General features: G+C 70.7%; 46 protein-coding genes, 2 tRNA genes and 2 pseudogenes (2 of these 50 only partly in view). 24 read left to right on the top strand and 26 right to left on the bottom strand.

All coding sequences use genetic code 11. The annotated features are described in order from the left end of the window. Together ACWGJM_RS00530 and ACWGJM_RS00535 are read right to left on the bottom strand one after the other, a co-directional pair. Positions 1 to 876, bottom strand: partial view of an alpha/beta fold hydrolase gene (locus ACWGJM_RS00530; RefSeq protein WP_453409452.1) — the 5' portion only. It extends 48 nt beyond the left edge of the window; 876 of the gene's 924 nt are visible here — the first part of the coding sequence; the start codon lies at positions 874 to 876; the stop codon falls past the left edge of the window. Continuing rightward, on the bottom strand, positions 873 to 2,399 hold the full coding sequence (locus tag ACWGJM_RS00535) for a flavin-containing monooxygenase (protein ID WP_453409453.1): 1,527 nt from the start codon (positions 2,397 to 2,399) through the stop codon (positions 873 to 875). Before ACWGJM_RS00535 ends, ACWGJM_RS00530 begins: the two co-directional genes overlap by 4 nt. A gap of 155 nt (positions 2,400 to 2,554) precedes the next feature. On the opposite strand from ACWGJM_RS00535, the gene ACWGJM_RS00540 reads away from it, so the two are divergent. Further along, a complete protein-coding gene (locus ACWGJM_RS00540) occupies positions 2,555 to 3,175 on the top strand; it encodes a MerR family transcriptional regulator (protein ID WP_453409827.1) in 621 nt (206 codons plus the stop codon). 26 nt (positions 3,176 to 3,201) lie between these two features. Here the strand turns inward: ACWGJM_RS00540 and ACWGJM_RS00545 are convergent, their stop codons facing one another. Further along, positions 3,202 to 4,005 carry an exodeoxyribonuclease III gene (locus ACWGJM_RS00545; RefSeq protein WP_453409454.1) on the bottom strand — a complete coding sequence of 268 codons (804 nt, stop codon included), beginning with the start codon at positions 4,003 to 4,005 and terminating at the stop codon, positions 3,202 to 3,204. Between the two features lie 78 nt (positions 4,006 to 4,083). Between ACWGJM_RS00545 and ACWGJM_RS00550 the strand changes: the two genes are divergently transcribed. Beyond that, on the top strand, positions 4,084 to 4,569 hold the full coding sequence (locus tag ACWGJM_RS00550) for a GNAT family N-acetyltransferase (RefSeq protein ID WP_453409455.1): 486 nt from the start codon (positions 4,084 to 4,086) through the stop codon (positions 4,567 to 4,569). A gap of 50 nt (positions 4,570 to 4,619) precedes the next feature. Here the strand turns inward: ACWGJM_RS00550 and ACWGJM_RS00555 are convergent. The 7 genes from ACWGJM_RS00555 to galU form a co-directional block, all read right to left on the bottom strand. Then, a tRNA-Ala gene (locus tag ACWGJM_RS00555) sits at positions 4,620 to 4,693 on the bottom strand. Between the two features lie 93 nt (positions 4,694 to 4,786). Beyond that, positions 4,787 to 6,001, bottom strand: a complete 1,215-nt coding sequence (gene sepX / locus ACWGJM_RS00560) for a divisome protein SepX/GlpR (RefSeq protein WP_453409456.1) — start codon at positions 5,999 to 6,001, stop codon at positions 4,787 to 4,789. A gap of 159 nt (positions 6,002 to 6,160) precedes the next feature. Then, complete coding sequence (locus ACWGJM_RS00565; protein WP_453409457.1) at positions 6,161 to 6,763, bottom strand: GNAT family N-acetyltransferase; 603 nt, start codon at positions 6,761 to 6,763, stop codon at positions 6,161 to 6,163. Between the two features lie 20 nt (positions 6,764 to 6,783). Beyond that, a complete protein-coding gene (locus ACWGJM_RS00570; RefSeq protein ID WP_453409458.1) occupies positions 6,784 to 7,290 on the bottom strand; it encodes a MogA/MoaB family molybdenum cofactor biosynthesis protein in 507 nt (168 codons plus the stop codon). Beyond that, positions 7,287 to 7,766, bottom strand: coding sequence for a cyclic pyranopterin monophosphate synthase MoaC (gene moaC, locus ACWGJM_RS00575; protein WP_453409459.1), 480 nt, complete (start codon positions 7,764 to 7,766; stop codon positions 7,287 to 7,289). Before moaC ends, ACWGJM_RS00570 begins: the two co-directional genes overlap by 4 nt. A gap of 62 nt (positions 7,767 to 7,828) precedes the next feature. Continuing rightward, positions 7,829 to 9,151: a molybdotransferase-like divisome protein Glp gene (glp, locus tag ACWGJM_RS00580; protein WP_453409460.1), complete on the bottom strand. Its 1,323-nt coding sequence runs from the start codon at positions 9,149 to 9,151 to the stop codon at positions 7,829 to 7,831. Then, positions 9,148 to 10,083 (bottom strand): UTP--glucose-1-phosphate uridylyltransferase GalU, encoded by a 936-nt coding sequence (gene galU, locus ACWGJM_RS00585; RefSeq protein ID WP_453409461.1) that lies wholly within the window; start codon positions 10,081 to 10,083, stop codon positions 9,148 to 9,150. Before galU ends, glp begins: the two co-directional genes overlap by 4 nt. Positions 10,084 to 10,216: 133 nt before the next feature. Here galU and ACWGJM_RS00590 point away from each other — a divergent pair, with 133 nt between their 5' ends. After that, positions 10,217 to 10,813: a 5-formyltetrahydrofolate cyclo-ligase gene (locus tag ACWGJM_RS00590; protein WP_453409462.1), complete on the top strand. Its 597-nt coding sequence runs from the start codon at positions 10,217 to 10,219 to the stop codon at positions 10,811 to 10,813. Between the two features lie 66 nt (positions 10,814 to 10,879). On the opposite strand, the gene ACWGJM_RS00595 is transcribed toward ACWGJM_RS00590, so the two are convergent. Continuing rightward, positions 10,880 to 13,702, bottom strand: a complete 2,823-nt coding sequence (locus tag ACWGJM_RS00595) for a penicillin acylase family protein (protein ID WP_453409463.1) — start codon at positions 13,700 to 13,702, stop codon at positions 10,880 to 10,882. 219 nt (positions 13,703 to 13,921) lie between these two features. Here ACWGJM_RS00595 and ACWGJM_RS00600 point away from each other — a divergent pair, with 219 nt between their 5' ends. The 6 genes from ACWGJM_RS00600 (at position 13,922) to mscL (ending at position 19,627) form a co-directional block, all read left to right on the top strand. Further along, positions 13,922 to 15,478 carry a potassium/proton antiporter gene (locus tag ACWGJM_RS00600; protein ID WP_453409828.1) on the top strand — a complete coding sequence of 519 codons (1,557 nt, stop codon included), beginning with the start codon at positions 13,922 to 13,924 and terminating at the stop codon, positions 15,476 to 15,478. Between the two features lie 237 nt (positions 15,479 to 15,715). Then, complete coding sequence (locus ACWGJM_RS00605; protein WP_453409464.1) at positions 15,716 to 16,984, top strand: MFS transporter; 1,269 nt, start codon at positions 15,716 to 15,718, stop codon at positions 16,982 to 16,984. Positions 16,985 to 17,051: 67 nt separating this feature from the next. Then, positions 17,052 to 17,369 carry an FmdB family zinc ribbon protein gene (locus tag ACWGJM_RS00610; RefSeq protein WP_453409465.1) on the top strand — a complete coding sequence of 106 codons (318 nt, stop codon included), beginning with the start codon at positions 17,052 to 17,054 and terminating at the stop codon, positions 17,367 to 17,369. A 76-nt stretch (positions 17,370 to 17,445) separates the two neighbouring features. Beyond that, positions 17,446 to 18,279 carry an S-methyl-5'-thioadenosine phosphorylase gene (locus ACWGJM_RS00615; RefSeq protein ID WP_453409466.1) on the top strand — a complete coding sequence of 278 codons (834 nt, stop codon included), beginning with the start codon at positions 17,446 to 17,448 and terminating at the stop codon, positions 18,277 to 18,279. A 193-nt stretch (positions 18,280 to 18,472) separates the two neighbouring features. Then, positions 18,473 to 19,066: a hypothetical protein gene (locus tag ACWGJM_RS00620; RefSeq protein WP_453409467.1), complete on the top strand. Its 594-nt coding sequence runs from the start codon at positions 18,473 to 18,475 to the stop codon at positions 19,064 to 19,066. Positions 19,067 to 19,168: 102 nt separating this feature from the next. Next, the gene (gene mscL / locus ACWGJM_RS00625; protein ID WP_453409468.1) at positions 19,169 to 19,627 is read left to right on the top strand and encodes a large conductance mechanosensitive channel protein MscL; all 459 of its coding nucleotides are present in this window, start codon (positions 19,169 to 19,171) and stop codon (positions 19,625 to 19,627) included. Positions 19,628 to 19,660: 33 nt separating this feature from the next. Here the strand turns inward: mscL and ACWGJM_RS00630 are convergent, their stop codons facing one another. Continuing rightward, on the bottom strand, positions 19,661 to 19,837 hold the full coding sequence (locus ACWGJM_RS00630; RefSeq protein WP_453409469.1) for a hypothetical protein: 177 nt from the start codon (positions 19,835 to 19,837) through the stop codon (positions 19,661 to 19,663). Positions 19,838 to 19,890: 53 nt separating this feature from the next. On the opposite strand from ACWGJM_RS00630, the gene ACWGJM_RS00635 reads away from it, so the two are divergent. The 3 genes from ACWGJM_RS00635 (at position 19,891) to ACWGJM_RS00645 (ending at position 23,203) form a co-directional block, all read left to right on the top strand. After that, positions 19,891 to 20,937: a P1 family peptidase gene (locus tag ACWGJM_RS00635; RefSeq protein ID WP_453409470.1), complete on the top strand. Its 1,047-nt coding sequence runs from the start codon at positions 19,891 to 19,893 to the stop codon at positions 20,935 to 20,937. A 141-nt stretch (positions 20,938 to 21,078) separates the two neighbouring features. Beyond that, the gene (locus ACWGJM_RS00640) at positions 21,079 to 22,299 is read left to right on the top strand and encodes a L,D-transpeptidase (RefSeq protein WP_453409471.1); all 1,221 of its coding nucleotides are present in this window, start codon (positions 21,079 to 21,081) and stop codon (positions 22,297 to 22,299) included. Positions 22,300 to 22,456: 157 nt separating this feature from the next. After that, entirely contained in the window at positions 22,457 to 23,203 is a 747-nt protein-coding gene (locus tag ACWGJM_RS00645; protein ID WP_453409472.1) for a DUF6227 family protein, read from the top strand. 25 nt (positions 23,204 to 23,228) lie between these two features. Here ACWGJM_RS00645 and ACWGJM_RS00650 read toward each other — a convergent pair whose 3' ends face one another. The 5 genes from ACWGJM_RS00650 to ACWGJM_RS00670 form a co-directional block, all read right to left on the bottom strand. Then, positions 23,229 to 23,498, bottom strand: coding sequence for a hypothetical protein (locus tag ACWGJM_RS00650; RefSeq protein WP_453409473.1), 270 nt, complete (start codon positions 23,496 to 23,498; stop codon positions 23,229 to 23,231). A gap of 109 nt (positions 23,499 to 23,607) precedes the next feature. Continuing rightward, positions 23,608 to 25,668, bottom strand: a complete 2,061-nt coding sequence (locus ACWGJM_RS00655; RefSeq protein ID WP_453409474.1) for a PTS fructose transporter subunit IIABC — start codon at positions 25,666 to 25,668, stop codon at positions 23,608 to 23,610. A 334-nt stretch (positions 25,669 to 26,002) separates the two neighbouring features. Next, positions 26,003 to 26,950 carry a 1-phosphofructokinase gene (pfkB, locus tag ACWGJM_RS00660; RefSeq protein ID WP_453409475.1) on the bottom strand — a complete coding sequence of 316 codons (948 nt, stop codon included), beginning with the start codon at positions 26,948 to 26,950 and terminating at the stop codon, positions 26,003 to 26,005. After that, a complete protein-coding gene (locus ACWGJM_RS00665; protein WP_453409476.1) occupies positions 26,947 to 27,708 on the bottom strand; it encodes a DeoR/GlpR family DNA-binding transcription regulator in 762 nt (253 codons plus the stop codon). Before ACWGJM_RS00665 ends, pfkB begins: the two co-directional genes overlap by 4 nt. A gap of 249 nt (positions 27,709 to 27,957) precedes the next feature. Continuing rightward, on the bottom strand, positions 27,958 to 29,472 hold the full coding sequence (locus tag ACWGJM_RS00670) for an MFS transporter (RefSeq protein WP_453409477.1): 1,515 nt from the start codon (positions 29,470 to 29,472) through the stop codon (positions 27,958 to 27,960). Between the two features lie 62 nt (positions 29,473 to 29,534). On the opposite strand from ACWGJM_RS00670, the gene ACWGJM_RS00675 reads away from it, so the two are divergent. Then, positions 29,535 to 30,500 (top strand): helix-turn-helix transcriptional regulator, encoded by a 966-nt coding sequence (locus ACWGJM_RS00675; protein WP_453409478.1) that lies wholly within the window; start codon positions 29,535 to 29,537, stop codon positions 30,498 to 30,500. Between the two features lie 26 nt (positions 30,501 to 30,526). On the opposite strand, the gene ACWGJM_RS00680 is transcribed toward ACWGJM_RS00675, so the two are convergent. Beyond that, the gene (locus ACWGJM_RS00680) at positions 30,527 to 31,129 is read right to left on the bottom strand and encodes a TetR/AcrR family transcriptional regulator (RefSeq protein ID WP_453409479.1); all 603 of its coding nucleotides are present in this window, start codon (positions 31,127 to 31,129) and stop codon (positions 30,527 to 30,529) included. Positions 31,130 to 31,714: 585 nt separating this feature from the next. Further along, on the bottom strand, positions 31,715 to 32,713 hold the full coding sequence (locus ACWGJM_RS00685) for a sigma-70 family RNA polymerase sigma factor (protein WP_453409480.1): 999 nt from the start codon (positions 32,711 to 32,713) through the stop codon (positions 31,715 to 31,717). Between the two features lie 196 nt (positions 32,714 to 32,909). Here ACWGJM_RS00685 and ACWGJM_RS00690 point away from each other — a divergent pair, with 196 nt between their 5' ends. After that, entirely contained in the window at positions 32,910 to 33,428 is a 519-nt protein-coding gene (locus ACWGJM_RS00690) for an N-acetyltransferase family protein (protein WP_453409481.1), read from the top strand. 84 nt (positions 33,429 to 33,512) lie between these two features. On the opposite strand, the gene ACWGJM_RS00695 is transcribed toward ACWGJM_RS00690, so the two are convergent. After that, positions 33,513 to 34,304 (bottom strand): dioxygenase family protein, encoded by a 792-nt coding sequence (locus ACWGJM_RS00695; RefSeq protein ID WP_453409482.1) that lies wholly within the window; start codon positions 34,302 to 34,304, stop codon positions 33,513 to 33,515. 100 nt (positions 34,305 to 34,404) lie between these two features. On the opposite strand from ACWGJM_RS00695, the gene ACWGJM_RS00700 reads away from it, so the two are divergent. Continuing rightward, positions 34,405 to 34,917, top strand: coding sequence for a MarR family winged helix-turn-helix transcriptional regulator (locus tag ACWGJM_RS00700; protein ID WP_453409483.1), 513 nt, complete (start codon positions 34,405 to 34,407; stop codon positions 34,915 to 34,917). Between the two features lie 16 nt (positions 34,918 to 34,933). On the opposite strand, the gene ACWGJM_RS00705 is transcribed toward ACWGJM_RS00700, so the two are convergent. Together ACWGJM_RS00705 and ACWGJM_RS00710 are read right to left on the bottom strand one after the other, a co-directional pair. After that, a complete protein-coding gene (locus tag ACWGJM_RS00705; RefSeq protein WP_453409484.1) occupies positions 34,934 to 36,460 on the bottom strand; it encodes an MFS transporter in 1,527 nt (508 codons plus the stop codon). A gap of 163 nt (positions 36,461 to 36,623) precedes the next feature. Then, positions 36,624 to 37,268 (bottom strand): TetR/AcrR family transcriptional regulator, encoded by a 645-nt coding sequence (locus tag ACWGJM_RS00710; RefSeq protein ID WP_453409485.1) that lies wholly within the window; start codon positions 37,266 to 37,268, stop codon positions 36,624 to 36,626. Positions 37,269 to 37,599: 331 nt separating this feature from the next. Here ACWGJM_RS00710 and ACWGJM_RS00715 point away from each other — a divergent pair, with 331 nt between their 5' ends. The 5 genes and pseudogenes from ACWGJM_RS00715 to ACWGJM_RS00735 all read left to right on the top strand — a co-directional run bounded on the left by ACWGJM_RS00715 (position 37,600) and on the right by ACWGJM_RS00735 (position 42,151). Continuing rightward, positions 37,600 to 38,907, top strand: coding sequence for a M6 family metalloprotease domain-containing protein (locus ACWGJM_RS00715; protein ID WP_453409486.1), 1,308 nt, complete (start codon positions 37,600 to 37,602; stop codon positions 38,905 to 38,907). 452 nt (positions 38,908 to 39,359) lie between these two features. Beyond that, positions 39,360 to 40,979 carry an IclR family transcriptional regulator domain-containing protein gene (locus ACWGJM_RS00720; protein ID WP_453409487.1) on the top strand — a complete coding sequence of 540 codons (1,620 nt, stop codon included), beginning with the start codon at positions 39,360 to 39,362 and terminating at the stop codon, positions 40,977 to 40,979. 62 nt (positions 40,980 to 41,041) lie between these two features. Then, positions 41,042 to 41,114 (top strand) — tRNA-Arg (locus ACWGJM_RS00725). A 340-nt stretch (positions 41,115 to 41,454) separates the two neighbouring features. Next, positions 41,455 to 41,688, top strand: a pseudogene (locus ACWGJM_RS00730) (mobilization protein); the annotation flags it as partial. Continuing rightward, positions 41,674 to 42,151 (top strand): annotated as a pseudogene (locus ACWGJM_RS00735) (GNAT family N-acetyltransferase). The pseudogenes ACWGJM_RS00730 and ACWGJM_RS00735, both read left to right, overlap by 15 nt. Here ACWGJM_RS00735 and ACWGJM_RS00740 read toward each other — a convergent pair. Beyond that, entirely contained in the window at positions 42,123 to 43,436 is a 1,314-nt protein-coding gene (locus ACWGJM_RS00740; protein WP_453409488.1) for a DUF6801 domain-containing protein, read from the bottom strand. The pseudogene ACWGJM_RS00735 and the gene ACWGJM_RS00740 sit on opposite strands and share 29 nt — an antisense overlap. Positions 43,437 to 43,781: 345 nt before the next feature. On the opposite strand from ACWGJM_RS00740, the gene ACWGJM_RS00745 reads away from it, so the two are divergent. After that, positions 43,782 to 44,243, top strand: a complete 462-nt coding sequence (locus tag ACWGJM_RS00745; protein ID WP_453409489.1) for a hypothetical protein — start codon at positions 43,782 to 43,784, stop codon at positions 44,241 to 44,243. Beyond that, entirely contained in the window at positions 44,230 to 46,440 is a 2,211-nt protein-coding gene (locus ACWGJM_RS00750) for an NACHT domain-containing protein (RefSeq protein WP_453409490.1), read from the top strand. The genes ACWGJM_RS00745 and ACWGJM_RS00750 overlap by 14 nt, the downstream gene beginning before the upstream one ends. Before the next feature lie 304 nt (positions 46,441 to 46,744). Here the strand turns inward: ACWGJM_RS00750 and ACWGJM_RS00755 are convergent, their stop codons facing one another. From ACWGJM_RS00755 to ACWGJM_RS00765, 3 genes are all read right to left on the bottom strand, one after another. Then, positions 46,745 to 50,125 (bottom strand): HelD family protein, encoded by a 3,381-nt coding sequence (locus ACWGJM_RS00755; protein ID WP_453409491.1) that lies wholly within the window; start codon positions 50,123 to 50,125, stop codon positions 46,745 to 46,747. Between the two features lie 127 nt (positions 50,126 to 50,252). Continuing rightward, complete coding sequence (locus ACWGJM_RS00760; RefSeq protein WP_453409492.1) at positions 50,253 to 51,890, bottom strand: RNase H family protein; 1,638 nt, start codon at positions 51,888 to 51,890, stop codon at positions 50,253 to 50,255. Positions 51,891 to 52,015: 125 nt separating this feature from the next. Further along, positions 52,016 to 52,651, bottom strand: coding sequence for a hypothetical protein (locus ACWGJM_RS00765; RefSeq protein ID WP_453409493.1), 636 nt, complete (start codon positions 52,649 to 52,651; stop codon positions 52,016 to 52,018). A 270-nt stretch (positions 52,652 to 52,921) separates the two neighbouring features. Here ACWGJM_RS00765 and ACWGJM_RS00770 point away from each other — a divergent pair, with 270 nt between their 5' ends. Further along, positions 52,922 to 55,129, top strand: coding sequence for an N-6 DNA methylase (locus ACWGJM_RS00770; RefSeq protein ID WP_453409494.1), 2,208 nt, complete (start codon positions 52,922 to 52,924; stop codon positions 55,127 to 55,129). 90 nt (positions 55,130 to 55,219) lie between these two features. Continuing rightward, a protein-coding gene (locus tag ACWGJM_RS00775; protein WP_453409495.1) for a type I restriction-modification system subunit M crosses the window boundary here: on the top strand, positions 55,220 to 57,165 show its 5' portion. 64 nt of this gene lie beyond the right edge of the window; the window shows 1,946 of its 2,010 coding nt (coding positions 1-1,946); it begins with the start codon at positions 55,220 to 55,222; the stop codon falls past the right edge of the window.

A 57,165-nucleotide genomic window follows, 5' to 3' on the forward strand; every position in this document is an offset into this window, starting at 1 on the left:
CCGGATCTTCCCGGTCACCTGCTCCGGTGCCTCCACCGGTGTCATGTGGCCGACGCCGGCCAGTTCGGTGCTGCCCACGCAGTGCGGCAGCGCGGCCACCAGCGAGCGCGCGTGCACCGGCGGGGTCATGCGGTCCGCCGTGCCGACGACCACGACCGTCGGCACCCGCAACTCCCGTACGGCGTGGTCGAGGTCGAGCGTGTCCAGCACTCGCGACCAGGCGTGGCGTACGGCGCGCGGGCAGGCGTGCACGATCCGCGCGCACGCCTCCACCATGTGCGGGGCCGAACCGGCGCCCATGGTGGCGTACTTGAGGATGCGCCGCGCGAGAGGCGTGACCGGTCCCAGCGGGGCGCGCGAACCCAGGACGCGCGCGGTGAGCCAGGTGCGCACCCGCCCCACGGGCAACGGCACCACGAGCGACTCGGCGACCAGCCGCGAACTGCCCGTGCTGCACAGCAGGACGGCCGCGGCATGGTCGCGGAAGCGGGCGCGCGCGGAGGCGGCCAGCACCGTCATCCCGCCCATGGAGTGGCCCACGATCACGGCCTTCTCCCCCGGCGCGAGGGTCTCGGCGAGCACCGCCTCCAGGTCGTCGGCCAGCGCCTCGGCGGTGCAGCCGGGGCTCGCCGGGCTGCGGCCGTGTCCGCGCTGGTCGTAGGCGATGACCCGGTGGTCCACCGCCAGCTCCCGGATCTGCGCCGCCCAGAACGCGGTCGAGCAGGTCCAGCCGTGGGCCAGGACGACGGGGGGCGCGTCGTCGGGGCCGTGCACCTCGACGTGCAGCCGGGCGCCGTCGGCGGAGACGGCCGTCAGGACGCGCCCGGGGGCGGGTGGGGCGTACGGGCCGGAGGCCACGTGGGTGCGGCGGTTCATGCGGTGACCTCACTGCGGCCGTGGGACTCGTCGGGGGTCTTCTTCGTGGCGGGCGGCCGGACGACCTCGTACTCAGCCAGGTCCACCCGTCGGGTCGCCCGGCGGAACTCCGTGGTCGTGCCCGGCCAGATGGTGGTGTTGCGGCCGCTCGCGTCCAGGTACCAGCTGGTGCAGCCGCCGGTGTTCCACACCGTGCGCTTCATGCGCTCCTGCACCTCGTGGTTCCAGGCCCGTACGGCGCTCGGGCGGGCGTCGAGGGCGACCCGGCCGCCGAGGACGTCGAGCTGACGCACGAAGTCGGCCAGATAGTTCAGCTGGGACTCGATCATCAGGATCATGGAGGAGTTCCCGAGGCCGGTGTTGGGGCCGATGATCGTCATCCAGTTCGGGAACCCGGCGGCGCTGGCCCCGCGCAGCGCCTGCATCCCGCCCTTCTGCCAGGCCTCGGCGAGGGTGATGCCCTCCGCCCCGACCACCCGCTCGGCGATCGGCATGTCGGTGACGTGGAAGCCGGTGCCGAAGACGATCGCGTCGGCCTCGGCCTCGCTGCCGTCGGCGGCGACGAGGGTCGAGCCGCGTACCTCGGCGAGCCCGCTCGCGACGACGTCGACGTTGGGGCGGGCGAGGGCCGGGTAGTACTCGCTGGACAGCAGGATCCGCTTGCAGCCGATGCGGTAGTCCGGGGTGAGCTTGGCGCGCAGGGCCGGATCCTTGACGGCCCGCGCCATGTTGCGCTTGGCCAGCTGCTCGACCATGCCCAGTTCGTCGGGGTGCTTGGTGAACGCCTGGACCTGCAACTCCCGGATGCCCCACAGCAGTCGGCGCCTGAGCTGCGTGGTGAACGGCAGGGCCCGGTGCAGCCGCCGCTCGACATCGCTGATCGCCCGGTCGACCCGGGGGATCACCCACGGCGGGGTGCGCTGGAAGAGGGTCAGCCGGGAGACGCGGGGCTGGATGGACGGCACGATCTGGATCGCCGACGCGCCCGTACCCACCATGGCGACCCGCTTGCCGGTGAGGTCGTGGTCGTGGTCCCAGCGGGCCGAGTGGAAGACCTTGCCGGGGAAGGTGTCGAGGCCGGGGATGTCCGGGATCCTGGGGTCGGACAGCGGGCCGGTGGCGGAGACGACGACGTCCGCCGACAGCGAGCCGCCGGCCGTCTCGATGTCCCACCGCAGCTTCTCGGTGTCCCAGGTCATCCGCTTCACTTCCGCGCCGAAGCGGATGTGGGGCCGCAGCCGGAAGACGTCCGTCACGTGTTCCAGGTAGGCGCGGATGTGCTCCTGCCCGGAGAAGGTGCGCGGCCAGTCGGGGTTGGGCGCGAAGGAGAACGAGTACAGATGCGACGGCACGTCACACGCGCACCCCGGGTAGCTGTTGTCCCGCCAGGTGCCGCCGACGCTGTCGGCCCGTTCCAGGACGACGAAGTCGGTGACCCCCTCGCGGCGCAGTCGCACGGCCGCGCCCAGCCCGCCGAATCCGGATCCGATCACCGCCACCCGTACGTGTTCGTGTTCGGTCATCCCGACAGCCTCCCTGCCCGACGCGACTGTGCCAGTGAACACTGGCGCAGTGGGACTGTAGAGCAGGTCCGTACCGACCGGTAGGGGGCGCGGCGAGGAAAGTTACCCCGGGTACGACATAGGGTGCGGGCGTGGCAGACAAGCGCGAGTACCGCATGGAGGAGCTGGCCCGGCTGGCCGGCATCACGGTGCGCACCCTGCGCTTCTACCGAGAACGCAAGCTGATACCCGCGCCCCGCCGCGAGGGTCGTATCGCCTGGTACGACGACCACCACCTGGCCCGCCTGCGCACGATCTCGGCGCTGCTGGAGCGCGGGCACACCCTGAACGGCATCGCGGAACTCGCCGAGGCCCTCGACCAGGGCCGCGACGTCGCCGACCTGCTCGGCGTCGGCGCCCCCACCGAGGAGGAGCCGGTCCGCCTCACCCCCGAGGAACTCGCGGCCCGCTTCGAGGGCGACGTCACCCCGGAGAACCTCGCCGCCGCGATGGAACTCGGCTACCTCGGCACCGACGGCGACGAGATCGTCCACATCAGCCGGCGCCTGCTGGACGTCTCCTCCGCACTGGCCCGCGAGGGCATCCCGCTCGCCGAGGTCCTGGCGGTCGCGGGGCGCGTACGCGAACACGCCGACGCCCTCGCCGAACTCTTCACCGACCTCGTCCTGCGCCACGGCCCCGAGGAGGACCTGCAACGCCTGCGCCCCCTGGCACGCAGCGTGGTGGAGGCGGAACTGTCCCTGGCCCTGGACCGACGACAGCGCAAGCGGGACTGACCGGACCCCGATCGGTCCTGGAGGTCCTAGAGGTCGTAGACCACCGTCACCGGTGCATGGTCGGACCAGCGCTCCTCGTGCGTGGCCGCCCGCTCCACGAAGCCCTTGACCGCCTTGCCCGCGAGCCCGGGGGTGGCCACATGGAGGTCGATGCGCCAGCCCGAGTCGTTGTCGAAGGCCCGCCCCCGGTAGGACCACCACGAGTAAGGTCCCGCCACGTCCGGATGCAGTGCCCGTACGACGTCGACGTAGCCGCCGTCCGTCTCGTCGAAGACCTGGCTCAGCCACTGCCGCTCCTCCGGCAGGAAGCCGGAGTTCTTGGTGTTGGAGCGCCAGTTCTTGAGGTCGGCCTGCTGGTGGGCGATGTTCCAGTCGCCGACGACGAGCACCTCGCGTCCGTCGGCGGCGGCCCGCTCGCGCAGGCCCTTGAGGTAGGCGAGGAACTCGGCCATGAAGCGGGTCTTCTCGTCCTGCCGCTCGGTGCCGACCTCGCCGGAGGGCAGGTAGAGGGAGGCGACCGTGACGCCGGGCAGGTCGGCCTCGACGTACCGGCCGCTGGTGTCGAACTCGGTGGAGCCGAAGCCGATCCGGACGCGGTCGGGTTCGCGCCGGGTGTAGAGGGAGACGCCCGCGCGGCCCTTGGCGGCGGCCGGGGCGTGCACGACGTGCCAGCCGTCGGGCTGCCGGACGGCCTCGGGCAGCTGCTGCGGCTCGGCACGCACCTCCTGAAGGCCCACCACGTCCGCCGAGGTGTCCGCGAGCCACTCCACGAAGCCCTTCTTCGCGGCGGCCCGCAGTCCGTTCACATTCACCGAGGTCACAGTCAGCACCAGGGCACGATACCGGCACACTGGACGGGCTCCGATTTTCGGCAGTTCCCTACTATGCATGAATGTACGATGCCCAGCATGAATATTCGTCGCGTTCCCTTCGACCACCCCGACGCCGTCAAGCTCAACGACGCCGTTCAGGCCGAGTACCACCTGCGCTACGGCGACGGCGGTGACGCCACCGTCCTCGACGCGTCGGACTTCGAGCCGCCGAGGGGCGTGTACCTGATCGCGTACGACGAGACCGGCCGGCCGGTCGCCACCGGCGGCTGGCGCAGCCAGGACGCCAACGAGGAAGGCAACACGGACGGCGACGCCGAACTCAAGCGCATGTATGTGGTCGATGAGATGCGCGGACGGGGCCTCGCCCGCCGCATGCTGTCCGCCCTGGAGGAGGACGCCCGCGCGGCCGGCCGCCTCCGCATGGTCCTGGAGACCGGCACCAAGCAGCCGGAGGCCATCGCCCTGTACTCCTCCAGCGGTTACGAGGCGTGCGCCAAGTTCGGCTACTACCGCCACTACGAGGACAGCCGCTGCTTCGCGAAGGCCCTGAAGGACCTGTAGACGCACTGAAGCCCCAGTCGGTTGACGCCCGACTGGGGCTTCATGCTGCGTGGACCTGAGGGGATTTGAACCCCTGGCCCCCTCGATGCGAACGAGGTGCGCTACCGGACTGCGCCACAGGCCCTTGCAACGAGTGAAACTTTAGCATCCCCGTCGGGGTGCTTGGAAATCCGTTCCCCGACTGGTCAGGGGCGGGCTCCGGCGGGTGTGGCGGCGGTCACTCGTTGGCCGCGCGCGGCCGGTCGCCTTCCTCGTACTGGTCGAAGAGGGGGGTGCGTCCGCGCTCGCGCGCACGGCGGGCGGAGGCGGCGCGGCGGGCGTCGGTGCGGCCGTCGGCGGCCGGTCTGTCGTCGGCGGTGGACGCCGGGTCGGCCGGCTCCGGTTCGCGCGCGGCGGCCTGTTCCTCGTGCTCCGGGGTCACCGGGCCGGACCGCGCCGAGCTCCAGGTGTCGGGCGCCCCCAGGTCCACGTCGGAGGTGGCCCGGGGCGCGACCGGCGCCGTCACGTACGTCGGGAGCGGCACCGGCACCGGGTCCCAGCTGTCCCCGTGCCCGGGCCGGCGCCGGCGCTCGCGCTGCTGGTCGACCCACTCGGCGTGGTCGGTCTGCTCGACGAGGGCACGGCGGTCCGCGGCGAGCGCGGACATCCCGGCGTCGGTCTCCGACTCGGGACTCTCGTCCGGTTCGGTGGCGCCCGTGCCGCCGTCCAGGGGCGCGCTTCGGCGCGGCTGGTGCTCGCGAAGCCGCTGGGCGGCGACCTCGGCCTGACGCCGGTCCATCTGGTAGGCGAAGCGGCGGCGTTCCTGAGCGCGCAGGTAGACGATGTACGCGCTGAGCATGACGGCCGGCACGCCGGGCGCCCAAAGGAACGCCAGTCCCCCGACGGCGGCGACGACCGCGCCGAGGGTGAAGGCCAGGAAGAGCATCACGGTGGTACGCCGACGGCGCGCGAGCACTTTCGTGCGCCGGGCGCGCGCAGCGGCCGACTCGCTGGAGGGCGCCCGCCGCGCGGCCGGTACCCGCGTGGACGCGGACGCGGGAGCGGGGGCGGACACGGACGCGGGGGCCGGCTTGCGCGCGGGCGCGACCGTCTGGGCGCGCGCCGGTTCCGGACGCTCCGCGGCCTCCGGCTCGGCCTCCGCCCGTACCTGCCGACGGGCCGGAGGCACGGCGAAGGCCCGGACGTCCACCGAGTCGGTGACGACACCCGGAGCGTCGCTGTCGTGCTCCCCCTCCTGGGCGGAGCGCGCCCGCAGGTCCCTGGCGTACCGACGCTCCATACCCGCCCGTCCGGACAGTAGCCGGATGGCGGTGCTGAAGCGTTCCGTCGGACGGGCCTCGTTCAGCTCGTCCTGCCTACGGAGCCACATCGGCACCAAGTAGGCGGCCCAGGCCCCGACGATGACTGCGTAGATGAGGCCGCTGCTGCTCACATCTCACACCGTAGAGGGATTCGCATGAGGCCATCCGCCAATTGGGCCGGTGTGTCGCACGATCTGGCTGATATTTCCAGCTTTTTTTGCGCTCGATGCGATCAACCGATCAATTTCGAACGCTTATTCGATCAGATGGCGGACGGATTGCGGCCCTTTTCAATTGGAGGCGTTCTGCGAGCGTGCGCGCCGCCAGCGTGCGAGCAGGCCTTCCGGTACCTCTTCGGCGGTGAGAGCGAAGACGAGGTGATCGCGCCAGGCTCCGTCGATGTGGAGATAACGGGGCCTGAGGCCTTCCTCGCGGAATCCGAGTTTCTCCACGACCCGGCGGCTGGGCCCGTTCTCGGGACGAATGCAGACCTCGATGCGGTGCAGTCCGACGGTGCGGAAACAGTGGTCGACGACGAGCGCCACGGCCGTCGGCATCACCCCGCGCCCGGCCACCGCCTGGTCCACCCAGTAGCCGACGTGCCCCGAGCACATCGAACCCCAGGTGATCCCGGCGACCGTCAACTGGCCCACCAGATGCCCCTTGTACTCGATGACGAACGGCAGCATCCGGCCCGCGTTCGCCTCCGATCTGAGGTGGCGGACCATCTGCCGGTAGGTCGGCCGGTGCGCGACCGGACCGGTGGGCGTGGGCGGCGGAATGGTCGCCTCCCAGGGGCGCAGCCAGTCCCGGTTGCGCCGGTTCACCTCGCGCCACGCCTTCTGGTCGCGCAGCCTTATCGGCCTCAGGACGATGTCGCCGTCCACCAGCACGGCGGGCCAGGATGGGCTGTTCAGCTCGCACCCCCACTGCCGGCGCCGGGTCTGGGGTGGTCGCCGCCGCGGATCTGGTCGACGGCGTGCGCCAGGAGGGGCTCCAGGACGGCCAGTCCGTCCTTCACCCCGCCCGTGGAACCCGGCAGATTGACGATCAGCGTGCCGCCCGCCACTCCCGCGAGGCCCCGCGAGAGCGCCGCGGTCGGTACCTTGTCCCGGCCGAACGCCCGGATGGCCTCCGCGATGCCCGGCACCTCGTACTCGATCACCCGGCGGGTCGCCTCGGGCGTGCGGTCGGTGGGCGAGACGCCGGTGCCGCCGGTGGTCACGACGACCTGGTACCCGGCCTCGACGGCGGCGCGCAGGGCCGCCTCCACCGGGTCGCCGTCCGGGACGACCTGCGGCCCCTCCACGGCGAACCCGAAGCCCCTGAGGCCGTCCGCGACCAGCGGGCCGCCCCTGTCCTCGTAGACCCCGGCGGCGGCCCTGTTGGAGGCCGTGACCACAAGAGCCCGGTAGGTCATGCCCGGCTCCAGTCGCCCGACTGGCCGCCCGTCTTCTCCTCCACCCGTACGTCCGTGATGACCGCTCCCTTGTCGACCGCCTTGACCATGTCGATCACGGTGAGCGCGGCGACCGACACCGCGGTGAGGGCCTCCATCTCGACGCCCGTACGGTCCGTCGTCTTCACGGTGGCCTGGATCTCGACGGCGTCGTCCGCGACCGACAAGTCCAGTTTCACACCCGACACCGACAACGGATGGCACAGCGGAATCAGATCCGGGGTGCGCTTGGCCCCCATGATCCCCGCGATGCGTGCGGTGGCGAGGGCGTCTCCCTTGGGAACCCCCTCGCCACGCAACAGTTCGACCACGCGTGGGGAGACGAGGACGCGGCCGCTGGCACGGGCGGTGCGGGCGGTCACGTCCTTGTCCGACACGTCCACCATGCGGGCCGCGCCCGCGTCGTCGATGTGCGTCAGTCGGTCCTGCGTACTCATGCTGTGCGGTGCTCCCGGTCCCGGCCTGTTGTGCGCGACACGGTACCGCCAACCGGCGCCGCTCAGCCGAGCAGGACCACCTCGACCTCGGTACCGGGCTCCACGCTCACCACGTCCTCGGGGACGACGATCAGCGCGTCGGCCTGCGCCAGGGCCGCGACCAGGTGCGATCCGGAGCCGCCCACCGGCGTCACCTCGCCGTCGGCGTACGCCCCGCGCAGGAACTGGCGGCGCCCCTTGGGCGAGCTCAGCGCCTCGTCCGCCTTCAGGACCGCCCTGGTGGTGGGCCGGTGCACGTCCGCCAGCCCCATCAGCGTGCGGATGGCGGGGCGGACGAACAGCTCGAAGGAGACGTATGACGACACCGGGTTGCCCGGCAGGGCGAGCAGCGGTGTGTGGTCGGGGCCGATGGAGCCGAAGCCCTGGGGCTTGCCGGGCTGCATGGCGAGCTTGCGGAAGTCCACCCCGCTGCCCGGCTCCTCCGCGTCGCCGACGTGCGACAGCGCCTCCTTGACCACGTCGTACGCGCCGACGCTCACCCCGCCCGTGGTGACCAGCAGGTCGGCGCGGATGAGCTGGTCCTCGATGGTGGTCCGCAGGGTCTCGGCGTCATCGACGACGGCGCCCACCCGGTAGGCGATGGCGCCCGCGTCCCGGGCGGCCGCGGCGAGGGCGAAGCTGTTGGAGTCGTAGATCTGGCCGCTGCCCAGTGCCTCGCCGGGCTGGACGAGTTCGCTGCCGGTGGACAGCACCACCACGCGCGGGCGCGGGCGGACCCGGACCGTGCCGCGGCCGATCGCGGCGAGCAGCGCGATCTGCGGCGGGCCGAGGACGGTGCCGGCCTCCAGGGCGCGGTCCCCGGCCTGCACGTCGCTGCCCGCGGCCCGCACGTGCGCGCGTTCCTGCGCCGGGCGGTACACGCGCACCTGGCCGGTGGCGCCCTCGGGGGCCAGGCTGCGGGCGCGCATCCCGCCGACCGGGCCCTCGCCGAGCCCGCCGTCGGTCCACTCCACGGGGACGACGGTCTCGGCGCCGGGCGGCAGCGGAGCGCCGGTCATGATGCGGGCGGCCTGTCCCGGACCGACAGGGGTCAGATGGGCCGCGCCCGCCGCGACGTCCCCGACGACGTCCAGGACGGCCGGGAACTCCTCGCCGGCGCCCGCGACGTCCGCGACCCGCACCGCGTACCCGTCCATGGAGCTGTTGTCGAACGGCGGCAGCGAGACCGGCACCGTGACGTCGTCGACCAGGACGCAGCCCTGGGCGTCGAGCAGTTGCAGCTCGATGGGGTCGAGGGGGCGGACGGTGGCGAGGATGTCCTCCAGGTGCTCCTCGACCGACCACAGGTGGTCCGGGCCGGCGGGGCTGGTCGCGGCGCTGCTCAACGTTGCTGCATCTCCTCGGCTACGTAACTGCGAAGCCAGGTCCGGAACTCCGGGCCCAGGTCTTCACGTTCGCACGCGAGCCTGACAATGGCACGCAGATAGTCGCCGCGGTCGCCGGTGTCATAGCGGCGGCCCTTGAAGACGACGCCGTGCACCGGGCCGCCGGCCTTCCCCGTGGCGGTAGCCACTGATCCCTCTGTCTCGGCCATCTGCTGGAGGGCGTCGGTCAGCTGGATCTCGCCGCCGCGGCCCGGCTCGGTCTTGCGCAGGATCTCGAAGACGTGCGGGTCGAGGACGTAACGGCCGATGACCGCGTAGTTCGACGGGGCGTCCGCCGCCTCCGGCTTCTCCACCAGGCCGGTCACCTTCACGACGTCGCCGTCCTCGGTGGCCTCGACGGCCGCGCACCCGTAGAGGTGGATCTGCTCGGGCGCGACCTCCATCAGCGCGATCACGCTGCCGCCGTGCAGCTCCTGGACCTCGATCATGCGCTGGAGGAGCGGGTCGCGCGGGTCGATCAGGTCGTCGCCGAGCAGGACGGCGAAGGGCTCGTGCCCGACGTGCGGGGCGGCGCACAGGACCGCGTGGCCCAGCCCCCTGGGGTCGCCCTGGCGCACGTAGTGCATGGTCGCGAGGTCGCTGGACTCCTGGACCTTGGCGAGCCGGCCGGCGTCACCCTTCTTCTGGAGAGCCGATTCCAGCTCGTAGTTCCGGTCGAAGTGGTCCTCCAGGGGACGCTTGTTGCGTCCGGTGATCATGAGGACGTCGTCGAGCCCCGCCGACACGGCCTCCTCGACCACGTACTGGATCGCGGGCTTGTCCACGACCGGCAGCATCTCCTTGGGAGTGGCTTTGGTGGCCGGCAGAAACCGGGTGCCGAGGCCTGCTGCGGGAATGACAGCCTTGCTGATCCTGGGGTGCGACTGAGTCATGCCCGCAACCTTATCCGGTGCCTTTGTGGGGAAACTGTGGCTCCGGTTGGTTGGCTCTCATTTGAGCCTATTGAGGAAAGCGCGGGTACGACCTGTGGACCAGGCAGGACGCGAGGGCGAGCCTGACAAGCGAATGTTGCGGCGAGAGTTCCTCACGGTGAGAGGCAGGTTGACGCCCGATGACGTGCGGGAGGCGGCCACCGCGCTGGCCGGGCGCGCCCTGGAGCTGCCGGAGCTGGCAGACGCGCGCGCGGTCGCGGCGTACGTCTCCGTGGGGAGTGAACCCGGCACGCTCGCGCTGCTCGACGCGTTGCGCGCGCGGGGCGTACGCGTGCTGCTGCCCGTGCTCCTGCCGGACAACGACCTCGACTGGGGCGTGTACGCCGGGGAGGGCTCCCTCGCGCGCGTGCAACACGGCGGGAGGATGGCGCTGTTGGAGCCCTCCGGCGAGCGGCTCGGCCCGGACGCCGTGACGGCCGCCGACGCCGTCCTGCTGCCCGGCCTGGCGGTGGACACGCGCGGGATGCGGCTGGGGCGCGGCGGAGGGTCGTACGACCGTGTGCTGGCCCGGCTGGAGCGCGCGGGCGCGGATCCCGCGCTGGTGGTGCTGCTGTACGACGCGGAGGTGGTCGAGCGCGTCCCGGAGGAGCCGCACGACCGGCCGGTGCACGCGGTGGTGACGCCGTCGGGCGTACGGCGCTTCCGGGACGCCCAGCGGGGAGCCGGATGAGAAATGGCCCTCCACGCGTGCGTGGAGGGCCATTTCAGCGGCTGGTTCAGCGACCGGTGCCGGTGCTCACGGCTTCAGCACGAGGGTGTCGCTGGTGCTGCCGTCGACCGCCTTGCCGGAGAACGACCACGGCAGCAGCTCGCCCTTGGCCCACTTGCCGGTCTGGTCGGTGTAGTGGGCGCTGTAGGCGTGTCCGGAGGCACCGCTGAGGTTGATCCACTTCGACTTGTCGAGGTCGTCGAGGTTGACCACCATCCGCATCGACGGCACCCAGACCACGCCGTAGCCGCCGGCCGCGTTCCAGCCGGTCGCGTTGACCGTCGCCTCGCCGCCGCTGAGCTTCCACGGGCCGCGGTTGAGGACGTACTTCAGGATGCCGGGACCGTCGGTGCCCAGGGTCTGGTTCTTCAGGAACAGGCGGTGCAGCCGGCCCCAGCTCCAGGTGTCGATGTCCTTGCCGAGCTTGGCGGTCAGCTCCCAGCGGGCGTCGACCATGGCGCGCTTGAACAGGTCGTCGCGGTTGTCGGCCTTGTTGCGGTCACCCACACCGGCCGGAGTCTTCCACCAGTCGCTCTTCGGCTTGTCCATGAGGGTGCGCACGACCTCGAACCAGCGGTCGCCGCCGTCCGGCTGCGCCTGGTCGGCGTCGCGCTCGCCGCACTCGCGCACCTTGGTGTCGTCGTCCACCGGGCCGGTCGAGTCGGTCTTGTCCACCCACAGGCACTGGCCCTTGACCCGCAGTTCCTTGGGCATCTTGTTGCCGAAGGCCAGCTTGAGGATGTTGCGCCAGACCGCGTTGAAGTAGGCGGCCGCCGCCGAGTCGGCGTCCTGGGTGTAGTCCCAGCCCTCCAGCAGCTTCTGGGCGTCGCGGACGTCCTTGTCGTCAAGGTTGATCTTCAGCAGCTTGGGCACCAGCAGCTTGGCGATCTCACTGCTGTTGTCCAGCTGCATCTGGCGCATGTCGTCGGTCGAGATCTTGCCGCCGCCCTTGATCTTCGACTCGATCAGATCGGTGATCCGCTGGCTGCGCGTGCCGTAACCCCAGTCCGTGGTGAGCGTGTAGGGGTACTTGTCCTTGTCGACCACGGCCTGGTTGGCGGTGACGATGTAGCCGCGCTTCGGGTCGAACTCGTAGGGCAGCTCGTCCTGCTTGACGTAGCCGGTCCACTTGTACTTCGAGTTCCAGCCCGGCGCCGGGATGGAGCCGTCGTCGCCCTCCGCGCGCGTGGGGATCTTGCCGGGCAGCGTGTAGCCGATGTGGTTCTTGGTGTCGGCGTAGACCAGGTTCTGCGAGGGCACGTCGAACAGCCCGGCCGCCGAGCGGAAGTCGCTCCAGTTCGCGGCCCTGTCCATGGCGAAGACGGCGTCCATGGAGGTGCCCGGCTGAAGGGCGGTCCACTTCAGGGCGATGCCGTAGCCGTCGCCGCGGTCGGGGGCCGCCGTGTTGACGGTGGCCTTCCGGCCGACCTTGACGAGTTCGTCGTCGCGGTCGGAGAGCAGGGGCATCCCGTCGTTGGTCTGCCGGACGACGATCTTCTTGGACGCGCCGCCGGCGACCTTGATGGTCTCCTCCCGGCTCGTGAAGGGCCGGACCTTGCCGTCGTACAGGTAGCCCTCGCCGCTGAGCTTCTCCAGGTAGAGGTCGGTGACGTCGACGCCGGAGTTGGTCATTCCCCATGCGATGTCGGCGTTGTGGCCGATTATCACGCCCGGCATGCCCGCGAAGGTGTAGCCGGTGACGTCGTACTGGCACTTGCTGGAGACCGTGCGGCAGTGCAGGCCCATCTGGTACCAGACGGAGGGCAGCGAGGCCGCCAGGTGCGGGTCGTTGGCCAGCAGCGGTTTGCCGCTGATGGTGTACTTCCCGGCGACCACCCAGGAGTTGGAGCCGATGCCCTGGCCGTTCACGCCGACGGCCGGGGGGACGTCGTCGAGGACGTTGTAGAGGCCCTCCAGTTGGCTCGTGACGCCCGAGCCGGACGAGGACGATCCGGAGGTCCCGGTCGTGCCCGTCGTGCCACCCGTGCCCGTGGTGCCGGTCGTGCCCGTGCTGCCGGTCGTGCCCGTGGTGCCGGCCGTACCGCTGCCCGTCGTACCGCTGCCCTGCTCGAACGTCTTGGTCAGCTCGTTGTACTGGCCCTCCTGGACGATCGCCTTGTTGCGGCTGTACGGGTAGTCCGGGTACAGGTCGGCGATCTGCTGGGGGCCGAGGCGGCTGGTCATCAGGGCGCGGTCGATCTCGTCCTGCATGTTGCCGCGCAGGTCCCAGGCCATCGCCTTCAGCCAGGAGACCGAGTCGACCGGGGTCCACTTCGCCGGCTTGTAGTCGTTGCTGAAGCCCAGGGCCGCGTACTCCAGGGAGATGTCCTCGCCGTCCTTGCCCTGGAGGTAGGCGTTGACCCCCTTGGCGTACGCCTGGAGGTACTTCTTCGCCCCGGCCGACAGCTTGGTGTCGTACTCCTTCTCGGCCACCCGGTCCCAGCCCAGGGTGCGCAGGAACTCGTCGTTCTTGACCTGGCTCTTGCCGAACATCTCCGACAGGCGCCCGGAGGTCATGTGGCGGCGCACGTCCATCTCGTAGAACCGGTCCTGCGCCTGGACGAAGCCCTGCGCCATGAAGAGGTCCTCGTCGGACGAGGCATAGATCTGCGGGATGCCGTAACCGTCCCGCTTCACGTCGACCGGCCCGGACAGGCCGTCGAGCGTGATGGATCCCTTGGTCTGCGGGAAGGAGGCGCGCACGGTGCTGATGGACCAGTAGGCCCCGTAGGCGATGCCTCCGACGATGGCCAGCACCAGTACGAGCACGATAAGACGGGCTTTGCGCCCCTTCTTCCTGCCGGACTTGCCGGGCTTGTCACCCGTTGAGGCGGTGGTATTGGGGGGCATCGCTGTCCTTGCTGTCCTAACGCGAGCGGCAGGCGGTACTGGAGTGCTGGAGCAACCATAGGCGCAGGGCCCGCCGCCCCTTGACGCGGTATCGGGTCCAGCCGCGGACGGACGTTCGATCTTGCCTTGTGGTTCGTCAAGAAATCGTCAAGAGTTAGGTAAGGTAACGAAGTAACTGCCGAAGTCGACCGGAAGACTTGCCGGGAACCCGTCTTCCGGATCACCGGGAACCCGCCTTCCGGATCAAACCGGATCAAAAGGGAGGAACCGCCCCTGTCCGTTCACCACCTCGACCAGCTCCTGCTCGTCTGCTCCGTCGTCCTGCTCGTCGCCGTCGCGGCGGTCCGGATCTCCTCGCGCAGCGGGCTCCCCAGCCTGCTCGTGTACCTGGGGATCGGCGTCCTCATGGGCCAGGACGGCCTCGGGAACGTCCACTTCAACAACGCCGAACTGACCCAGGTCATCGGCTACGCGGCCCTGGTCGTGATCCTGGCCGAGGGCGGTCTGGGCACCAAGTGGAAAGAGATCCGGCCGGTCCTGCCGGCCGCCTCCACCCTGGCGCTGGCCGGGGTCGCGGTGAGCGTCGGCGTGACAGCCGCGGGGGCGCACTACCTGGTCGGACTGGGGTGGCGGCAGGCGCTCATCATCGGGGCGGTGGTGTCCTCCACGGACGCGGCGGCGGTCTTCTCGGTGCTGCGGAGGATCCCGCTGCCCGCGCGCGTGGCGGGCACCCTGGAGGCGGAGTCCGGATTCAACGACGCCCCGGTGGTCATCCTGGTCGTCGCCTTCTCCACGGCCGGCCCGGTCGAGCACTGGTACGTGCTCGTGGGCGAGATAATCCTGGAGCTGGCCATCGGCGCGGCCATCGGCCTCGCGGTGGGCTGGCTGGGCGCCTGGGGCCTCAGGCACGTGGCACTGCCCGCCTCCGGCCTCTACCCGATCGCAGTGATGGCGATCGCGGTCACGGCGTACGCCGTCGGCGCCCTGGCCCACGGCAGCGGCTTCCTCGCCGTCTATCTCGCCTCCATGCTGCTGGGCAACGCCCGGCTCCCGCACTGGCCCGCCACGCGCGGCTTCGCCGAAGGGCTCGGCTGGATCGCCCAGATCGGCATGTTCGTCCTGCTCGGCCTGCTCGTCACCCCGCACGAACTGGGCGACGACATCTGGCCCGCCCTGGTCATCGGCATGGCACTGACCATGGTGGCGCGCCCGCTGAGCGTGGTGCTCAGCCTGGCGCCGTTCCGGGTGCCGTGGCCGGAGCAGGCCCTGATGTCCTGGGCCGGGCTGCGCGGCGCGGTGCCCATCATCCTGGCGACGATCCCCATGGTGAACGGCGTCGACACCAGCCACCGCATCTTCAACATCGTCTTCGTACTGGTCGTCGTGTACACCCTCATCCAGGGGCCGACGCTGCCCTGGCTGGCACGCGCGCTGCGGCTGGGCGACGGCACGGAGGCCGCCGACCTGGGGATCGAGTCGGCCCCTCTGGAGCGGCTGCGCGGCCACCTGCTCTCGGTGGAGGTCCCCGAGGGCTCGCGGATGCACGGTGTCGAGGTGAACGAGCTGCGACTGCCGGCCGGGGCCGCCGTGACCCTCGTCGTCCGCGAGGGAAAATCGTTTGTTCCGCTGCCGACCACGGTGCTGCGGCACGGGGACGAACTCCTCGTGGTCGCCACCGACCCGGTCCGGGACGCCGCGGAACGGCGCCTGCGCGCGGTCGGCAGGGGCGGCAAGCTGGCCGGGTGGCTGGGGACGAACGGCACAAACCCCAGGTGAACACGGGTTGTCGTGCTCTGCTTCACAGCCGTACCCCGCTTGATCCCTGTAAGATGAAGGTCGTAGAACCCTGATCGAACCAACTCTGTCTGACGCAGAGCTGGCGCGACCGTATGGCGGCCGGGCGCTCCCGCAGTGAGTGCCGGTATCTACCGCAGTTCCGCGCATGAGGACAGCTCTCGGCGCCCCCTGAACGGATGAGGGGTCGCGCTACCAGGCGGCAGAAAGGCACGGGCCGTGGAGTCCACGGTCACCACCGAGCGCCCCGGATACGGACAGCTCCTGCGCACCCGCGGCGTCTGGACGTTCCTGCTCCCCGGCTTCGCGGCGCGCCAGCCGTTCGCGATGCTCACCATCTCCATCGTGCTGCTCGTGCAGCACACCACCGGCTCCTACGGCGCGGCAGGCGCCGCCGCGGCCGCCACCGGCGTCTCCATGGCGCTGTTCGCGCCCTACAGCGGCCGCCTCGCCGACCGCTACGGCCAGCGCGCGGTGCTGGTACCCGGTGTCCTCGTGCACACGCTGTCGGGACTGGCCCTGACGGCACTCGCACTGGCCCACGCACCGCTGTGGGTCCTGTTCGCGGCGGCCGTGCCGACCGGCGCCTCGGTGCCGCAGATCGGCCCGATGGTGCGCGCCCGCTGGGGCGTGAAGCTCTCGGACTCGCGGCTGCTGACCACCGCGGCGGCCTTCGAGTCCGTCACGGACGAGCTGACCTTCGTCGTCGGCCCGCTGCTGGCGACCGCCCTGTGCACCGCCCTGGACCCAGCGGCGGGCCTGGTCACCGAGGCGACGCTGACGCTGGTCGGCGGTCTGCTGTTCGCCGCGCAGAAGAGCACCCAGCCTGCTGTGGGCGCCGACGCCGGGCACGCGCGCGTGAAGCGCGCCTCCGCGCTGCGCGTTCCCGGTGTGCGCGTGCTGGTGGTTACCTTCCTCGGCATCGGATCGGTGTTCGGCGGCATGCAGGTCGGACTGGCCGCGTTCACCGAGTCGATCGGCGAGCCCGGTCTGAACGGCGTCCTGTACGGCACCTTCGCCGCGGGCAACATGCTCTCCGGCCTCGTCTGCGGCGCCATCGCCTGGAAGATCGCCCCGCAGCGGCGCCTCGTTCTCGGCTACGCGGCTCTGGCGCTGACCGCGTCCGCCCTCTGGACGGCCCACTCCGTGCTCGTCCTCGCCGGACTCGGCCTGCTGGTCGGCATGTGCATCGCGCCCTCCCTGATCACCGGCTACACCCTGGTCGAGGACCTGGTCCCCGCGGGGGCCCGCACCGAGGCCTTCACCTGGCTGACCGGCGCGGTGGCGCTCGGCCAGGCGGCCGCCGTCACCGTCGCCGGACAGCTGGAGGACCGCCTCTGGGACGGCGCCGGTTTCCTGGTCCCGGCGGCCGGTACCCTGCTGGCCCTGGCGACCCTGGTGGCCCTGCGGTCGCTGCTCGCCTCCCGGCCCCATACCCGCACCGTCGCACGTGGCGTCGGTCACCGCTTGCCGGTGACGGTGGACTGATCCCCCGGAATACGTCACTATGGATCGTCGTTAGCACTCATCGAGTGAGAGTGCCAGGAGGAAGACAGTGCCCACCTACCAGTACCAGTGCACCGAGTGCGGCGAGGGCCTCGAGGCGGTGCAGAAGTTCACCGACGACGCCCTGACCGAGTGCCCCAATTGTGGTGGCCGCCTGAAGAAGGTGTTCTCGGCGGTCGGCATTGTCTTCAAGGGCTCCGGCTTCTACCGGAACGACAGCCGCGGCTCGTCGTCGAGCAGCAGCCCGGCCTCGAAGTCGCCGAGCTCGTCCTCGTCGAGCACCTCGAGCTCTTCGTCCTCGGCGTCGTCCTCGTCGAGCGACTCGGGCTCCTCGTCCTCGAGCTCCGCCAGCAGCTCCGCCGCCTGACCATTTCCTTACGGGACCCTGCCGTCGTAGGACGGCGGGGTCTTCGGCGTCTGCGGGGGCGGCTAGTGTGCTGCTCATGGCGAACGCAGAGATCGGTGTAATCGGCGGCTCCGGCTTCTACTCGTTCCTCGAGGACGTGACCGAGATCCAGGTGGACACCCCGTATGGGGCGCCCAGCGACTCCCTCTTCCTCGGCGAGGTCGCCGGCCGGCGGGTCGCCTTCCTGCCCCGGCACGGCCGCGGGCACCACCTGCCGCCGCACCGCATCAACTACCGCGCCAACCTCTGGGCGTTGCGGTCCGTCGGTGTCCGCCAGGTCCTCGGCCCCTGCGCGGTGGGCGGCCTGCGCCCCGAGTACGGGCCCGGCACGCTGCTGGTCCCGGACCAGCTGGTGGACCGTACGAAGTCCCGGGCGAACTCCTACTTCGACGGGCTGCCGCTGCCGGACGGCACCATCCCGAACGTCGTACACGTGTCGCTGGCCGACCCCTACTGCCCCACCGGGCGGGCCACCGCACTGAAGGCGGCGCGTGGGCGGGACTGGGAGCCCGTGGACGGCGGCACGCTGGTCGTGATCGAGGGCCCGCGCTTCTCGACCCGTGCGGAATCGTTGTGGCACCAGGCGCAGGGCTGGTCGGTGGTCGGCATGACCGGCCATCCCGAGGCCGCGCTCGCCCGTGAGCTCGAGCTCTGCTACACCTCGCTGAACCTGGTCACCGACCTCGATGCGGGCGCGGAGACCGGCGAGGGCGTCTCGCACGAGGAGGTGCTGCGGGTGTTCTCGGCCAACGTGGAGCGGCTGCGCGGCGTGCTGTTCGACGCGGTGGCGGCCCTGCCGGAGACTGCGGGGCGGGACTGCCTGTGCGTGAACGCGCTGGGCGGGATGGATCCGGGGTTCGTGCTGCCGTAGTGCGGTGGGCCGCGGTGGCGGAAGTGCCGCGGAAGCGGAAGCGCCGCGGTAGCGGAAGTGCGCGTTCGGGTGGGCGGGTTTTCCACAACCCGCCGGTCGTCCACCGGCTCCGGCGGACTTCGGCGCGAGGCCTCATCGTGGGATCGCAAGCCGATTCCTCGTCTCCTCGCCGCAGGTGGTGGTCCTCGTGCACATGCCTCCCTCGCCCTCCTTTCCCCCACCCTCCTTTCCTTCGCCGTCCCACCCTTCGCCGTCGTTCGCCTCTCCGCGCCCGCCGGGCACCGACGCCCCCGCCCCGTGCGAGGTGCCGCACTTCGCGCCGGTGCGGGTGCGCGGCGGGCGGTACCAACTACAGCGCCTGGTGCGGCACCGCAGGCGGGCCCTGGCGGTCGGTCTCGCCGTGACCGCGGCGGCGCTCGTGGCGGCGGGACCGCGCGCCGCGCCGGAGCCGGATCGCGGTGGGCGGGCGCGCGGGCATCCGGTGGCGGGTCCGGTACGACGGCAGCCCACGGCCGAGTTGGTGACGGCGCCGGTCCGGATCGCCGACGCGGCCACCGTGCGGCTGCTGCGGCCAGGCGACCGCGTCGACGTCATCGCCGCCGAGGACCCGGCCGCGGGCGGCGACGCCCGGGTGGTCGCGCGCGGTGCGCGGGTGACGAAGGTGCCGCGCGCCCTGGACGGCGCCGCCGAGAGCGGGGCGCTGGTCGTGCTGGCGGTGCCGCGCCCCACCGCGGCGCGGCTGGTCGGCGCGAGCGCGACGGCACGGCTGGCGGTGACGCTGTGCTGAGCCTCTCACCCGGGCCACCTCGCTGGACAGGGGGACCTCGTCGTGCCGTAGGTTGCGGAGCGCTTTGTTCCACACCCAGTGCACGCGAAGAGAGGCCCCGAGGTGAGCGAGAAGAAGGAACCGGGCGTCTGGCAGGGCTTCAAGGCCTTCCTGATGCGCGGCAACGTCGTCGATCTGGCGGTCGCGGTGGTCATCGGCGCCGCCTTCACGAACATCGTCAACTCGGTGGTGAAGGGGATCATCAACCCACTGGTCGGCACGGTCGGTACGCAGAACCTGGACAACTACAGCTCGTGCCTGAGCTCGTCGTGCAAGGGCACCCACGGCATCCAGCTGATGTGGGGATCCGTCCTGGGCGCCACGCTCACCTTCGTGATCACCGGTGCGGTGGTGTACTTCCTGATGGTTCTGCCGATGTCCAGGTACCTGGCCCGGATAGAGGCCCGCAGGAAGGCGCGGGAGGGCACGAAGGAGGTCGTGGCGGTGACCGAGCTGGAGGTGCTCGAGGAGATCCGCGACCTCCTGGCGGCCCAGCGCGCCTCGGGCCCCGGCCAGCGGTAGCGGGGCGCCCGGCTCCGGGGCAGTGGGGCGGGCTCAGAGGTGGTGGGGCGGCTTCTCGTCGAGGAAGCGCTTGAGGTCGCCCGCACTGTCCGACTCGGTCCGCTCGCCCCATCCGTGGTCGGTGTCGTCCGAGGACTGCTGGTCCAGCGGGTCGTCGAAGAACAGCGGGGGCTTCGGCTCGCGGGGCTCGGGGGTGGGGGCGGTGCTCATGCCCTCAAGGGTACGGGCCTCCCCGGGCGTCCCGGCCCGGGCAGACTGCCCGCATGACAGTTGACGCATTGACGGACGTCACGGGACTGCGGGTGGGACACGCGACCCGGGCCGGCGACGGCCGGCTCACCGGTACGACGGTCGTGCTCGCGCCCGAGGGCGGGGTGGTCGCCGCGGTCGACGTGCGCGGTGGCGGCCCCGGCACCAAGGAGACCGACGCTCTCGATCCCCGCAACGTGGTGCGGAAGGTCGAGGCGATCGTGCTGACCGGCGGGAGCGCGTACGGACTCGACGCGGCATCGGGGGTGATGGCCTGGCTGGAGGAGCAGCGGCGCGGGGTGCGCGTCGGCGCGGATCCGGCGCACGTCGTGCCGGTGGTGCCCGCCGCCTGTGTCTTCGACCTGGGCCGGGGCGGGGACTTCCGGGCCCGGCCGGACGCGGCCACCGGGCGGGCGGCGGTCGAGGCGGCCGCGGCGAGCACGCTCGGGGCACCGGTCCCTCAGGGTTGTGTGGGCGCCGGTACAGGTGCCGTGGTGGGCGCGCTGAAGGGCGGAGTCGGCACCGCTGGCACGGTGCTGGATACGGGGATCACGGTGGCCGCGCTGGTGGTGGTCAACGCCGCCGGGTCGGCGGTGGATCCGGAAACGGGGGTGCTGTACGGGGAGTTGGCCGGGGGCCGGGTGGTGTACCCAGAGGCACGGCTCCACGAGGCCGCGCGCCGGCGCATCGCCGAGTCCGCTGCACGCAACGCGCTTCCGCCGCTCAACACCACGCTCGCGGTGGTCGCCACCGACGCGGACCTGTCGAAGGCGCAGGCGCAGAAGCTGGCCGGCACCGCCCACGACGGCATCGCCCGTGCCGTCCGGCCGGTCCATCTGCTCAACGACGGTGACACGGTGTTCGCCCTGGCCACGGGTGCCCGCCCGCTCGCCGACCCCGACGACGACCCGCTCGCGCTGAACGCCGTCCTCGCGGCCGGCGCGGACCTGGTGACCCGCGCGATCGTCCGAGCCGTACGCGCCGCCGAGCCGGTGGACGGACCGGGCGGGGCGTGGCCGTCGTACGAGGAGCTGTACGGGGCCGACAGCGGCAGGCCGTAGATCCCCGGGCCGCTTCGATTGTCCTGGTTCTGTCACGTGGTGACCTTCAACGCGAACGGGGGGAACCCCAACCAAGCCCGGCTGCCTCTTCGTTCACGCACTGGAGCGGATCACGCACATCACACGAACCTGGAGCAGCCCGTGACAACGCCGAACATTGCAGCGCGGCGCGCACTGGTGGCCTGTGCCGCCCTGATGGTCGGCGCCCTCACCCTCACCGCGTGCGGCGGCGACGCCAGCGCCGACAACAACGACGGCAAGGGCGGCAAGACCTCCGCGAAGACGTCCACCGCGAAGATCGTCATCTCGGCGAAGGACGGCTCGACCAGCGCGTCCATCAACGCCACCGGCGTGAAGGTCAGCGACGGCAAGCTGACCGACGTGAAGATGACCGTGGCGGGGTCGGGGCAGGCAGTGCCGGGCGCGATATCCGGCGACGGCACGAGCTGGAAGCCCGAGGCGCAGCTGGAGCGTGGGACGAAGTACCAGATATCGGCGACCGCGAAGGACGGGAACGGGCGCACGGCCGCCGCCAACTCCATCTTCACCACGGTCACGACCTCGAACAGCTTCATCGGGACCTACACGCCGGACAACGGCAGCACGGTGGGTGTCGGGATGCCGGTGTCCTTCACCTTCGACAAGGCCATCACCGACAAGAAGGCCGTCCAGTCGCACATCACCGTCTCCTCCAGCAGCGGGCAGCAGGTGGTCGGGCACTGGTTCGGGGCGCAGCGGCTCGACTTCCGGCCCCAGGAGTACTGGAAGGCCGGTTCCAAGGTCACGATGAAGATCGACCTGGACGGCGTCCAGGGCGCGAGCGGCGTCTACGGGGTGCAGAAGAAGACGGTGACCTTCACCGTCGGGCGTTCGCAGGTCTCGACCGTCGACGTCAACACGGAGACCATGACCGTGGTCCGTGACGGCAAGACCTTGAAGTCGGTCCCGATCTCGGCGGGCAGCCCGGAGCACACCACGTACAACGGCCAGATGGTGATCTCCGAGAAGTTCGTGCAGACCCGCATGAACGGCTCGACGGTCGGCTTCGGCGGCGAGTACGACATCCCGGACGTGCCGCACGCGATGCGCCTGACCCAGTCCGGCACCTTCGTCCACGGCAACTACTGGTACAACAAGGGCAACCCGCCCTTCGGGCGCGAGGGCACCAGCCACGGCTGTGTGGGGCTCGCGGACGTGCAGGGCGCCCAGGGCGACACCACCGCCAAGTGGTTCTACGACAACTCCCTCATCGGCGACGTCGTGGTCGTCAAGAACTCCCCGGACAAGACGGTCGCCCCGGACAACGGGCTCAACGGCTGGAACATGTCCTGGAGCGAGTGGACCGCGGGAAGTGGCGCCTGACCGGCGGTTTCTGACGGAAGTTCGGGCCGTGCGGGAACATTCCGCGCGGCCCGCGCGTTTTCCGGGCACACGTTTTCTCGGTTCCCGGACATGATGTCCGACCGAGGGGCTACGGTATGCACCCACAAGGTGACATGCAGCAACGCCGGGAGAAGCCTTGAGCGTTCCGTACGAGACAGCAGCGTACGAACCAGCCGAGTCGCCCGAGTCTCCGGAGGAGCACCTCGCGCGGCTTCTCGGCCGTGCCCTGAACTCCTTCGAGCTGCCCGACGAGGTCATACGGCAGCTGGACTGCCCGCTGGCGCACGACGGCTCGCTGCACTCCGCCCACCACAGCGCGGGGCTGCACCGCGAGACGTACCGGCACACCTGGCTGCTCGCCGACGGTTCGGCGGTCACGCTGTGGGAGCTGGTGCACAACACCGCGCCGGGCAGCGAGCCGCAGCACGAGGTGTATGTGGACGAGGAGGAGCTGCGCGCCGCCACGGCCCGGCTGCCGCTGCCGGCGGACGCGCCGGACTTCGAGCTGCCGGTGCTGACCCAGCTGTCACCGCTCCCCGAGCCCCGGCATGTGTACGCCCCGGACGCCTCGGCGGACCACGCGCGCCGGCTGCTGCGCCGCGCGGAGAACCCGGACCGGCCGGACGCCGAGACGGCGGCGCTGCTGGCGACGGCGTTCGCGCACCAGATCACGCAGGCCTTCGGCCGCCCGGGCCGGGCCGGCCGGGGCGCGTTGAGCTTCTCGCTCTACGAGCACGCCTTCCTGCTGCACGACGGCAAGGAGCTCTCCCTCTGGGAGGTCGAGCACACGGCCACGCCCGACGGGCGCCATATGTGCGAGGTGTACGTGTCGGAGGACGCGGCCCGCGACGCCATGGAGCGCCGGGCGGCTCAGCAGGCCTGAGCCGAGTCCGCCGGAGCTCTTCGTCTCAGGGCCGGTCCAACCGCCGTACCAGACCTGCGAAGGCGTCCTTTTCCGCCGGGGTCAGTTCCACGGTCTCCAGTTCGGGGGCGGCCTGCCGCTGGTGGGGGAGGCCGGGAAGGTCCGGGAGAACGCTCGGTGGCCGGTGGGTGCGCCGTGCGGCGGCCTGGAAGCGGCGGCGGCGCAGGATGCCCGTCACGACGGTCAGCCAGGCGGCGGTCACCAGGGCGAGGAGGATCACCGCCACCGGCTGGAGGATCGAGACGTGCGCAGGCATACGCCCCAGTACACACCACGGTCCGGGACTTTGGTCCCGGACCGTGACGTATCTCGCAGGTGCCGTGAACAACTCACAGCGCCCTAATAGGACAAGGCGTGCCGGCCCGTCAGGCGGCGACCGGCTGCTTCCGCTCCGCCGCCGCGGCGGCCGCGCCCGTCGCCGCCCCGTTGCCCGCGGCCTCCGGGGCCTGCTTGCGCATGCCCTTGAGGACGACCACCAGCGCCGTGGTGACGCACACGCCTGCCGCGATGGCGATCAGGTAGAGGAACGGGTTGCCGATCAGCGGGACCACGAAGATGCCGCCGTGCGGGGCGCGCAGCGTGGCGCCGAAGGCCATCGACAGGGCGCCGGTGACCGCGCCGCCGACCATCGAGGACGGGATGACGCGCAGCGGGTCCGCCGCGGCGAACGGGATCGCGCCCTCCGAGATGAAGGAGGCGCCCAGCACCCAGGCGGCCTTGCCGTTCTCCCGCTCGGTCTGCGTGAAGAGCTTGCCGCGCACGGTCGTGGCCAGGGCCATCGCCAGCGGCGGGACCATACCGGCCGCCATGACCGCCGCCATGATCTTCATCGCGGAGTCACTGGGGTTGGAGACCGCGATACCAGCCGTGGCGAAGGTGTAGGCGACCTTGTTGACCGGACCGCCGAGGTCGAAGCACATCATCAGGCCGAGCAGGGCGCCGAGCAGCAGCGCGTTGGCGCCGGAGAGGCCGTTGAGCCAGTCGGTCATGCCCTTCTGCGCGGACGCGATGGGCTTGCCGATGACCACGAACATCAGGAACCCGACGATCGCCGAGGAGATCAGCGGGATCACCACCACCGGCATGATGCCGCGCAGCGCCGCCGGGATTTTGATCTTCTGGATGGCCATCACCACGCCACCGGCGATCAGACCGGCCGCCAGACCGCCGAGGAAGCCCGCGTTGATCGTGGAGGCGATCATGCCGCCCACGAAACCGGGGACCAGACCGGGCCGGTCCGCCATGCCGTAGGCGATGTAGCCCGCCAGGACCGGGACGAGGAAGCCGAAGGACACCACGCCGATCTGGAACATCAGCGCGGCCCAGCTGTCCGCCTGGGTCCACACGAAGTGGTCCATGACCGACGGTGCCTTGTTGACCGTGTAACCGCCGATCGCGAAGCCCAGGGCGATCAGCAGACCGCCCGCCGCGACGAACGGCACCATGTAACTGACGCCGGACATCAGCCACTTGCGCAGCTTGGTGCCGTATCCCTCGGTGGCGTCACCGGTCCGCTCGACCGGCGTACCGGCCGCCGCACCCGCCGTGACCTCGCCGCGCTCCGCCTTGCCGCGGACCTCGGTGATCAGTTCGCCGGGCCGGTTGATGCCCGCCTTCACGCCGACGTCGACGGTCGGCTTCCCGGCGAAGCGGTCCTTCTCGCGCACCGGCACGTCGTGGGCGAAGATCACGCCGTCCGCCGCCGCGATCACCGCCGGGTCGAGCCGGGTGAAACCGGCCGAGCCCTGCGTCTCGACGACGACCTCGACGCCCGCCTCACTCCCCGCGGTCTCCAGCGACTCGGCCGCCATGTAGGTGTGGGCGATGCCGGTCGGGCAGGAGGTGACAGCGACGATACGGAACGGCCGCTCCGTCTCGGCGGGGGCCGCGCTGCCCGCTGCGGCGTCGGCGGAGGCCGCCGCCGACGCCGCAGCGGAGTCTTCGGAACCGGCCGCTGCGGCGGTGTCGGCCGCCTCGTCCGCCGCCTCGTCGCCCCGGATCAGCGCGGCAGCCGCGGTGGCGTCGCCCACCGAGCGCAGCGCGGAGGTGAACTCGGCGTTCATCAGCTGCCGGGCCAGCGAGGACAGGATCGTCAGGTGGGCGTCGTCGGCACCGGCCGGCGCGGCGATCAGGAAGATCAGGTCGGCGGGGCCGTCGGGGGCGCCGAAGTCGATCCCGGCCGCACTGCGCCCGAAGGCGAGGGTCGGCTCGGTGACGTGCTCGCTGCGGCAGTGCGGGATGCCGATGCCGCCGTCGAGGCCGGTCGGCATCTGCGCCTCGCGGGCGGCCACATCCGCGAGGAAGCCCTCGAGGTCGGTCACCCGGCCAAGGGCCACCATGCGCTCGGCGAGGGCGCGCGCCGCCGCTTCTTTGGTGTCGGCGGACAGGTCGAGGTCGACCAGGTCCGCGGTGATCATCTCGCTCATCGCGGGCTCCTTCGCACGCGTATCGCCCGGGGGGTGGGGTGGGCGGGGGTGGGGACGGGGGTGCTGTGAGGGGAGGAGGTTCCGGGTGCGGAGGCGGGACCGGGGAAGCCCCGCCTCCGCGGGCCGGCGGAGCGGCTCAGGGTGCCCCGCCGGCCGGCGGTCGCGGCGAGTAACGAAAGACCTCGCCGCTTCATGGGGAACCGTTTCAGCGCGGACGTCGCATGCAGCGGGCATGTCGCGTTCAGCGGGGACGCCGTACTCAGCACGGTCATCGCGCTCATCGCGCTCGTCATGCTCGTCGCGCTCGCGCTCGGCACGGCAATCGTACGCACGTTCATGACACCGGCTCCGTCAGCTCGCGGTCCACCGGGACCTCCCTCGTGACCGTCACCGCCGCCGGGTCCAGGTCGGCCGGGGTCGGCATCACACTGCCGGGCAGCTGGACGGCAGCCGCGCCGTGCGCGACGGCGGAGGCGAGCGCCTCGGGGCCGCTGCCACCGGCGATCAGGAAACCGGCGAGCGAGGAGTCGCCGGCGCCCACATTGCTGCGTACCGCGTCTACCCGCGCGCAGGCGAACCAGGCACCCGTGCCGTCCACCAGCAGCTGACCGTCGGCGCCCAGGCTCGCGAGCACGGCCCGCGCACCCTTCTCACGCAGCTCCTCGGCCGCCTTCACCGCGTCGCCCACGGTCGCCAGGGGACGCCCTACGGCCTCCGCCAGCTCCTCGGCGTTCGGCTTCACCACGTCCGGGCGTTCCCGCAGGGCCTCCAGGAGCGCGGGTCCGGAGGTGTCCAGGGCGATGCGCTTGCCGGCGGCGTGCGCCCGCGCGACCAGATCGGCGTACCAGGCGGGGGCGAGGCCGCGCGGCAGGCTGCCGCAGCATGCGATCCAGTCGGCGTCGCCGGACTGCGCGCGGACCGTGTCCAGCAGTAGTTCCTGCTCCTCCGGGGACAGCTCCGGACCGGGCGCGTTGATCTTCGTCAGCACCCCGTCCGCCTCGGCGAGCGCGATGTTGGAGCGGGTGGCCCCGGCGACCGGGACCGGCGCGACCTCGATGCCCTGCGCGTCCAGCAGATCCGCGACGAGCGCGCCCGGCGCACCGCCCAGGGGCAGCACGGCGACCGTGCGCTGCCCGGCGGCCGCGACGGCCCGCGAGACGTTGACGCCCTTGCCGCCGGGGTCCATGCGTTCGCCGGTGGCGCGGATGACCTCTCCGCGGTCCAGCGAGGGGACCTCGTACGTACGGTCGAGGGAGGGGTTCGGGGTGACGGTGAGGATCATGCGCGCACTACTTCCGTGCCGCCACGCTCGATGGCGACGGCGTCTTCGGGGCTCAGCCCGCTGTCGGTGATCAGCAGGTCCACATCGCTCAGGTCACCGAAGCGGGCGAAGTGCTCCTGGCCGTGCTTGGTGGCGTCGGCGAGCAGCACCACCCGGCGGGCGGCGGCGAGGGCCGCCCGCTTCACCGCGGCCTCGGCGAGGTCGGGGGTGGTCAGACCGTGCTCGGCGGAGAAGCCGTTGGCGGCGACGAACAGGACGTCGGCGCGGATCTCGCCGTACGCGCGCAGAGCCCAGGCGTCCACGGCGGCACGCGTACGGTGCCGTACGCGCCCCCCGACCAGGTGGAGCTGGATGCCCGGGTGGTCGGCGAGGCGGGCCGCGATCGGCAGGGAGTGCGTGACGACGGTGAGCTGCGCCTCCAGCGGGATGGCCCCGGCCAGGCCGGCGACCGTCGTGCCGGCGTCGAGGATCAGCGTGCCCTCGGTCGGCAGTTCGGCGAGGGCCGCCTTGGCGATGCGTTCCTTCTCGTCGGCGGCCGTGCCCTCGCGTTCGGCGAGGTCCGGCTCGAAGTCGAGGCGGCCGGCCGGGATGGCTCCGCCGTGCACCCGGCGGAGCAGGCCGGCGCGGTCCAGCGCCTTCAGGTCGCGGCGGATCGTCTCCGCCGTCACCTGGAACTCCTCGGCGAGAGAGATCACGTCCACCCGGCCGCCGTCACGGGCGAGCCGGAGGATCTCCTGCTGCCGTTCCGGTGCGTACATGTCCGTTCACCTCCGACTCATGCCCGAACGTGTGGTTTCACCAGTGAGGCTACGTCCGGATTTCCGGAAAGTAAACAGGTTCGGACCTCATTCGGGCATGAACGGACTTCTGGCTCCCGGACGGACACGTGGTAGGGCCCGGCGTCTGCGCAGACGCCGGGCCCTTTCCTCGGGAGGACTCAGAGGACTCAGAACACTCAGAACTCAGAGAACTCAGAGAACTCGGAGCACTCGGAGCACTCGGAGCACTCAGGAGACGAGCTCCCGCTCCCTCTCCTCCACCGGGCGCGGAGACTCCCCGCCCTCCACGTGCTGCGCCGGCCGCTTGGGCAGGGCGAACATCAGCAGGAAGATCACGCCCATCACCGCGGCCACCCAGCCCAGCGCGTGCTGGAAGGCGTCCACGAACGCCGGGCCCACCTGCGGCGGGGTCAGGTCGTCGCCGATCGAGCCGAAGAAGACCACCGACACCAGCCCCAGCCCGAGGGCGTTGCCCATCTGCTGCACGGTGTTGATCAGCCCGGACGCCGACCCCGCGTGCTCGCGCGGCACCTCGGAGAGCACCGCGTCCGTCAGCGGCGCCACGATCAGACCCATGCCGACGCCCATGACCACCAGCGGGAGCGCCATCTGCCAGGAGGCGATGCCCTGGCCGTACCGGTGGGCCTCCCCGATGTAGATCAGGACGCCGAGACCCATCAGCAGCGCGCCGGCCTGGAGCACCTTGCGGCCGAAGCGGGGCACCAGCTTCTGCACGGAGATCCCGGCCGCCGTGGAGACCGCGATCGAGAAGGGCACCCCGGTCAGCCCGGCCCGCAGCGGGCTCCAGCCCAGACCGAACTGCATGTACAGCGTCCACACCAGGAAGAACACGCCGAGCCCGACCCCGAAGACGGTCTGCACCGCGATGCCCGCCGCGAAGCTCTTCACCTTGAACAGCGACAGTTCGACCAGCGGCGAGCCGTCCCGCGCGCTCTTGCGCCGCTCGTACGCCACCAGCGCCACGAAGACCCCGACCGCACCGGCCATCGACACGTACCCCCACAGCGGCCAGCCCAGCTCACGGCCCCGGGTGAGCGGATACAGCAGCATCAGCAGCCCCAGCGTCACCAGCGCGACGCCGACCAGGTCCAGCTTCAGCGCCCTGGGGGCCTTCGACTCGGTGATGAAACGGCGGCCGAGGAGGAAGGCGACGACGCCGACCGGCAGGTTGATCAGGAAGATGGGCCGCCATTCGAGACCGAACAGGTTCCACTCCGTCAGCAGCGCGCCCAGCAGCGGGCCGGAGACCGCGCCCAAGCCGACGATCGCGCCGAACAGTCCGAAGACCTTGCCCCGCTCGTGCGCCGGGAAGGTGGCGTGCACGATCGACAGCACCTGCGGCACCATCATCGCCGCCATCGCGCCCTGCGCGATCCGGGAGGCGACCAGCATCTCCGGGTTCGCGGCGAAGCCGCACAGCGCCGACGCGAGCGTGAAGCCGCCGATGCCGACGAGGAACAGCCGCTTGCGGCCGTGGATGTCGCCGAGCCGCCCGCCGGTGATCAAGCCCGCGGCGAAGGCCAGGGCGTAACCGGCGGTGATCCACTGGATCTGGCTGAAGGACGCGCCGGCGTCCCGCTTTATGGAGGGGATCGCGATGTTGACGATCGTGACGTCGACCAGGTCCATGAAGGCGGCGGTCATCACGATCGCGAGGGCGAACCAGCGACGGCGGTCGGCCACCGCCTGCCGGGCGGTGCTGAGGGTCTCGGTGGAGGTCATGCATCGAAGGTAGACGCCGAGTAGGTCAGACCATGTCCTACTTCTGCGGCATCCTGAGACGCATGACGACGGACACCCCCGCCCGGCTGCTCCAGCTCCTCTCCCTCCTCCAGACGCCCCGCGAATGGCCCGGCGGCGAGCTCGCCGACCGGCTCGGGGTGTCCCGCCGGACCGTGCGCCGCGACGTCGACCGGCTGCGCGAACTGGGCTATCCGGTGCAGGCGACCATGGGCGCCGACGGCGGGTACCGGCTGGTCGCGGGCAAGGCGATGCCGCCGCTGGTGCTGGACGACGAGGAGGCGGTGGCCATCGCGGTGGGGCTGCGGGCCGGCGCCGGGCACGCGGTCGCCGGCGTGGACGAGGCGTCCGTACGGGCGCTGGCGAAGCTGGAGCAGGTGCTGCCGGCCCGGCTGCGCCACCGCGTCGCCACCCTTCAGGCCGCGACCACCCCGCTGACCAGCGGGGACGGGGCGAGCATCGCGCCCGAGACACTGACCGTGATGGCGTCGACGGTGGCTGGGCGGGAGCGGCTGCGGTTCGCGTACCGGGCCAAGGACGGGAGCGAGTCGCGGCGGCTGACCGAGCCGTACCGGCTGGTGTCGACCGGGCGGCGGTGGTACCTCGTGGCGTACGACCTCGACCGGGACGACTGGCGCACGTTCCGGGTCGACCGGGTGAGCGAGCCGTTCGCGACCGGGGCGCGGTTCGCTCCGCGGGAGTTGCCGACGGGGAGTGCGGCGGAGTATCTGCGGCAGTCGATCCAGCGGCGGCAGGACTCGTACACGTACGAGGTCGTGTTCACGGAGCCGGCGGACTTCGTCGCGGCCCGGGTGCCGACGTGGGCGGGACAGCCGGAGCCGCTGGACACCGGGGGCTGCGTGCTGCGGGGCACCTCCGGGGACCCTGTGGAGTGGCTGGCGGTGCGGCTGGCGATGGTGGGGTCCGATTTCGAGGTCCGCGCACCTGCGGAACTCGTGCGGTGCGTACGGGAGTTGGGCGGGCGGTTGAGCCGGGCGGGGGGCGGGTGAACGGTTGACCGCGTAGCTGCGGGCAGCTACGGCGCCGATGACCCCGCCTCCCAGGGAAACCCCCGCAACGCCGCAAGATTCCCCAGCGCAAGCGCAGCGGGGCCCTCCGGGCCGGACGGGGGACTCGAGCTGCAAGCCCACGACTCGACCGCCACCCTCACCGCCGCACCGGCCACCGCCGCCGTGAACCGCAGGTCGGGGAAAGCGGAGGTGGCAACGTTGTCGGCGCCGGTCCGCCGGTCCGCCAGGATTTCCGCCAGCGCCTGTTCCGACTCACGGCACACCTCCGCCCACACCTTCCGCAGCGCCGGGTTCGTGCCGGCGAGGCGGATCAGGGTGCGAACCCAGTCCCAGGACGCGGTCGAGACGGCCTGGCCGGGGGTGAGGGTCTGGCGGACGGCGTATTCCAGGGCCTCGGGGACGGACAGGGACGCGGGGGCCTCGCGGACCGCCTCCGTCCAGCGCCGGGCGCCCGCCGCGTAGAGGGGGGCGACGGCCTCCTCCTTGGTCGCGAAGTAGCGGTAGAAGGTGCGCGGGGCGCATCCGGCGGCCTGGGCGATGTCCTCCGCGCGGGTGGCTTTCAGACCCCGGCTGACGAACAGACCGGCCGCCGCCCGTGCGATCTCCATCCGGGTCTCGGCCTTGCGCCGTTCCGTCAGCGATCCGGAGGCCGGAGAAGGATCAGAAGGACCAGCAGGACCAGCAGGACCAGAACGACCAGCAGGACCAGAACGACCAGCAGGATCAGAAGGAACAGTGGGACTCACGGCGGCAGGTTATGCCTATGTGGCAGAATCTGCCATCCGGCGGGCCACCCCGTGGTTCAGGTACGGGGTGGCCCGCCGCTCAGGCGTGTGCGCGCACGCCGAGGAGCCGAGCTCCGGCACCCGGGGGGACAGGCGCCGAAGCCCGGCTCGGGGAAGGTCCCGGCGCCGGGGGGGATGTGCGTCGGGACGTGGCTCAGGGGAGAGAGAACGCCTCGCGTCACGTCTTGTGTCACGTCTCTCTGGAGGGCGGCGGACGTGCGGTTCCGGGCCCCGGACTCCTGGGCCCTGAGATGTTGTTCCCAGGGCCCCGAGAGTTGAAGCGGCGCTACAGCGCCATGTTTGCGCGGTCTTCCGCCACCCGGCGTACGCGGTCGCCGGGCGGCCGACACACCACCGGCCGCCGATTGGCCGATTACGCCGACGGTTACGCCGCCGGTCGGCCGACGGTTACGCCGCCGCGTCGAAGCCGGTGCTGCGGGCCAGCTTCTTCAGCTCCAGCAGCGCGTGCTTCTCGATCTGGCGGATGCGTTCGCGGGTCAGGCCGTGCTCCTTGCCGACCTCCGTCAGCGTGCGCTCGCGGCCGTCCTCGATGCCGTACCGCATCTTGATGATGGAGGCCGTGCGCTGGTCGAGGCGGCCGATCAGGTCGTCCAGCTCCTCGCTGCGCAGCAGCGTCAGCACCGACTGCTCGGGCGACACGGCGGAGGTGTCCTCCAGCAGGTCGCCGAACTGGGTCTCGCCCTCGTCGTCCACCGCCATGTTCAGCGACACCGGGTCACGGGCCCAGTCGAGCACGTCGATGACGCGCTCCGGCGTGGAGCCGAGCTCGGCCGCGATCTCCGCGGGCTCCGGCTCGCGCCCGTTCTCCCGGTTGAACTCGCGCTGCACACGGCGAATGCGGCCCAGCTCCTCCACGAGGTGGACGGGCAGCCGGATGGTGCGGGACTGGTCGGCTATCGATCGGGTGATCGCCTGCCGGATCCACCAGGTGGCGTACGTCGAGAACTTGAAGCCCTTGCGGTAGTCGAACTTCTCGACCGCGCGCACCAGGCCGGCGTTGCCCTCCTGGATCAGGTCGAGCAGGGGCAGACCGCTGCGGGGGTAGCGGCGGGCGACGGCGACGACCAGGCGCAGGTTGGAGCGGATGAACACGTCCTTGGCGCGCTCGCCCTCGGCGACCAGGGCCTCGAGCTCCTCGCGAGTGGCGTCCGACTTGGACTCCTCGTACCCGTCGAGGATCTGCCGTGCGAACACGCCCGCCTCTATGGTCTGGGACAGGTCGACTTCCTTGGCGGCGTCGAGCAGTGGGGTCCGCGCGATCTCGTCGAGGTACATGCCGACCAGGTCGCGATCGGCGATCTCGCCGCCATGGGCGCGAACACTGCTTGCCGCGTCGACCGTCTCGCCGGTGGCGGACTTACGACGGGCGACGGCACGGGTTGCCATGCGTGCTCCCTTGCGATGAGTGGGTCAGCGGGTGGTCCAGGCGGACACTCGGCACTCCGCGATATGAACGGTTGGGACTCTGCTCGAGTGCCCGGCATCCGAAGGAAACAACGACTGGAATCAGGACAGAATTCCCAACCGACCCCACCTTTCTTCTGATCATGCAGTACCCTGTCCAGCCACGTAGGGAGGCGTGATGTCGACAGAGAGTGCAGAGGTGCAGGTCAGGCCGGGAGTCGAGCGCGACCTCGAAGCCCTCACCGACATCTACAACCACTACGTGCGTGAGACGCCCATCACATTCGATACCGCGGTCTTCACGCCGGAGGAGCGACGCCCCTGGCTGCTCTCCCACCCGGAAGACGGTCCGTACCGTCTGATGGTTGCCGTGGCCGCGGAGTCACAGGAGATTCTGGGCTACGCCACATCCAGTCCCTACCGGGCGAAACCCGCGTACGGCACGTCCGTGGAGACGACCGTCTACGTCGCCCCGCACGCCGGCCGCCGCGGCATCGGCACCCTGCTGTACAAGGCCCTCTTCGAGGCCCTGTCCGGGGAGGACCTGCACCGCGCCTACGCCGGCATCGCCCAGCCCAACGAGGCGTCCGCGCGACTGCACGAGCGTTTCGGCTTCCGGTACGTCGGCACGTACCGGGAGGTGGGCCGCAAGTTCCGCCGGTACTGGGACGTCGCCTGGTACGAGAAGGAGCTCTAGCCCGCGGCCGGCCCGGCCTCCGAAACACCCGGCCGACCGCTCAGCCGGCCGGCCAGTCTGCCCGCCGCCCAGCCGGCCGGCCGCTCAGCCGAACTGCACCGACCGCTTCGCCATCCCCATCCAGAAGCCGTCGATCACCGACTTCTGCGCGTCCAGCTCACCGCCCGCCTCGGCCGCGCCCATGGTGACGAAGAGCGGGGCGAAGTGCTCGGTGCGCGGGTGGGCGTAGCGGCCCGCGGGGGCCTTGTCGAGGAAGTCCAGCAGGGCGTCCCAGTCGCGGCCCTCCAGCGCGCGCCGGCCCCAGTCGTCGAACTCGGAGGACCAGCTGGGCACCCCGTTGCCCACGTACCGCAGCGCGGCCAGGTTGTGGGTGAAGAAGCCGGAGCCGACGATCAGCACACCCTCGTCGCGCAGGGGGGCGAGCCGCCGGCCGATCTCCATCAGCCGCACCGGGTCGAGGGTCGGCATGGAGACCTGGAGGACCGGGATGTCGGCGGCGGGGAACATCTCCACCAGCGGGACGTACGCGCCGTGGTCGAGGCCGCGGTCCGGGATGTCCTGCACGGGCGTGCCGGGGGCGCGCAGAAGCTTGCGTACCGACTCGGCGAGCTCCGGTGCGCCGGGGGCCTCGTACCGCACCCGGTAGTAGTGCTCGGGGAAGCCCCAGAAGTCGTAGACGAGCGGGACGGTCGTCGTCGCTCCGAGAGCGAGCGGGGCCTCCTCCCAGTGGGCGGAGACCATGAGGATCGCCTTGGGGCGGGGCAGGTCCGCGGACCAGGCGGCGAGCTGACCCGGCCAGACGGCGTCGTCGGCGAGGGGCGGGGCGCCGTGGCTCAGATAGAGGGTGGGCATGCGCTCCTGGGTGGCGGCGGACATGACGGCGACTCCCTCATTGCTTTAAGTCTCAAGCTCTACTCCGTGCAGACTACGCCCCACTTGTTTAAGTTTCAAGGAGAGGCCCCGTACAGTGGGTTGCATGACTACGGCACCCGATCCCGCCGCCGAAGAGCACCGGTGGCTCACCGACGAGGAGCAGCGCGTCTGGCGCTCCTACCTGCACGCCACCACGCTGCTGGAGGACCACCTCGACCGTCAGCTCCAGCGCGACGCGGGGATGCCGCACGTCTACTACGGCCTGCTGGTCGGGCTCGCCGAGGCCCCGCACCGCCGGCTCCGGATGACCGAGCTGGCCATGAAAGCCAAGATCACCCGCTCCCGTCTCTCGCACGCCATCGCACGCCTGGAGAAGAACGGCTGGGTACGCCGCGAGGACTGCCCCTCCGACAAGCGCGGCCAGTTCGCGGTGCTGACCGACGAGGGCCACGAGGTACTGCGGCGCACCGCACCCGGCCACGTGGCCGCCGTACGCCAGGCTCTGTTCGAGCGGCTGACCCCCGAACAGCAGAAGACCCTCGGCGAGATCATGGAGACCGTCGCCGAGGGCCTTCAGCCGAACGAAGCGGGTGCCGACCTGCCGTGGCTCCGCTGACGGAGCCACCTCTCCTTTAGTGGGCGACCACCGGGACGGCCACCTCGTCCTCGGCGCCCTCACCGGAGGCGACCGGACCGGAGCCCGGGGTACCGGCGTTGACGAGAGTGACGACGATGGCGGCGGCGAGCACCAGCATGCCGACGGCGAACCAGATCGCGTTGGTGTAGCCGTGCACCATGCCCTGCATCTGGACCAGCTGCTGCTGCGGCTTGGAGGTGGCCGTGGCGATGTGGTCCTTGATGTACGAGGTCGTCGCGGAGGCGGCGATCGTGTTCAGCAGGGCGGTGCCGATCGCGCCGCCCACCTGCTGCGAGGTGTTGACCATCGCGGAGGCGACACCGGCGTCCCGGGGCTCGACACCCAGGGTGGCCAGGGACATGGCCGGCATGAACGCCGTACCCATGCCGAGGCCGAGCAGCATCATCGCCGGCAGGACGGTCGAGGCGTACGACGAGCCGATCTCCAGCCGCGTCAGCAGCAGCATGCCGGAGGCGGCGACCAGGAAGCCGGGACCCATCAGCAGCCGGGCCGGGACGCGGGTCATCAGGCGCGTGCCGATCTGCGTCGAGCCGACCATCATGCCCGCGATCATCGGCAGGAAGGCGAAGCCCGTCTTGATCGGCGAGTAGCCCTTGATGACCTGGAGGTAGTAGGTCAGGAAGAGGAACGTGCCGAACATCGCGATGATGGCGATGCCGAGGGAGAGGTAGATGCCGCCGCGGTTGCGGTCGGTGACCACGCGCAGGGGCAGCAGCGGGCTCTTGACCTTGGCCTCGGTGACGACGAAGGCGATCAGCAGAACGGCCGACGCGACGAACAGGGAGACGGTGGTGGTGTCGCCCCAGCCGTCGGACTCGGCGCGGGTGAAGCCGTAGACGAGCGAGACCAGGCCGAGGGTGGACAGGAGCACGCCCGGGATGTCGAGCGGGTTGCGGTTACGGCCGCCCTCCGGCTCACGGATGACGAAGTACGCGCCCAGCGCGGCGACCACGGCGAACGGGATGTTGACGAAGAACGTCCAGCGCCAGTCCAGGTACTCGGTCAGCACGCCGCCGAGGATGAAGCCGACGGCGCCGCCGCCACCGGCGATCGCGCCGTAGATGCCGAACGCCTTGGCACGCTCCTTGGCGTCCGTGAACATCACGGCGAGCAGCGAGAGCGCGGCCGGGGCGAGCAGCGCGCCGAAGACACCCTGGAGGGCGCGGGCGCCGAACATCATCGCGCCGGTGGTCGCCGCACCGCCGAGCGCGGAGGCGGCGGCGAAGCCGGTCAGGCCTATGACGAAGGCCCGCTTGCGGCCCCACAGGTCGGCGATGCGGCCGCCGAAGAGGAGCAGACCGCCGAAGGCGAGGGCGTACGCCGTCACGACCCACTGGCGGTTGCCGTCGGAGATGCCCAGGTCCTGCTGGGCGGAGGGCAGTGCGATGTTCACGATGGTCGCGTCGAGGACGACCATCAGCTGGGCGAGCGCGATGAAGACGAGCGCTTTCCAGCGGTTGGCGTCGGCGGTGCCGACGGTGGCCGGTGTTGTTTCGGACATGGAGGTACCCACTTCGGGACTTCGTGACGGAGAAATCGGTAAAAGGCGTGAGGGTGCCGACGGCTCGCCCAGGTGAGCGGCGGCCGGAGGCTCGTGTTTTGAGAGTGTCGTCGGGTGGACCGGTGTGGGGCCCGGAATTGATCGGTCGGCTCGGTCAGCTCGGTCAGGTCTGCCGGAAGTCCTCCATGGTCGCGGCCGTGCCCGGCAGTACGGAGCGGGCCGGGGCCCGCAGTCCGTCCAGGAACAGCTGAAGGTGGCGATGGACGAAGCGGTCGATGCTGAGGCAGCCCGTGCCGGCCGGCGGCCGGCTGAGCTGGGACACGGCGAGCAGCAGGTCACCGGCGCCGACGTCGGGGCGGAGCTGGCCGGCCGTCTTGGCGCGGTCCATGACCTCCTCGACGATCTGCTCGACCCTCTGGCGGGCCGCTTCGAGGTCGGGGTGGTTCTGGTCGAACGTGGTGGAGACCATCGGGCACAGCGCGCTGATCCGCTCGTCGGCGGCGGTGTGCGTGAAGCGCGCCAGCGCCTCGAAGGCGTCCCCGGTCTCCGCGAGCGCCTCCTCGGCCGCCCGCACCGTACGGTCGATGACGGAGCAGACGACCTCGCGGACGAGGGCGTCGCGGTCCGGGAAGTTGCGGTACACCGTGGCATTGCCGACACCGGCCCGGCGGGCGATCTCGTCGAGCGGCACGTCGGGGCCGAACTCGACGAACATCTCCCGGGCGGCGGCGACGATCCGCTCCCGGTTGCGCAGGGCGTCGGCGCGGGGCCGGGGCGTCCTGCGTTGCACGGGGGTCGCGGTGGGCACGGCGTACTCCTGAACTCGTTCGGTGATGGACGATCCGGGGAGCAAGTCCCCGTTCCGCTCGGACACATGGCTAAACGGGGAAACGGTCCCCGGTTATTTCGCGGCCGCGGAGAAATTATCCGTGACCTGGGTCACACCTTGGTCCGTGCATCGGTCCGCGCGTCGGTCCACTCGACTGTCCACGCGGCATCAGGTCGCCATCCATGCCCCTACCCGCGGGAAACCCACGATCGGACTCCTCCAGCGCGCGCCCCCCGCCCCGTCGACACAGGGTGACCACAAGGGTGCAGTCGGCGACCGGCGGCTGCCGTGGAGCGGAAGGTCCCCCTGCATGCAGCCGCAGTCGTCCAGCGGCCGGCGTGCGCCGGGCGCACACCGGATACGCCCGCGCCGTGTGGCCGCCCTCGCGTCCGTGACCGCGCTGACCCTCACGGTCAGCACCACGGCCGGCACGGGGCACCTCACGGCGGGTCCCACCACCGCCGGTGCGGGCCCGATCGCCCTGGCCCGCTCGCCCGCCCTCGCCCCCTGCATGATCAGCGGTGGCTACGACGTCCAGATGACCGAGGGCATACCCACTCCCGCCGGCTACTCCCACTCCACCGGCACCGTCCACGCCCTGACCCTGATGGTCGACTTCTCCGACGCGCCCGGCCAGGGCAGCGCCCTCGACCGCTTCCACGAGTTCTTCCCGAAGACCCAGGAGTGGTTCCGCACCGCCTCCTACGGCCGTCTCGACTACCGCCCCGAGACCCCGATCACCGACTGGCTGCGCATGCCGAAGCCGTTCAAGGACTACGGCATAGAGCGCGGCGCCCCCTTCGACCCCGGCTACCGCCGACTGGTCCAGGACATCGTGGCCGCCGCCGACCCCGCCGTGGACTTCCGCTCGTACGACCTGCTGAACGTACTCATCACCCCGAACGCGGGCCCCTCCGCCCTGGACACCGTGCTGTCGGTGACGTTCGCCGGCAACGCGGAGGCACCGGTCGCCGACGGCGTACCGGTCGCCAACGCCTCCTTCGTCTACTCCCGCCAGGACGACGGCTCCGGCTCCTTCCCCCTCACCGGCTACCGCGTGCTCCCGCACGAGAACGGCCACGTCTTCGGCCTGCCCGACCTCTACACCCAGGACGGCGCCGGCACGGTCGGCCACTGGGACATCATGAGCGAGGACTGGGGGGCCGACAACGACCTGCTCGGCTGGCACAAGTGGAAGCTGGGCTGGCTGGACGCCGCACAGATCAGCTGCGCGGCCACCCGCGGCACCGCCGAGTACGAACTGACCCCGCTGTACCGGGCCGGCGGCCGGAAACTCGTCGTCGTCCCAGTCGACGGCCACACCGTCTACGCCCTGGAAGTACGCACCCGGGGCGGCAACGACGAGACCGTGTGCCACCCCGGCGTCCTCATCTACAAGATCGACGCGAACATCGACACCGGCCAGGGCCCCGTCAAGGTCTACGACGCCCACGGCCACTCCGGCGGCTGCACCAGCAGCCCCAACGTCCACACCGAACTCTCGGACGCGCCGTTCGGCCCCGGGCAGACCTTCAAGGACCCGCTGCGGGGGATCACCGTAGAGGTGACCGGGAAGGACGAGGCGGGGAACTACCGGGTGCGGGTGACGCGGAGCTAGGTTTTCCGTTCGGATCAGGCCGGATCAGGGTCCGGTGCCAGACCCCGCGAGCCGGGCATGATCGAAACGAGAGGCCCCAGACTCGGCAGGGGCGGCCCACGAGGGCTCAGGCCCCGAGTCCACGTTCCAGTCGCAGCCGGCGCACCAGACGGTGAACCGGCTGTCACCGCGGATCTCCGTGCCGCATCCCGGGAACGGCTGTGTCGTCTCTCCGGCGATATCGGGCATCACGGTCTCCCGGTGGGCCGTCGGCCTTCGATCGCGAGGCCTGCAAGCAGCGCAACACCGTCGAGCGGTGCATCAACCGCCGGCATCTTCCTCTGGCTCACCCGGTGATCCGAACGAAAGTCCCCAGCTGTACGGGCCCGGGACCGGCCGAGCGACCCGGGCTTACGGTAGGCGTGCCGAGACCACCCCCGTACCCCCACCGCCGTACCGGAGAGCCGCAGCCGATGCCCGCGACGAAGACCCCACTGGACGCCGACGCCCCAGGGGGAGCCGCCGTGCCGCCGGCCGAGGCGGTGACGCCGCTGATCCGCGGGATCACCGTGCTGCGGCAGCTCACCGAGGCGGGCGGCACTCTGAGCCCGAGCGCGCTGGAACGGGCCACCGGCCTCGCCCGTTCCACGGTGGACCGGATCACGGCGACCCTCGAACGCATGGGGTACGTACGCCTCGACGGCCGGGACGTCGTGCTCGCGCCCCCCGTCATGGAACTGGGCAACGCCTACCTCGCCGCCCTCCGCCTGCCCGCCCTGCTGGACGCCCGCGCCGACGAACTGGCCGACGAACTCGACGAGTCGGTGTCCCTGGCGGTCGCCGACCGCGACGGCATCCGCTTCATCCACCAGGCCACCCGCCGCCGCGCGATGTCCCTCAGCTTCCGCATCGGCGACCTCCTCCCCGCCGAACGCACCGCCCCCGGCCCGCTGTTCGCCACCGACTGGACGGAACCGGACTGGACCCACTGGCGGGCGCGCCGGTCGGCGGACCCGGAGGACAGGGGCTTCCCGGCGGTACCAAGCAGGGACCGAACGGCCACACCGGCGGCCGAGGACTTCGTACGACGCTCCATCCTGGCCGGAACCGACGGCTACGCCCTGGACGACCAGCTGATCGAACCGGGCCTGGTGGCCGTCTCCGTACCGGTACGGGATCCGGCGACGGGCCGCGTGGTGTGCGCGGCGAACGTGGTGAGCCACACCAGCCGCCGCACGGTCGCCGATCTACGCGACACGCTCCTCCCCCGCCTGCGCGAAGCGGTGACGGCGATGGAAGCAGACCTGCGCGAGGCACCCCCGCCCGTACCCGGCCCACCCCCCTCCGACCTGGCCACCTGGACGACAGCGTCGAAGCACGAACTGGGCCGCGACTTCATCGAGTCCCTGGCCCGCGGCCTCACGGTCCTGACCGCCTTCGGCGAGGGCCGCGCCTCCCTGACCCTGGCGGAGGTGGCGAAGGCGACCGGCCTGGCCCGGGCGACGGCCCGGCGGGCGCTGATCACATACGACCACCTGGGCCTGGTGGCGATGACCCCGGACGCCCGGACCTTCACCCTCACCCCACGAGTCCTGTCCCTCGGCTTCCCACCCCTCTCCCGCACGACCCTCCCCCACCTGGCGGCTCCCCACCTGCGCGCCCTGGCGGACCGGGTGGAGGAGTCGGCGGGCTTGGCGGTACTGACAGAACCGTCAGAACCGCAGTCGCCGGAACCAATGATCCAACTGACCGCCAGAGCCACCACACCCCGAGTCCTCTCCCCCGACATCACGGTGGGCACCCGCCTCCCGGCCCGCTCGACCTCCCTCGGCCGCGCCCTCCTGTCCGAGGTCACACCGCAGGGCTACGCCCTGGCCGACGAGGAACTCGAATCAGGCCTCCGCTCCATCGCGGTACCCATCCACGACCGCACGGGCCGAGTCATCGCCGCCATCAACCTCTCCACCCACGCGGCCCGCCGCACCCTCGCCGACTGCGTGACCGACCTCCTCCCCGCCCTGAAAACCACAGCCACCCACATCGAATCCGACCTCCACACCGCATCCCGCTTCACCCCCATCCCCCTGTCCTGACCCCCCACCCCCACCCCCGAGATCCGGTACGCTGACGCCTGTGGCCCACACAGCCACGATCCGCCTTCGTAGCTCAGGGGATAGAGCACCGCTCTCCTAAAGCGGGTGTCGCAGGTTCGAATCCTGCCGGGGGCACAACGCATTACCGCTCTGACCTGGGGCTTATCCCCCAGGGAGGGCTCCTACTCGGCCTCGGACTCCTCGTCCCGGGGCCGTTTGCGTGAGCGGACGGAGAGTTGATCTCCGAAATTTCTCCCAACGGATCAGCACCATCCGGCACGCACTCCGGGCCGGGATGCTCCGCTTTGTCGGGCTCGGCCTCCGCTTCGGGGGCGGTGTTCTCGGAGGTGGCGCGGGCGCGCGGGACGAACCGGGCTGCGGCCTCGGCGATCGCCAGGTCCGCTTCGGGGAGCAGGCTCGTGTACGTGTCGGCCGTGATGGTGATCGAGGAGTGGCCGAGCATCTCCTGGATGTCCGCGCCCTCGCCCCAACACTCGCCGAACTCACAGCCCGCCCGACCAAGGAGGAAGCCCGCCGCGTTCTCGCCAGCGACGTGCGAGTAGCTGTCCCGGATCACGCAGAGCGGATCCTCGCCGACCCGGCCTGGCCCGCGCTCGCCACCGTCCTCGCCGACGCTGAGGCTCGCGGGCATCAACCCCACCAACTCCTCAAGGAAGCCGCTGCCCAGCGCGAGCTGACTACCGCCCGCCACTTACCGGTCCGTGGCGATCTCCACCTGCCGAACTACGCCGTCACCGCGTTCGGCGAACGCCTGGACCGGCACGGCACCGAGCCAGGGTCACAGCCGTCCTCGCCTACGCGGACGGACACTCGGTCGGCTACGCCTACGGCAACACCATCGAGCACGGCGACCGGTACTGGCAGCGCACCAGCCCGACGCCGGCGGAGAAATACACCGGGCGTCCTGCCGTGGCCCTGAAGGAGATCGGCGTCCGGCCAGCTTGGAGGAAGACCGGCACCGCCCGGCGCATCCACAACACGCCCTCCTCGCCACGCGCGATGAACCGTACGTGACGCTCATCGTCAACCCGGCCGCTGGGGACGGAAAAGTCCATGCGCTCTACAAGTCGTGGGGGTACGAGGACATCGGGCAGAGCCAACCGTCACCGGCCTCACCAGTGCTCACCGTGATGATCCGCGCCAGCCACTGACGTCGACATCTTCGCCCTGCGACAAGCTCGGGAGTTGGCTGTTCGAGTCGGCGCCACCGCACGCCCGCATGCCAGCGGCCCGATGGTCGGCCTGGTTCAGCACGTGACGTCCCAACAGGAGATTCCGGCCCTCCGTGACGCGCCTGCCCTTACTGCCACGTGATGTTTTCCTACCGCCATGCTCACGAGGCTGGGGAGCAGCAGCATTCACCTTCTGGTGATCGACGTCGAGCCCTCCGTCCCTGACGCCTGCGGTGAGCAAGCCCTGCTTCGGGTCGAGGGACCGCTGATCCCCTCCGTCGTCACTGGTACGACGGTGGATTTTCAGTCGCGTGCCGAGGTAGAAGGCGGCGGCGCATGCGAGGAGTACGCCCACGGCCAGCAGGATGAGATCCCTGGTCTCATGGCCGGTGGCCGAGGCCTTACCGGCGATCGTGGAGTCGGTCGAACTCGGCGTCGCCCGGGCGGCGTTGAGCTCGGTGGTGGTGCTGGATGGCTTGGAACTCGGGTTGCCGGGCGTGGCCGCAGGGTCCGTTGTGGGCCTGGCGCCTTTGGACGTTGCCGAATTCGGGACGGCAGCGACCACGGATCCGGTCGTCTGATTCGCAGTGGTAGCGCCCGCCGATCCGGTCGTCCGGCTCGGAGCGCCCGGGGCGACGGATCCGGTTGTGCGCTTCGGAGTGGCGGAGGGCACCGAACTCGCTGTCGTGATGTCGAAGGACGTCACGACGTTGCTTTGGCCGGCGCTGAGGGTGCACGGCGCATCGGCTTGGAGCCACATGGTGCCCGCCGCGTTCTTCGCGAGGAGGTGAAGGGTGAGGCCGCCAGTTGTGATCGTCGCCTTGCCCGGGTGGTTGAACGTGGGCGTGGTCACGCTGGCGGTTGCCTTGACTTTGAAGGGACCGGACGCCGGTGCGGTGGTCTTGGTCATGCGGAACGGGACCGCGATGTCCAACTGCTGTTGCGGCGCGGCCACATGGGCCGATGCGTCCACCGTGCCCTCGATGGTTGACATGCCGGAGCTGGCAAGCCACTGCGTGAAGCTCGCGTTCACCTTCGCCACCGCGTTGACGGCGATGGTCCTGCTGGGACGGCCGACCACGATCGTGTCCGGGAGGTTCGCGGTGACCTCCGCCGTGAAGGACTGGTCGCCGGTCACAGGCGACGTACATGTATAGCCGAATGTTCGTGAAAGCTGTTGCGCGGCAGCCGTTCCGGCCCCGATGGCGCCCACCATCCCGCTTGCCGCTGTCAATGCCGTTGCGGCCCCAAGGATGATCCTCACCCTTGGCCTGCCACACCTGGTGCTCACGAGTTTGCCTCCGACCGTTACTCAGGTGTGCGATTACAGAACGACTCTGATGTTCCCGAGAGCCATCATGCTGCTCAGATCACGTGCTCAGTACCGGATCTGCGGCGCCCGGCTTGTGTTTATGCTTATCGATCTTCATGGTGCGGAGCACGTTCCTGGGCAAGCGTGATATCGCGTCATGGGGAAGTATTACTGCACGAATTGCTGACCGCGGGCACTGCTGTGACGCTACCCTGAAGGTTGACCATCTTGTGCCAGAAGGGGATTGCCCCTACATGTGGGAACAACTGTGCATCTGATTAAGGGGAGGGGTCCCTGTTGGTTGATGTCGACACCCTACTTCGCCAGATCGTGCCCGCTGTTGAAGCGGCGGTGGGTGCGTACGGCGTCGGCGTGCTGACCCGGGCCGAGGACGAGGCGGCCGGAGAGACGGTACGGCTGGGGCAGCGGCTGCTCGCTCACATCCTGCGCCGTGGCGCCAACGCCGCGTCGGTTGAGGCCGCCGTCACCGACCTGGCGGGGACGAATGAGGACCCGGACGCACTGGCCGCACTGCGCTTGCAGATCAAGAAGGCCTTGAGGGACGACCCGCTGTTCGCCGCGGAGTTGTCGGCGATACTGCCTGAGCGCCCAGCCGTGCAAGCCACCGGCACGCGCAGCGTGGCCATCGGCGGGGACAACGAGGGGATCGTCTCCACTGGCGATGGCGCAAAGATCATCTCTGACGGTAAGCGCCGCACCGGGTCCGCAGGAGACAACTCCCATCGTGCTCACCTCTGACCAGCCGGGCGGCGAACGATCGATCTCGACCGCGGGGAATGTCTCGGGCATTGCGAATACCGGCGACAACCCGGTTATCGTGCAAATCAACGGAGTGGCCTCCGCCGAGAGTGTGCTGGCCGAACTGGTCGCTCGACTCGAGCGTGAAGTGCGCGTCGAGCGCCGCCCCGTTGACGAGGAGCTGGCCAAAAAGGCCGATCAGCTCGCGAACAGGGTCCTACCACGCTTGCGGGATGAGGTGGAGCAACTGCGGTTGCGGGATCGGGCCTCGCTGCCTGTGCACTGGCGGCCGGCGTTCGGGAGAGCGCCCGGCGGCGGGGAAGACACCCGCAATGCCCCGAGCGGGGCAGCGGGTGGTCCCCTGCTGAGCCTGGCCGGTCAACTGGCCGAGATCACGGCGAAGTCCCGCTGGCTGATGGTGCTGGGGCGGGAAGGATCAGGGAAGAGTGTCCTGGCCCTGCAATTTGCGCTGAACCGTTTGGAAGCGCGCTCTCACGACCGCAAAGGGCCGGTTCCGGTGGTCTTCAGTCTCGGATCATGGAACCTTGACACTGTCTCGTTACGGAAATGGTTGATCGGCCGGTTGGAGCGGGATCAGCCCTTTCTCGCCGAGGTCGGCCCCATCGGGACGACATGGGCCGAGGCACTGGTAGATGCGGACTACGTGCTGCCGATTCTGGACGGGTTCGACGAGATCGTTGTCCGTCTGCGCACAAAAGCGCTGAATCAACTCAACAGCAGCACCCGACCGCTGGTGGTGACCAGTCGCCGGGACGCGATCGAAGATGTCATGGAGAACAGCAATGTTGCGCCCTCCGCCGCCGCCATTGAACTGGTCGACCTCAGCTTGGACGAATCCGTAAAATACCTGCACGAGGTCACCGGTGCGAGCCCTGCCGACGCTACGGATATCTCCGCCAAGCACGGGTGGACCTACGTCCTGGGCGAGTTGAGCCGCCGTCCCCACACCCGGGCCAGTGCCAATCTCGCCTCCGTGCTGACCACGCCCTTGATGGCCACACTTGCCCGGTTCGCCTACGAGTCCGAACTGTCCAGCCGTGACCCGTCGGACCTGCTGAACACCGAGAAATTCGATACCCAGGACGCCCTTGAGAAGCACCTCCTGGACTTCTTCATCCGCACCGCCTACGAGCGCATTCTCGACAACAAGCCCGCAGAAGGGGAAGGAGGAGGAGAGGAAGACCGACGCTGGGACGAAGAACGCGCCCGGCACTGGCTCGGCTACCTTGCCGTACATCTGACGAAGCGCGGTACGCCCGACATCGAGTGGTGGCAGCTGGGCACTGCCATGAAGCTGCGCTGGAGAATGCTGCAGGTCGGCGTCACGGTCGGAATCGCCTCCGGTCTCGTGGCCGGACTCGTTTACGGGGCCGAAGAGGCGCTCGTGTACGGGCCCACTTACGGGCTCATGGTGGCAGGTCTCACCGGCCTGGCGAACGGGGCCGGGGTGGGGCTGACCTTCGGGCTCATGCATGGGTTCGTCACGAAGATGAAGGCCGGCGGACCGACGTTCGAACCGTCGCGCATGGAGATCAGGCTTCATAGCTGGACGGAGGAGGGGACGGGGGCAGGACTGCGGAAGAGCTTCCGCCCCAGAGTCATGGGCGGGCTCGCCGGCGGTCTCCTGTTCGGGCTCCTGTGGGCGCTCGGAGGCGCGGCCCTCAGTGCCCTCCGGGGCTCCCCCTGGCCCGTGATCGGGCGGCTTGCGGGGGTGCTGCTCATGGGAGGGACCGGCCTGGGGCTCGTGCTGGGCCTCATCGCCGCTCTCGGAGCCGGGTTCGAGACGGTCATCAAGAGAGAGGAGCTCGTCGTCCCTTCGCTCCTGTTGGACACGAGCCGCGCCACGGTGCTCAAGCAGATCATCACTGTCGGGCTCGTGATCTGGGCCGGGTACGGGGCCGTGTTCGGGCTCATGTCGAACAGCGCCTTCGCCGGACTCGGGGCCGGACTGGTGGCCGGATCCATGGTCGCGCTCGGGGTCGGCACAATGACTGCTTGGGGGCGTTGGGTAGTCCTGGCCCAGATCTGGCTTCCCCTGGCGGGGCGGTTGCCGAGGGACCTGAATGCGTTCCTGCAGGACTCCTACGCGCGAGGCGTTCTGCGCCGGGAAGGCGCGGTTTACCAATTCCGCCACGCGCGGCTCAAAGAGCACCTAAGCGATGCCTACCAGAATTGAGCACCCAGCGGCATGCGCCGCGCGGATGACAAAGCTTGGCGCGGCGCTCGCGGACTTCGATGCCCCCGCCGCGATCCCCGGCTTCGCCGGAACGCCTGGCGCGCTATGAACTCCTAACGGAATGATCTTCAGGGTGGTTGGATCACTCCGGGATCGATAAGCCGATCCCTTTACGCCCTCGGAAGCACCCGCACCCGCGGCCGAGACCGACTCCCAGGCCGGCATGGACCGGCCCGCGCCCGAACCGTAGGCCCAGACCGGGCCCCCACCGGGGCCCGGGTCGATCGCGCTCCTGTCGGAAGGGTTACGCCTGGCCGGAGCTCAGGGCGGTTTCCGCGTCCTGGCCGCCCCAGCTGTCGGGGGTGCGCCACAGGACGTGGACGCCGAAGACGCCGTACAAGGTGTCGGCCGACCAGTCCTCGGCGGGCGGTTCGGAGAGCACCAGGTAGAGGCGGTCGGCAGGAGCGGGCAGGGTGTGGTTGATCTCCAGGAGGCGGGTGGCTCCCGAGCGGAGGTCGGCGTAGGTGGAGCGGCCGGCACCGAGAACCTCGTAGAGGAAGTGGCCGTCTTCCGCGATGCGGCTGACATCGATGACCGGGGAGTCGGTCGGCTGCAGGTCCGCCCAGAGCAGGGCCGCCTTGAGAGCGTGGCGCACCGCCTCGTGCTTTTTGCATGTGCGGTCGGCGGCCGCCGCGGTCTCCAGCGAGTGCAGAAGCCCCTTCGTAGGCGCCGGCGTGGCGGGCATGTGTTCGGCGGAGGTCATGGGCTCGGCTTCCTTCTGCTCGGACTGCTGTTCAGCGGCGGCGGGTGCATGGTCGGTTTCGGGTTCGTCCATGGCGGCCCGGCGGTGCTGGAGCGCCTCCCGGGCTTCGTCCAGGGCCTGGGCCCAGCCGGCGCGTGCCAGGTCCTCCTGGAGTCGGTTCACGTCCAGGTTGTTGTCCTTGAGCATGCGGTTGGTGTGCGCCGCGAGGTCGCGCAGGAGGCTGAGGCGGTGCTTGTCCGGGAATCCGAGCACCCGGCGCACGTCCACCCAGTCCGCCTGGTCGCGGCGGAGGACGCGGTTGGCCATGCCCTTGAGCTCGGAGAGACGATCACGGGCGTTCTCAGGAATGGTTCCGTCGCCGTTGGTCAGGTCGTCGAAGACGCCGAGCGCCGCCACGTAGCGTTCCGCCATTCTGGGCGAGATGGGCTGGCGACCACGCTGGTCCCTGGTGAGCAGGCAGTGGTTCGTCTCGTGGGCGAACACCCAGCAGTCCAGTTCCTCGCCGGGACGCGGGGGCACCGAGCCGTGGCGGACGGTCAGGACCAAGGGGACGTCGGTCGCGGGGGACAGGGCCTTGACCCGGTAGCGGCCGCCAGGTGTCCGGCCGGTCACGCGGACTCGGATGTCGGTGCCGATCTCGGGGACGTCACCGTCTGCCATGCGTGTTTCGCCTTCGGTCGGTGCTGGTTCGGTACTGCTGCCGTCGGTGTTCGTGAGGGCCTCCGGGAGCGGGGAGGTGTGCAGGACGGTCAGGCTCTGGGTGCTGCGGGTGAGCGCGACGTACAGCTGGCGCAGGCCCGCCGGGCCGCGGTCGGCGATGGTGGCGGGTTCGACGACGAGGACGTGGTCGTACTCCATGCCCTTGGCCTGGGTGGCAGCCAGCACGGACACCGCCTCGCGTTCCTGCTCGGTGATGCCGTCGGCCAGGTCCAGGTGGCGGCTGATCTCGTCGAGCCAGCCGGAGTCGTCGGGGACGATGACCGCCACGGAGCGCAGGGTGTGTCCGTCGCTGGTGCCGATGAGGCGGGTGGCCTGGGCCACGGTGTCGTCGAGGAGTTTCCACGGCTCGGTCGCGACCGTCCGTACGGCGCCCTCGCCCACCGCGCGCACGGCCTGCGGGTACGGCAGTGTGGGGGCGATGGTACGGGCGAGGGGGGCGACGAACTCCATGATTTCGGCCGGCACGCGGTAGCTGGTGGTCAGCTCGGCCACGCGCCAGTCGCCGTGGTCGGACAGGAGGGTTCCGAGGCGGTCCCAGTCGGTGTGGGTGTGAGGGCCGGTGGCCTGGGCAAGATCGCCGAGGATGGTCATGGAGCCGTGCGCCGCGGAGCGCCGGCGCAGGGAGCGGGCCTGCATGGGTGTCAGGTCCTGTGCCTCGTCGACGACGATGTGCCCGTACCGTTGCGGGGTCTCCCCGGTGATGAGATACCGCAGTTCTTCGAGGCAGACGTGGTCGTCGAGCGTCCAGGGATCGGCGTCGGCCTTGTCAGCGCGAGGGCGGTGCACAGCGGCCTGCTCCGCGGCGTCGAGAATGCCTTCGGAGCAGGTACGCAGGAGATCTTCCGAGTCGTAGAGGCTGCGGAGGGCTTCCCTGGCGCCCGGTGATGGCCAGACACGTTCGATCAGGCGCTCGACTTGACGGTTGCGTTCCAGGTCGCGGCGGATCGTGTCGTCGCGGCTGCGGCGAGGGGCGACGGCAACGAGTTCCCGCAGCAGGCGGTCGACGAGCAGGCCGCGGAAGCGATCGCGGCGCTCACGGTAGGAGCCATCGCCTTGGCGCAGGTCCTCGAGGAGGGCGAGCACCTCGGAGCGCGGGACACGCAGGGTCGTGCTGCCGACGGTGACGGTGAGCTCCGGCTTGGCCCCGTCGTAAGAGGGAGTGGTGGTGAACTCGTCGACGGCCTCGGGACGGCACTCGATCTCGACGCGCCGCCGCAGGACGGCTGCCATACGCTCGTCGGACTTCACCACCCGCGCCTGGGGGGTGTCGGTGCCGAGGATCTCGCCGTCCCACAGGCGGGTCACCTGCACGGCGTTGACGTTCCGGGTGCCGAGCGTGGGCAGCACCTGGCTCACGTAGTCCAGGAACCGCTGATGGGGGCCGACGACGAGGACGTCCTGGGCTTTGAAGTGCCCGTTGTTGACGAGCCAGGTCACGCGGTGCAGGCCGACCGCCGACTTGCCGGTACCCGGGCCGCCCTGCACGACGAGGATGTCCGACGGCGAACCGGTGACCAGGGCCATCTGGTCACGGCGGATCGTCTCGACGATGTCCCGCATGCTGCCGCTGCGAGAGCGCTGAAGCTCGCGCAGGAGGAAGTCGTCGGGCTGCTGGGGCTTTTGGCGATGGAGGCGGGCGATGTCGGCAGGGGTGAGGACGGGCGGCCGTGCCTTTTCCGGCTGTTGTACGTCGGTGGCGGAGTCCGCCGCCGCAGCCTCCGGACCGGCGTCGTCCGCGGTCGGCCGCGGGGCGGGGACGGCGACGGAGATGTCGTCGGCATAGCCTTCGACGACGCGCCGCGTGCAGTGCAGCCGCCGCCGCAGGAGCACCTCCCCCGGAGCGTCCGGCAGCGCGTCGAGCCACTTCTTCGCGAGCGCGTTGGTCCACTCCACGACGACGGTGTCGCGGGTGTGGACGTCGGAAACAGCACGCCGGCCGACGTACCAGGTATCGGGCTCCCCACCGGGGCCGTCCTGCACGTCTACGCGACTGATGACCAGCGATGCGTTGCCGAGACCTCCGTACGCCGCGGCTCGCTCCTCGGCCGCGAGACGGTTGGCGACGCTGTCCTTGCCGCTCGCGGAGGCCGAGGCGACCGACCCCCCGGTCAGTTCGGCCAGCCGCGCGGCGTAGCACTCGTAGGCGCGGTCCACCGCCTTCTGCTCGATGGCGATGATCTCGTCGCGCGTGGTGGTACCCATGTGTATCCCCTCCCTCGCAGTGCCCCGAAGGGTGCTGCGCCGGGCATGCGCCCGTACACCGGTGAAATAACATGCAGAGGCCATCTGGTGACAAGCGGTCGGACGGCCGGAGGTGGGATCGGCCGGGTCAGGCAGCGGCCATGCCCGGCTGCCGGCCGGAGCTGAGAGGGCGCAGGATCCGCGCCTCTTCCTTGCGGGCGGCGGAGGCGGAGACGCGGCCGGTGGCGCGCCGGACGGCGAGGCCGGCGAGGGCGTCGGCCGTTTCGTTGAGGTCATGTCCGATGTGGCCCTTGAGCCAGCGGACCTGGAAGCGGTCGCGATGGGGCAACAGGCGGTCCAGGAGTTCCCTGCCCTCGGGGAAGAGGACGGTGCGGTGGGCGGCTGCCGGATCGGCGCTCGTCAGGGCCAGGTTCACTGCCCCGACGGCCTCGGTGCTGTCGCACAGGACGAGTACGAGGGCTTCCGGGTGGCGGCCCAGGAGACTGAGGGCGGCCTGGCAGATGCCGATGATCTCGGCCTCGCCGCTGCTCGAGGCCATGGAGTCGCCGTATCCGGTTGTTCCGTCCTCGGCGGCCCAGCCGTAGCCGCACCGTGCGGATTCGTCGCCGACCGCGGCGTCGGCGACGGCCACCGCGGCGCGGCTGGGGAAGTCGTCGAGGATGGCGTAACGCTCCTTGTAGCCGGGGGCGAAACCCTCCGAACCGCCGCCGTCGCCGTCCTGCGACGTGTCGGCGGATGCGTTCTCGGTGAGGAGGGCGGCGAGGGTGCGGTGGCACCGCGGGCAGCCGTCGGCCCGTGCGTCGCAGTCGGCCTGGTGCTCGGTGGCCAGGCGGCAGGCCCGCTGCCACAACTCGGGCTCGTCGGCGGCGAAGCGTATGAGAGCTGCGGCGCGGCACTGCGCGATGAGCTCCGCGAAGGGCCCAGCGGCCGCATGGGCCCGGATCCGGTCATGAAGATCGGCGATCCGGTGCTTGGCCTCGCGGGCGCGGGCCGCGAGGATCGCGGCGTCCTGGTAGGCGTCGTCGAGCGCGTCGAGTTGGACACGGCGGGCGGTGAGAGGACGGGCGAGCACCTGGCGTTCGGCCTGGGCGATGGCGTAGCGGCCCCAGGCCAGGGCGGTGCGGGCATGCCGGCCCCACCGTTCGACCACCGCGTCGTGCGCGAGGTGCGGGTTCTCCCCCTCCCGGGCGTCGCGCAGGAGAACCTGGACGAAGGCGTCGTCATGGCACTCCAGCAGTTCGCGGACGGCTACCGGCAGTTCGGCGGCTGCCGAGTCCCGTTCCCAAGCCCACAGGGCGAGATCGTTGTCCGGCTCCCGCACATCGGCGGCCGTCGATCCGCGGTCGAGGAGTTCCTCCCGCAGGGCCCGGCCGTACGCTTCCGGGTCCGCGGCGCGCGCCACGCGCAGCTCGAGCGGCTCCAGCGGGGGCCTACGACGATCGGCGATGCGACGCGCACGCTGCTCCTTGCACACGGCATCCGCCTCGGACCGTGCCCGGCGCACCCTGCGTGCGTGCTCGCGCAGGTGTCGCAGCCGGTGGGGTGCCGGCAGTCCTGAGAGCTCGGTGCGCCTGATGTCCCCACGGGCGAGGACGTCGGCGTGGGCCAGGGCGATGGCGATGGGCCCGGCGAGCGAAGGGTGGGCCAGGGCCGCGGTGGTCTCCGGGGAAGCCATGCCGTTCATGCGTGCGAGGACGGCGTCCTGCAGCGCGGTGAAGTCTTCGGCGAAGTGGTGGACCAGCTCGGTGTGCGTGGCGATCGTCACGGTGACCTTCCAAGTCACGAGCGGGGTAACCGGTATGGACTGTGGGGGTGTTGCGCCCGGCCGGAACGAGTGGGCGGGCGTGGGCGCTGCCGCCGAGCATCTCGGCACGGGCTCCGGCTACGACATCAGTAGTTGCCGTTGCTGAGGATCTCGCCGTCGGCGTTGTAGACGGTGACCAGGCCGTTCTTGCTGGCCTTGCCCCGGCCGGCCTGGAAGTCCGCGAAGGCGGAGGCGAGCAGCTTGGCGTTGCCGGCGTCCGCGCTGATCATGTCCCCGGTGTAGTCCGTGTAGATGTCGGCCGTGTCGATGATGTCGTTGTTCTTGTCGGCGCCCTGGACCTTGGTGACGTGCGCCGCGGCCTCCCGCGTCTTCGCGGACTCGTGCTTCTTCACGTACGCCTTGAAGGCGTCGACGGTGGACTGCTGGGGCGCGGTGGTCTTGGAGGAGCCGGTGCCCTTGGAGGACCCACTGCCCTTGGAGGAGCCGGTGCCCTTGGAGGAGCCGGTGGACGCGGCGGAGGACGCGGCGCCGGCCGAGGAGTCGTCCGAGCCGGACCCCGCCACGGACGCGATGCCACCGATCACGATCACGGCCAGGACACCGAGGCAGCCCAGCTTGGCCTTGGACCGCTTCTTCGGCGGCACGGGAGGCTGCGGGTAGCCCGGCTGCTGCGGGTAGCCCGGCTGCTGCGGGAATCCGGGCTGCTGCGGGAATCCGGGCTGCTGCGGGTAGCTCGGCTGCTGCGGGGGCTGGGTGGTCATCTGGGTTCCTCCCTGTTGCGATGCGCGATGTGCGATGGCCGTGAGTGGAGAGATCCGATGCGCGCCGCGAACTCAACAGAGCATCCCGGCCGCCGCTTCCACTCGGAAGCGGGACTAGATAAGCACAGCACTGAAAGCACCGTCAATCAGCTTCACGGACTTGACGGCCGTTGTAGTGTGTTAACCGTTCCCTGTCCGACTGGCCCGAGAGGTGCGGAACCCCACGCCATGCCCCAGCAGCCACCAGCCCAACTGGCGCCCTCAGCGCACGTGACAGCCGCCGAGATCTCCCGCATCGCAGGGGTCACGCGCGCCACCGTCAGCAACTGGCGCCGCCGCCACGACGACTTCCCGGCCCCCAGCGCAGGCACGGAGACCAGCCCGCTCTACGACCTTCAGGCCGTCCAGGCATGGCTGCGCGGACGCGGGCACACCTCCACCGCCTCGCCGACCGAGGAACTGCGCACGGCGCTACGGCTACTGGGACCCGGCTCGGAGGTGACCGCACGACTGTTCCCGCTGGTGGCCGCCGCGTCCCGCCGCACACCGGAGGAGCTGGCCGAACTCGCCGCCCTGCACGACGACCAGCTGATCGCCCGAGCGGAGAAGACCGCGGGCGAGCTCCCGGTGGCCGTGCCCGAGGCCGAGCCGTTCCGCTACGGCCCGGACGACGCGGGCGTGCTCCGCGCGCTGCTGGGTTGCGTCCGTGAGGCGGGGGCACAGGCCGCCGTCGACGTCCTCGCCGATCGCGAACTGGACGAGAGCGCCGCCAGCGGCGTCTACCAGACCCCGGAGGGCCTGGCCCTGCTCATGGCACGGCTCCTGCCCACCGGCGCGTCCCGCGTCCTCGACCCCGCCTGCGGCAGCGGCACGCTCCTCGCCGCCGCCGCCCGGCAGGGCGCACAGGAGCTGTACGGGCAGGACTCGCTCCCCGTCCAGGGCCGGCGCACCGCGGTCCGGCTGCTGCTCGCCGCGCCCGAGGCCGAGACGGCGATCCGCGTCGGCGACAGCCTGCGCGCCGACGCCTTCCCCGACGTCACCGTGGACGCCGTCCTGTGCAACCCGCCGTTCGCCGACCGCGATTGGGGTCACGACGAGCTGGCCTACGACCCGAGGTGGGCGTACGGACTCCCGCCGCGCTTCGAATCCGAACTGGCCTGGGTGCAACACGCTCTCGCGCACCTGGAGCCCGGCGGCCACGCGGTCATGCTGCTGCCGCCCGCGCTCGCCTTCCGCTCCTCCGGCCGCCGCATCCGCGCGGAACTCATCCGCAGCGGGGCCCTGCGCGCCGTCGTCTCACTCCCGGCCCGGGCCGCGTATCCGCTCCACATCGGCCTGCAGATCTGGGTGCTCCAACGCCCCGAGCCGGGCGACACGGACCGTACGACGGTGCTGTTCGTCGACGGCGAGGGCGAACAGCGGGACGGCGCCACGGGCACGCCGTCCGCCACCGACACGGCCACGGCCGGCGCCGGCACCCGCGGCGGCTCACGCCCCCGCCAGTCCCGCTCCTCCTCTTCCGCCGCCCCCTCTGCCTCGTCCGCCTCTGCCTCCTCCTTCGACTGGGCGGGGCTGACCGACCGGGTCCTCGACCAGTGGGCCGCGTTCACCACCGCACCCGACACCTACGCCGACGAGCCCGGCGTCGCCCGCGCGGTGCCGCTCGTCGACCTCCTCGACGACGTCGTAGACGTAACCCCGGCCCGCCATGTGCGGGCGACCGCGGCCGACATCGACCCGGCCGCCCTGTCCCGCCGCGTCCACGACCTGCACGGCCAACTGGCCGACCAGGTCGCCGCCTTGGCAGCCGCCTCCGCGTCCGGCGGGTGGCAGCCGTCCGGGGCCTCGGCCCGCGAGTGGCGTACGGCGACCGTCTCCGACCTGGCACGCGGCGGGGCCCTGACCGTGCTGCGGGCGGCGACGCCCGGCACACGTGGCTCCAAGGGCGGCGCCGCCCCCACCGTGGACCGGCCGGTCATCACCGCCCAGGACATCTCCGCCGGAAACCCCCCGTCCAGCGGGACCGTTGACATCCACGCGGACGCCACGCACCCCGTCGCCGCCGGGGACGTCCTCGTACGCGCCGTCGCGGGCGGCGGCGACGCGGCCGCGATGACCCGGGTCGCGGACGACCAGGACGCCGGAGCCCTGCTCGGTCCGCACATCCACCTCCTGCGCCCCGACCCGGCCCGCCTCGACCCGTGGTTCCTGGCCGGGTTCCTCGGCGCCGAGGACAACATCGCCTCCGCGTCCACCGGCTCCACCCTCGTGCACGTCACACCGGGCCGCCTGCGCGTACCGCTGCTGCCCCTGGAGGAGCAGCGGCGCTACGGGGAGGCCTTCCGCCGCGTGTACGAGCTGCGCGCGGCCGTCCGCCGAACCGCCGACCTCGCCGCCGACACCGCGGCCACCCTCACCACCGGCCTCACCGCCGGCGTACTCCTGCCACCGGACACCCCGGACAGCCGTTCCGCCTGAAACGCCCAACAAGTCCCACCGCACACGACCACACTGGATCCCTGCCGTCCCACGCCCGGACGGTGCTCTTCGGAAGGAAGCCGGGACCTCTTGAACAGCAGCAAGCACACGGAGTTGGCGAACCACGCCTGGTCCGTCGCCGATCTCCTGCGCGGCGACTACAAGCAGTCCGACTACGGCAAGGTCATCCTGCCGTTCACCGTGCTGCGCCGCCTGGAGTGCGTCCTGGAACCGACGCGCGGCAAGGTCGTCGAGACCGTCGCCAAGTTCGCGGGCCAGGAGATCGACACCGACCACTTCCTGCGCAAGGCCTCGGGCCACTCCTTCTACAACAAGAGCGACCTCACGCTGCGGAAGATCGCGGCCGACCCGCAGAACGCGGCGAAGAACCTGCAGATCTACGTCGGCGCCTTCTCCGACAACGCCCGCGAGGTCCTCGACAAGTACGAGTTCAGCCAGCAGGTCAGGAAGCTCGACAGCGCGAACCTGCTCTACCAGGTCATCGGCAGGTTCACCGACCTCGACCTGCACCCCGATGTCGTGCCCAACCACAACATGGGCTACATCTTCGAGGAGTTGATCCGCCGCTTCGCCGAGCAGTCGAACGAGACCGCGGGTGAGCACTTCACCCCGCGCGAGGTCATCAAGCTGATGGTCAACCTGCTGGTGGCGCCGGACGCGGACGCCCTCAGCCTGCCGGGTGTCGTCCGCACGGTCATGGACCCGGCCTGCGGCACGGGCGGCATGCTCAGCGCCGCCGACGACCGCATCAAGGCCCTCAACCCCGACGCGACGGTCGAGGTGTACGGGCAGGAGCTCAACCCCGAGTCCTGGGCGATCTGCCGGTCCGACCTCATGATCAAGGGCCAGGACCCCGAGAACATCCGCTTCGGCAACTCCTTCTCCGACGACGGCCACTCCCGCCGCAAGTTCGACTACATCCTCGCCAACCCGCCGTTCGGCGTGGAGTGGAAGAAGGTCAAGGAGGAGGTCGAGTACGAGCACAAGTCGCTCGGCGACGCCGGCCGCTTCGGCGCGGGCCTGCCGCGCATCAACGACGGCTCGCTGCTCTTCCTCCAGCACATGATCTCGAAGATGAAGCCGGTGGACGTGAACGGCGGGGGCGGCTCCCGCATCGCCATCGTCTTCAACGGCTCCCCGCTGTTCACGGGCGCGGCCGAGTCCGGCGAGTCCAACATCCGCCGCTGGATCCTGGAGAACGACTGGCTGGAGGCGATCGTCGCGCTCCCGGACCAGCTCTTCTACAACACCGGCATCTCCACGTACTTCTGGATCCTCACCAACCGCAAGGACGCCGACCACAAGGGCAAGGTCGTCCTGCTCGACGCGCGCGACCAGTGGCAGAAGATGCGCAAGTCGCTCGGCGACAAGCGCAAGGAACTCGGCGACGGGACGAACGGCCGCCCCGACCACATCGGCGACATCACCCGGCTGTACGCGGAGGCGCTGCAGGTCGCGGGTGACCCGGAGCACGCTCTGAACGGCAAGGTCAAGGTCTTCTGGAACGAGGACTTCGGCTACCAGCGCATCACCGTCGAACGCCCGCTGAAGCTCCGCTTCGAGGTCACGGAGGAGACCTTGGCGGCACTGGCGGAGGCCAAGCCGGTGGCGAAGCTGGAGCGGAGCGAGGAGTTCGTCGCGGCGGTGCGTACGCTGCTCGGCTCGTCCTGGACGACGAAGTCCGAGGCGTTCGTCGCCCTCAAGGACGCGGTGGTCGCGGCCGGGCTGACGTGGCCGTCGGGCGCGCCGTTCGCGAAGGCGGTGCGGGAGACGGTCGGGGTACGGGACCCCGAGGGCGAGGTTCAGAAGGTCAAGGGCGCCCCGGAGCCGGACGCGGACCTGCGGGACTTCGAGAACGTTCCGCTGGGCGAGGACGTCGAGGAGTACCTGAAGCGGGAGGTGCTGCCGCACGTTCCGGATGCGTGGATCGACCACACGAAGACGAAGATCGGCTACGAGATCCCGTTCACGCGGCACTTCTACGTGTATGAGCCGCCGAGGCCGCTGGCGGAGAT

The sequence above is a fragment of the Streptomyces sp. NPDC054834 genome (assembly GCF_053611185.1).

What these genes read in the sequence shown, in the direction of transcription:
- ACWGJM_RS00535 (WP_453409453.1), bottom strand. Translation starts at nt 2,399, where the DNA reads ATGACCGAACACGAACACGTACGGGTGGCGGTGATCGGATCCGGATTC.
- ACWGJM_RS00540 (WP_453409827.1), top strand. Translation starts at nt 2,555, where the DNA reads ATGGAGGAGCTGGCCCGGCTGGCCGGCATCACGGTGCGCACCCTGCGC.
- ACWGJM_RS00550 (WP_453409455.1), top strand. Translation starts at nt 4,084, where the DNA reads ATGAATATTCGTCGCGTTCCCTTCGACCACCCCGACGCCGTCAAGCTC.
- ACWGJM_RS00570 (WP_453409458.1), bottom strand. Translation starts at nt 7,290, where the DNA reads ATGACCTACCGGGCTCTTGTGGTCACGGCCTCCAACAGGGCCGCCGCC.
- moaC (WP_453409459.1), bottom strand. Translation starts at nt 7,766, where the DNA reads ATGAGTACGCAGGACCGACTGACGCACATCGACGACGCGGGCGCGGCC.
- galU (WP_453409461.1), bottom strand. Translation starts at nt 10,083, where the DNA reads ATGACTCAGTCGCACCCCAGGATCAGCAAGGCTGTCATTCCCGCAGCA.
- ACWGJM_RS00590 (WP_453409462.1), top strand. Translation starts at nt 10,217, where the DNA reads ATGTTGCGGCGAGAGTTCCTCACGGTGAGAGGCAGGTTGACGCCCGAT.
- ACWGJM_RS00595 (WP_453409463.1), bottom strand. Translation starts at nt 13,702, where the DNA reads ATGCCCCCCAATACCACCGCCTCAACGGGTGACAAGCCCGGCAAGTCC.
- ACWGJM_RS00615 (WP_453409466.1), top strand. Translation starts at nt 17,446, where the DNA reads ATGGCGAACGCAGAGATCGGTGTAATCGGCGGCTCCGGCTTCTACTCG.
- ACWGJM_RS00620 (WP_453409467.1), top strand. Translation starts at nt 18,473, where the DNA reads ATGCCTCCCTCGCCCTCCTTTCCCCCACCCTCCTTTCCTTCGCCGTCC.
- ACWGJM_RS00630 (WP_453409469.1), bottom strand. Translation starts at nt 19,837, where the DNA reads ATGAGCACCGCCCCCACCCCCGAGCCCCGCGAGCCGAAGCCCCCGCTG.
- ACWGJM_RS00635 (WP_453409470.1), top strand. Translation starts at nt 19,891, where the DNA reads ATGACAGTTGACGCATTGACGGACGTCACGGGACTGCGGGTGGGACAC.
- ACWGJM_RS00650 (WP_453409473.1), bottom strand. Translation starts at nt 23,498, where the DNA reads ATGCCTGCGCACGTCTCGATCCTCCAGCCGGTGGCGGTGATCCTCCTC.
- ACWGJM_RS00655 (WP_453409474.1), bottom strand. Translation starts at nt 25,668, where the DNA reads ATGAGCGAGATGATCACCGCGGACCTGGTCGACCTCGACCTGTCCGCC.
- pfkB (WP_453409475.1), bottom strand. Translation starts at nt 26,950, where the DNA reads ATGATCCTCACCGTCACCCCGAACCCCTCCCTCGACCGTACGTACGAG.
- ACWGJM_RS00665 (WP_453409476.1), bottom strand. Translation starts at nt 27,708, where the DNA reads ATGTACGCACCGGAACGGCAGCAGGAGATCCTCCGGCTCGCCCGTGAC.
- ACWGJM_RS00670 (WP_453409477.1), bottom strand. Translation starts at nt 29,472, where the DNA reads ATGACCTCCACCGAGACCCTCAGCACCGCCCGGCAGGCGGTGGCCGAC.
- ACWGJM_RS00675 (WP_453409478.1), top strand. Translation starts at nt 29,535, where the DNA reads ATGACGACGGACACCCCCGCCCGGCTGCTCCAGCTCCTCTCCCTCCTC.
- ACWGJM_RS00680 (WP_453409479.1), bottom strand. Translation starts at nt 31,129, where the DNA reads ATGGAGATCGCACGGGCGGCGGCCGGTCTGTTCGTCAGCCGGGGTCTG.
- ACWGJM_RS00685 (WP_453409480.1), bottom strand. Translation starts at nt 32,713, where the DNA reads ATGGCAACCCGTGCCGTCGCCCGTCGTAAGTCCGCCACCGGCGAGACG.
- ACWGJM_RS00690 (WP_453409481.1), top strand. Translation starts at nt 32,910, where the DNA reads ATGTCGACAGAGAGTGCAGAGGTGCAGGTCAGGCCGGGAGTCGAGCGC.
- ACWGJM_RS00695 (WP_453409482.1), bottom strand. Translation starts at nt 34,304, where the DNA reads ATGTCCGCCGCCACCCAGGAGCGCATGCCCACCCTCTATCTGAGCCAC.
- ACWGJM_RS00700 (WP_453409483.1), top strand. Translation starts at nt 34,405, where the DNA reads ATGACTACGGCACCCGATCCCGCCGCCGAAGAGCACCGGTGGCTCACC.
- ACWGJM_RS00705 (WP_453409484.1), bottom strand. Translation starts at nt 36,460, where the DNA reads ATGTCCGAAACAACACCGGCCACCGTCGGCACCGCCGACGCCAACCGC.
- ACWGJM_RS00715 (WP_453409486.1), top strand. Translation starts at nt 37,600, where the DNA reads ATGCAGCCGCAGTCGTCCAGCGGCCGGCGTGCGCCGGGCGCACACCGG.
- ACWGJM_RS00720 (WP_453409487.1), top strand. Translation starts at nt 39,360, where the DNA reads ATGCCCGCGACGAAGACCCCACTGGACGCCGACGCCCCAGGGGGAGCC.
- ACWGJM_RS00755 (WP_453409491.1), bottom strand. Translation starts at nt 50,125, where the DNA reads ATGGGTACCACCACGCGCGACGAGATCATCGCCATCGAGCAGAAGGCG.
- ACWGJM_RS00765 (WP_453409493.1), bottom strand. Translation starts at nt 52,651, where the DNA reads ATGACCACCCAGCCCCCGCAGCAGCCGAGCTACCCGCAGCAGCCCGGA.